Here is a 53467-nt window from a genome sequence, read left to right as displayed (position 1 = left end):
TACGGGGCGGGGTGCCACTCCTTCCTAACCATGATATAACTCAATCCCCTTTCGGAAGAAGTTATGATGGTATTTATGAAAATGATGAAGTCGATTCTTTTTGGTATATTGTCCGGGATTTAAATTTAAATGGCGAAAATACCAATGATACGATCCGTGCGATTCAAACAGGCATTAAGAAAGATTTATCTATTGGCTTCGGCGGTGAACTTTGGTACAGATGTTCATCTTGTGGCCGTGATATGTGGGATTATGAATGTCCTCATTTTCCTGGTCTGGAAGATGAAAATGGAATCCGTGTATTTGTTTGGGTGATGGATGCTTCTTTAAGGGAAGTGTCTGTGGTATATAAAGGTGCGACACCGGGCGCTTTTATTAATAAAGCTCGACAGTATTATAAGCAAGGTGATCTTGATAGAAAACGAATTATGATGCTGGAGAACGCTTATTCAGTCCGATTGGATGATGGAAGGCGTTCTTTTTATTTACCAAAAGATAATGAGCAAAAGGAGGATGAACAAATGGCAAATCAAGCAAGAAATTCATTGCTGGATGATGTTCGCACGGCGATTCGTGAGAACAAGATTGAAAAGGCTGTTATCTATGACATGTTGGCAGAGGAAGGGGATCCATTCCGTCAGCCAGAGGATATTCAGCTTCGTAATGAGCTAGGAAAAGATTTTTGCAGTGTTCAGGCGATTCGCCAATTAAAGAAGGAGGCACAAACAGGTCGTCGTTATGTTGCGGATGTGATTGATACGGCGGTTGCAGCAAGGGTGAAAGCTCAGGGCGATACGTTTAATGCGGATTCCTACCGTTCTATGCTCTCTATGAGTGCAGATATTGACCATATCAAGGATGAAATTGATTCTTATGAGCGTTTGGCGAAGCAGCGTTTTGTTGGTGGACGTCAAACAGAGCCAGAAGAATTAGAGCCAAAAAATGATGATCAAAATAATGAGCCTGAAACTAATGAAAGGCTTGATCCAGATAGTGACAATATTTTCTCTAAGGGGGTTGCTGAATAATGCCACGTTTAAATACTACGATGCCTGATTCTTACGGGCTTTCTTTGTCTGTTTATGTACCAACTGCTTCTGATGTAAATCCAGTGGAAACCGGTGATCTTTTAACTTGGTCTACTACTGATGGATATAGTGCGGTGCCGGCGGTTGCGGGTGATCCACTTCAACTTCGAGCTAAGCATCCTGTTACAGATCCATTAGAGCCACTTGGTTGTTATGTGTATGGCTTTAGCCGTGTGGAGCGTTTGCCTTATGCGGGTACGGCACCGGCACTTGGGGCTTCTGTTGAAAATGATGGTGCTGGTGGTGTTCGTGCAGCGGCTGCGGCAAATGGAACTCGCGTTCTTTATGTAGACACTGCGGCTGGCCTCGTTGATGTTGCAATGCCTTAAAAAATATTACTAGAAAAGGAGTTGAACAGAATTGAAGATTAAAAATAAATTCGGTAAAGAAGTAAATATTGCAACGGATGGAAATTTAGCCGTTGAGATTGAAAGAAAATTTGGTTCATCTTATGCCCAAAAAGCTTCTTCATGGGCGTATAAGCGTTATTTGGCTGAGCATGGGGTGACAAAGAAAGATGTTCTCCGTGGGTTAGGGATTGAGGATGTAAATAAAATGCAGGTCCGTGCCCTTCTTGAAAACGATGGTACGCGGCCTTTATTTAATGCAATCGTGGAAGATGGTTTACGAATGGGCTTTGAACAAGGCTCAAACTGGCAAGCTTTAACGGCTCGTACGATTCAAGCTGATCAGTTTACGGCTCAATGGTATTACCTAGATGAAGATTCTGTGGATGCGGATCTGCTCGATGTTGGACAAGGTGCACCAATTCCAACAGGTACGCTAATGTTAGGCGATCAGTCTATTAAGATGCATAAACGTGGCCGTGGAATCGAATGGACGGATGAAAGTCGCCGTGCAAATATTGATCTGGTTGCTCTATTCTTGCAAAAGATGGGCTTAAAACTTGGAAGGCAATATGAAGATGTGGCCGTTGATCGTTTGTTAAATGGTTATTTTTCAGATGGCTTCGATGCAGCTCCAACTCTTGGGGTAGCAACGGCTGGAACTATTACTCTAGCAGACTTGTTCTATGGTTCTGCTTATATGGAATATGAGTATGGCTTCACTCCAAAAGTGGCGGTAATGAATCTTGAAACTGCTTATACGATTACGACTTTACGTGATGGTAATGCTTATCTTTATCGTGATGAATTACAAAATGGTCAGTTTGCGGATGTAATCAATTCTCGACCGTTTATTTCTAATAGAGTGCCAGATAATCGAATCATTTTAGTAGATACTGATTTTGCCTTAGTACGTTACGAAGGAAAGCCATTTGGAGTTGAAACAGAGCGCTCAGCCAAGACGCAAGTTGAAGGTTCTTATGGTACGGAAATCAGTGAATTTGTGCCGTTTGAAAAGAATGCTCGATTAATTCTTACTCTTGATACGGCTCGATAAATCAAAAGGAGGTTATGAAAATGGCTGGTAAGAAAAATCAAAATGAAGAAATTCAGACGCAAGAGCAAGGACAAGCTCAAGTTCAAGGCGGAAATTCTGCTGAAACGATTGCTGATGCAAATGTGGTCTCCAATAAAAATCCTGAACAAAATGTAAAGCTTACAGAAGCGGAACTGGATGCGATTGAAATTCAGGAGCAAGTGACTGCGGGCAATCAGCCTTCAGGCAAATATAAATTAAAGGATCCTGATACGCAATATGCTGATGCTTCTGGTTTTACATTGGCAGAGGATCAGGAAAAAGAACTTCCAGAAGATCCAAGCCCTGAGCTTCTGGCAAGGATTCGATCTGGTTTTATTGTGAAGGCGTAAGACATGTTTATCACTCCTTCGGAAATCCGGGATAGGACTTCGTTTGAGGAAGTGAAAGGGCTAACGGATGCACAGCTGGAGGATTATATTCAGCGTGCGGATTCTTGGATTTTACGGGCAACAAATAGGGATTATACAACGACCAATGATATTTTCATTCAAGATGATCTGGGGGTTGCCACATGGCTCTTGGTGGAATATTTGTGGCTTTGGGATAATCCTGAGCTGAAAGAAGAAATGATGGGCCATGATGAAGTGATTCGTCTTGGCTCTTTTACTGTGAATAAGGGCGCTAAGCCCGAAAATGGTTTAACAGGCGTGGAAGAATTGGATTCCATACTGATGAAATATAGGTTCAGACCGAATTTTGGCCTTGGCTTCTTTTCGGTTTTAAAGAAGGGATAATCCTATGCATTTTCGTACTTTTCACAGTCACTTACATTACTCACAATCTTGTAATTTTGATGTTTATAGTGTGAATAAATGCAGGGAGATAGGAGGGGGTAGCACGTGAGGATTAAAACATTATTGAATCACCGGGCTACTCTTCTGGTTCCTGGTTATGAAAATGGCTATGACGAATATAACAGGCCCATAACGACAGATCCGACGACAAGGCAAATCAGATGCCGTCTTGATCAAATGCGGGTGCGAACTTCAACGGATGAATTAGGAACAGATGTGATTTTGGATTATGTTCTTTATTTGCCACCAGATGAAAAGATTGAGATGGGCATGAAGATTTTTAATGTCATTGATGAAGATGGAAATGTGGTGGCGGATGGTACGTTTGCGATTCAAACGATCATTCCGATTTATAGCCGAAAAAAGCTTCATCATTATGAGGTCGGTGTCCTGAGAGGCGATGTGAATTATACAAATCCTGTTACGGATCCAGTTGTTCAAACACAAGTAGTTACATTTGCGGGCAAAAATACGAATGATGGTGATGAAACAAGGAAAATTTATTTTGGATTAACAGAAGATGATAGTTAATTTCAAAAGTCCTTATATATCAAGGAGTTAACTAGATTAATCACGTTAACAAAGGAGGGAAACCAATGGCAGGTTTTACTGATTTTATAGAAGCAGCCATGCTTGATGAAGTGTTTGGAGCCGTAAATTATACTCCGTCAGCTAATATTCATGTAGGTCTCAGCACCACAGCGATTAATGATGTTGGTACAGGGATTACGGAGCCTCCATCGGCGGCAGGATATGCAAGAGCGGTGGTTCCAAATACGGCAGCTAATTGGCCAGCAGCTACTCAAAGTGGTTCAGGACCGGCAACTAAATCAAATGGGGGCACGATTTCATTTGGTCCGGCCTCAGGGGATTGGGGAACTATTCAATATTTTTTCTTGGCTGATGAAGCAGGAAAGATATTAGCATCTGGATCGATTGGTACTCCTAAAACGATAACGAATGGAGATACAGCTAGTTTTGGACAAGGTTCCCTAACAATCACATTGGACTGATGTAAATGGCTATTATTACCGAAACGCTTCGACCGGAAAGTATCGTTTCGATTCATAACTTTTCTCCCAATAATATCGCTTATATCCAAGATAGCCCAACAGCTCCTGACGCGAATAATATCGCGACAACAGGGGTCACGGGAGGGAATCCGACTCTTGAAGTGAAATTTTCTGCTCCTAGTGGGGTATTCAGCGGGACACAAACGATCAATGTTAATATAGTGGATCCATCATGGATAGGGGCACATATTGAAGTACTCGAAGGCGGGACCATTAAATTCACTTCTGCAGTCAAATATGCGGGAGCGGGTTCGAACCAAGCTTTTACGTTTGATGCCAGTGTCTTGGCAGACAAAACGGGAGCCAATACGACAATTCGAGTCGTCGCTCACGTTTACAGTGGGTCAACGATTCAATCAGTCCGAGCGATGAACTGGGTTGCTTCCGTGGATAATGCAGGAGGTGGACCACCTCCCGACACGACTCCTCCTGGGGAGATCACGAATTTAACGGAAAAACATACGGATATGGCGATTGTATTTGAATGGATAAACCCAACGGATGCGGATTATAAATGGGTTCAAGCGTATAAAGATGGCGTACTTTTTGCGGATACGCTGAATTTTCACACGTTAACAGATACTGCTGTTCTTCCTTCGACCACTTATCATTATCGCTTTACGACCGTGGATAAATTGGGAAATGAGAGTAATGGGGTCGAAATCACGGTTACAACGGATGAACAACACACGTATGAAAAGTTGAAACCGATAGCGATCACGAATATCAGCAATCTTTCTCCCAATGATGTCACCTATATTGATGATGATCCCGATTTTAAGGATGATTTGGTTTTAACACCACCGGCTACTCTTACGGGAGAACCAACGGTACGAGTAAAATTTGAAACTCCTAGCAAACCGATCAGTGGATTACAAACCATTAAATGGGTATTTAATGATCCGAATTATTATGGTACGAATTGTTTTATCTATGAAAATGGAGTGGAAATCCTTCGATCACCTTCTCCACACTATGCGATTAATGGAGTTAAGCCAGTTGTTTTCATTTTTGATGCGAGTTTAATCAGTGATAAAACATTGGCAACAGTTGAGGTCGAAATCCGAGCAATACGTATTAATTCGAACACGATTTCTAATTTTGGAGCTATTGAATGGGCGACTGTTTTACAACAAGTGGAGGTTCCTATAAATGGTTCTATATCTGGAATATCTGGGGCTTCTGCAAGTTTAACCATAACAAAAGCTCATGTTCTAACAGGTACGATTGTTGTTACTTCTGGGATATCGGCGGATTTATTTACTGCAAAAGCTTATGTTTTATCAGGTGAAATTGCTGCTCATTCTGCGGTATCAGCTGAATTATCGAGAAATTTTGAGTTGAATGGCTCTATTAATGCTGTATCTGGAGCTACAGCTTATTTAACAGACGTTCAAGCAAATCATGTTTTATCAGGTGTTATTACTGCTGTTTCAAGTGCTACGGCTGAATTGACTGATATTCAAGCCAATCATGTTTTAACTGGTACGATATCAGCCGTTTCAGGTGCTTTGGCAGAATTAACGGATATTCAGGCTCATCATGATTTATCAGGGATTGTTTTAGCTGTTTCAGGTGCTTCGGCAGAATTAACAGATGTTCAAGCCAATCATGTTTTAATCGGTACCATTTCAGCCGTTTCAAATGTGGGGGTTGAAGTTTTAAATAAATCATTTTCCATTGATGGAAGTGTTTCAGCTGCAAGTGGATCGGACACAGTCATAACCATTAACCGTGATTTAGGCGGAATGGTTGAGGCTCGATCTGATGTTTTACAAACGCAATTGCAGAAAATATTTGAAATCAATGGGGCTATTGCTGGGAGCTCTGCTTTTGATGGAAGTCTATCAAAATTAACAGCCATTGAAGGACAGATTCAAAGCTTTTCGGATGGATCTGGATTTTTGGGAAGGACCATATTACTGCAGGGATCCGTCATTGCCATTTCAAGTGTGATGATTGCTAATTTGCCTGTTCTACATGGTTTGAATAGTGAAATTAGTATCAATAGTGATGTAACGGGCCATCTTGATTTACAAGGGCAAGCAGCATTAACAGGGAGCGTTACTACTCAAAGCTCTTTAACTGCTAATCTGAGTAAAATGATGAAGTTTAGCGGTAATATTTTAGGAGTTTCTACTTTAAAAGTTAATTATATTAATCTCGTTAAGCCGATTAATGGACACCTTGCGGCTTTTTCTGATGCATTCGGTACGATCAGCAAGGAATTAGGAATAGATGGCTCTATTATAGCCATTTCCTCTATGAGCGGGTCCATGAGTGTTCTGATTGGGGAAACGTTTCTCAGCGGTGAGATCGTGGGCATGTCCTCCTTATATGGGGAGCTTGATAGATTTTTAGAATTAAGCGGAAGTATTGACGCGGTTTCTGATCTATTGAGTGATCTATATGTGGGAGGTCAGCAATTTGATTTAGATGGAACTATTTTTGCTGTCAGTGGTGCCGAGGTCAGGCCTCCGATTAATTTATTTCTGGAAGTCGATGATGCTGGATATGATGGCGTGGAAATTTTGAATGATGGGCTTCGTTTATCTCATACGATTGATGAAGGTCTTGGCAGGCATATTCAGTTTGAATTTGAGTTTATAGTGGATCCTACTTTCTTGGAGAAAATTGAGTTTAGAGTCAAAGGAACACCGAGGCAGCCGTTCTATTTAAGGGCTTGGAATTATGGCTCTAATAGATGGGATAAAACCAATCAGGCGGTTTATGATGGTCAGCTTGATGCCTTTGTTTCAATGGTGATAAGGGATTTTGATCGTTATCTGGGTGCAGAAAATAAAGTCAGAATTGCTATGAAATCAGTAAAGGGCTATACAAGCGGAACCCTTACATTGAGTACAGATTATGCAGAACTGCGGAAATCGTATTTTCAATAGGGGGTGAAAAAAAGTGGTTAAAGATGGACTTAGATTGAATATCACGATTGATTCTAGGGCTATGAATTTTTTTCAAAGGGAAGCGCCACAGAAATTAAATGAAGCCAGAAAAAGGGCGGTTGAAGCTGCAGGGATGGTTTGGATTGTTTTGCTGGCAAGGGTATGTAATTGTTCTCGGCAAACGAGTTTAGGGGGTGTGCTATGAAAAAGATTCCGATTATTGAAAGTTTTTTATCTATCATTTCTTGTTGGTGGGCGATTGTTTTATTTAATCAGGATGATTTTTTTAGAGTGCCAAAAGTTTATGAAGGGTTAGCGGTCCTCGGTCAATTCGGCTGGGGATCAGTTTTTTTATTGGCGGCATTTCTTAAAATTTTTGGGATTTTAACTGAAAAAGCGAGGCTCCGAGAAATTGGTTTGATGTTTTCTACTTTATTATATGGATTGATTTGTGCCGGATATATTTTGAGTGGCGATGGAATGAGTACAGGCACGGGAGTTTATTTTGCTCTTTGTGTATTGGCCTTTTATCAGATCCGAGAGGTGAAGGCATATGCAAACTGAAATTGCAATTTTAAAAGAAAAGCTTATCTATTTTGAGCGGGAAAATGCGGATCTGAAAAAAGAGGTGAGGGAATTATGGAAAGATGTGGATGCGCTTGTGACTTCAAGAGAAACCATGTTGATTAAGCTTGATCAGATACAGAAACAACTCATGGATATTCAGGGAGCCGTAAACAAGGATTCCGGATGGCGCGGGTTTTTCATAGATTTTCTGAAGGCAGCAGCGCAAATTGCGGCGTTAGTAGGTGCAGGAAAATTCATATTCTAGGAGGTTTTAATATGGATAAAAAAGAGCATGATGCAAAAGGTGATTTGTCTGCGGAAGCCGTAACAGGGATTATTATTGATCCGGGTCATGGCGGTAAAGATGGTGGCGGCGGTACTAATCAGTTTTGGAAGGAAAGCAATTATGTTTTGCAGATTTCTCTTTATCAGTATAAGAGATTTCAAGAACTGGGTATTCCAGTAAAAATCACAAGGACTACGGATGTTTATTTGTCTCCAGATGAAAGAACCAAGATTGTTCGTAATTCTGGTATGAAGCATTGTATTAGCAACCATGTAAATGCTGGCGGTGGCGATGGGGCAGAATTCATTCACTCTATTTTCTCGTCCTCTAAAATGGCGGATCTGATGGCTGAGGAAATCAAAGCAGTAGGCCAGAATGTGCGAAGGGTGTTCACTCGTAAGCTGGATAACGGAAAAGATTATTATTTTATGCATCGTGAAACAGGTGCAGTTGAAACTGTTATTGGGGAGTATGGCTTTGCCGATTCTACAAAGGATGATGTGATCCAACTGAGGAATAACCAGATCAAATATGCGGAAGCAATCGTGAAAGCTTATTGCAGATATATTGGTAAGGCATATCAGCCTCCTTTCATTGAAAAACCGGTGCCAACGGTTTCAAATCCTGCTCCTTCAAATTCTACTCCTTCAAATACTGCGCCTTCTGGAAAGTTATATAAAGTTCAGGCTGGGGCATTTAAGGATGAAGCAGGGGCAAAGGCAAGAGTGGAAGCGTTAAAGAAAGTTGGATTTGATGCTTACTATATTCTTCAATAGGAGCTGATGAACATGGAACAAAAAGTAAATTGGAAATTGCGATTCCGAAATAAAACGTGGCTGGCTGGCTTTATTTCTCAAACTCTTTTATTAATCCAAGCGATTATATTTGGCCTTGAAGGGCTTCATGTGATTGATATAGATATGGAGCAAGCCAGAGGTTGGGAAGTATTCATTACGGGGATCGTTGATCTGTTTTTGGCTTATATGGCTTATCTGGGAATTGTCATTGATCCAACGGTTGAAGGGGTTGGCGATTCAGCTAGAGCTTTAACAAGGGACGAGCCTCTGCCAGATACCGAGAAAAATAACTTATATGTAAATAAATGAGTTGGCTGAAAAGAAAAATTAATCGAGTGCTTAGTTTCATCGTTGTGGCAATTCTCGAAAGGATAAAAAATGATTAGCAGCACATTCTATAATTAATGCTTCTTTGCATGCATTGATTTCCTCGCCCTAGCATGATTATGCTGGGGTTATTTTTTTGCCCACGAAAAAAACCCCGACCATGACAACGGGGCTTCTTTCGGTAAGTCAATCCAAAAATTGTTAGGAGTGAGTCAAATTTATATAAAGAGTATAGAAAAAAGTAAAAGGAGGAACCTTTTAGCGACTATGTTATCTATATTCCCCATTAAAATAGGAATGAAGATGGTTTTGATCAAGCTTTCAGTTTTCTTTCAGTTTTGGCTGCAAGATTGAACGTAAAATGGGAACTAAGATAGTAAGTGTTCCTCTCTTTGATTTTTGACGTCAAATCAAATAGGAAGTGATCCAATATATCTCCAAAAAAGTCGGTTATTCATCGGTGCCTGGCTTTTTTTGGGGATATTTTTGGTTATAATAAAAGATGGATATATTTTTTCTCGCTTTAGCCCTAGCCTTCTTGATCTGACTAATCAAGGGGGCTTTTTCTTGTGTAGTAGCGGATTTTCGTAATTAGGTGTATCTTTTCTGTTTTTGGTGTATATACTATGTAGAAACAAGATTTGTAGATACTCAGTATATACAAGGAAATTGAAAGGATGTATAATTGGAAATGAAAGACAATGAAGGAAAAGGCAGTAAAGAAAAAGGGGTTGAAATTATGACCGTTGCAGCAACCGTTCAAAAATGGGGAAACAGCTTAGCCGTTCGTATTCCTAAAGATGTTGCTGAAAGAGTGGAGATCCAACAAGGATCAGAAATGGAGATGAGAGTGATGGGCAACGAAGGAGTTATCACTTTAGTTCCAAAAAAACCAATCATAAAGTATACGTTGGAAGAATTATTAGCGCAATGCACTCCAGATCGAGCGCATGAAGAAATTGATTTCGGGATTAAGGGAGAGGAACTTATTTAATGTCAGTACCAGATCGCGGGGATTTTATTTATTTGGATTTCGATCCACAAGCTGGCCATGAACAAGGTGGTCGTCGACCAGCTATTTGTTTATCGCCAAAAGCATTTAATGAAGTAACAGGGTTTGCCTCTATCTGTCCAATCACAAGCACCAAAAGAGGTTGGGGTTATGAAGTCGAGCTCCCTGAGGGCTTGGCTTTTTCTGGTGTTGTTTTAACGCATCAAGTTAAAAATATGGATTGGCGGGCACGTGGTCCTTTTACGATTTATGGACAAGCTCCTCAAAGTGTCGTTGAAGATTGTTTAGCCAAAATACATACTTTCCTAGCTTAGTAGATTCTCTGTTTAAGAGGATCTTTTTTTATAGATTTATAAATTGTCAGAAAACTTCTGTCAAACGAAATGAAATGGGTAACTCACCGAGAGAACAAATTTAATTCGCTTAAAATGCGTTTCTCCGACACTACTATTATTTTGTCCAGGTGTGGGGGTTTTATACTCTATTTTGTTTGAAAGATACAAAATAGATATTGTGTCTCATTCGGTAAAATACCTTCAATCCTTTGTGGCTCTAAGCATAGACGATTTGTTCTCATATAGTATAATAATTGTATAAGACTTATTGAATCAAATTGTCTTATTGAATGAGACATATTGGATATTCTGGGGGAATGGCAATTGAAGAAGGTTCAACCTATTCGGGATCTTGCTAAAGTTGAAGAAGTGGCAAAAATTTTGAAAAAGCAAAGTGAACGAGATTTTTTCTTGTTTGTGATGGGTACTCAAACAGGATTAAGAATTTCGGATTTATTAAAGCTGCGGGTGTGTGATGTAAGAAATAAAACTCATGTTAGTTTAATAGAAAAGAAAACAGGGAAAGATAAACGGTTTTTATTAAATACAGCAGTTAGATCTTTAATTGCAGAATATATTGAGGATCTAAATGATGATGATTATTTATTTGCATCAAGGAAAGGTAGCAATAAACCGATTTTAAGGCAAAGAGCTTATGCAATCTTAAATGAAGCAGCAAAGAAAGCTGGACTTGATGAAATTGGAACCCACACATTGAGGAAAACGTTTGGTTATCATTTTTATCAAAGAAAAAAAGATGTTGCTATGCTTCAACAATTATTTAATCATTCAGCTCCAAGTGTTACTTTGAAATATATAGGTATTACACAGGATTTGCAGGATAAAGCAATGGAAGATTTCGATATTGTTGATTGGAGTGCAATTTGATCTGAGGGAAATAGATAAGGCGCTGGAGGGTTTCTATATAAAGATTAAGCCGAAGGGCTCCCCTACCCTCGTCAGTAGGTCGGGAGCCTTTTCACTTCGGATTATGTCCGATATCTATTATATCTATATATATGAAAGATTGCATGAGAGAGGATTATTCCTCTCTTTTTTTTGCCCAAATTGGAAGAACTCACTAGCTCAATAAACGCTGACAGAGAACGAAATTCACGGCATTATATAGGAGTAGTCAACATTAACAAAAACATTAACATTAATAATAATAAGGAGGAAACAAGATGGTTAAAGCATATAGATTTTATTTCTTTACTTGGGAAGGAAAAATGATCGAGGATATTTTTGAAACCGAAGAAGATGGTTTTGAGTTTGGAGAGAATTATGAATTAGATTACTTCAAGCATGAATCTTATTATGTTGAAGGTGGTATTCGTTGATAAAAACGGTAAAAATTAGCGGGCTTACAAATTGAGAACTTTACGGCATGATAAAAGAGTAATGTTAATAATAATATTAATATTAATAATAACTAATAAGGAGGTGAATTAATTGAACACCCAAAAGATCGTTGAAGATATGATTAAAAACGGTTTTACGAAGGAAGAACTTGAAAATGTCGCTATGCGTTTAATAAAAGCATCAAAGCAATATGGTGAATTAAATGTATCTATTAATTATGGAACTAAAGAAGTAACTATTAAAGCAGTAAACTAAAAAACTAAAATTATTGGAGGAATTTATAATGGCTAAAAAATATGTTGAAATTGATGGAGTAAAAATGGAAGTTAAAAAGGCAAAAAAACCTTTCTATAAAAGAGTTTGGGTATGGGCTTTAGGTATTGTGATTATTGCTGGTATTGCAAGTGGTGGAGGAAATGATGATAAGGTTTCAACTGGAGCAGATGGTGGAGCAAAAACTACAGCTTCTAAACAAGTGGATGATGGTTCTAAAAAGTTTAATGCAGGTATTTCTACGACTGTTCAAGGTTTAAAAATTAATGTGGCAGAAGTGATAATTCAAGAAGATAAAATTGTAGTTGGTATGAACTTTGAAAACTCAATTCAAAATAAATTATCATTCTATCCTGATCAAGGAAATGCCATTATTGGTGATATGCAATTAGGAGCTAATATGTTTATGGGCTCAGGTGAAGTTTCAGGTGATATTAATCCTGGGATTAAAATGGACGGTACGGTTGAATATTTAGCACCAGAAGGTAAAAAGATTGATGTGAAAAATGTAAAGGAAATTAAGCTTGATATGGGCCAAGTATATAATGAAGATACTTATAATGCCGATGATGTAGTTATTACAATTCCAGTGAAATAAGGGGGCGATATGCCCTCTTTTTTTTGGCTATTTTCAGTGTTTATTCGGTAGAAATTGGACTGCTAACATGTTGGTATAAACGCGTTAATATTAATAATGTAATCAACAACATTAATAATAATATTAATATTTATATAGGAGGAAATAAAAATGACTTTTAAAAAATGGATTTATACGTTGGTAGAGGAAAAAGGTTTAATGGCTCATGATTTTACGGTTACTTCAAATGGATTAACTCATTTTATTGAAATGGAATTTCTATTAGATTTTCTTTCAGGAATGGATAAAGCAAATCAAAAGCAAATCAAAGATATTTTAGTGAAGATAGACTTCATGAACGGAGATATTCTCCACTTCTTAAATCATTGTGCGGAAGGTTATATAAAAACAAGTGAAGAAATGGGGGCTTTTTAAGATGATTAGTATCGTAGAGTTTAAAAAAGGCGGTTTGCAAGGATCTATTATTGAAGGAACCAACGGCTATTTCACGGCTGTTGGTGGGTCCTTTTCAAAGGATTTTAAGACGTTTAAAGGTGCGGAAAGATTTATGATCAAAAAGGGATATGAAAGAGCTTAAGGTAAAAACTGCCGGCTCTTTTTTTAAATTTATCACGATAAGATGAAAAAGAATTAAACAACAAAGGAGATTATCAGCATGACTAAAAATAAACGATTATCCGTTAATTATATTCCATTGAAAACAAATTTGAAGGTGAATCAAATAGGACCGGCTTTAAAAGGTGAAGAAAATGAGCCTAAAACGTTTTATGTTCATTTTACTAAAGAACAAGCTCAGGCTATGCTTCCGAATTTTACACTGGCAGCTAGTGAATGGGATGGATTTACTTTATCCTTTTTTAGAGATACGAATACGGCAACCATAACCACTCAGGCGAAAGAAATAGATCCAGAGCTTGAGGAAACAGTGAAAAAATTGATTAAATTAAAGAAGGATCATAAAAAGAAATATTCAAAATAGAGCCTATGAGAGGGCTCTTTTTTTATGGTTTCGCCTATAATTAGAAGTACATAAAACGAGAACTTTTTGCTGACTTTTAATGATTAACTCGATAGAATATAAGAGTAGTCAATATTAATAAAAACATTAACATTAACATTTATATAAGAGGAAACAAAAAGAGGGGTAGAGTCAAAGTCAGATTAACAAAAAAGTTACTTTACACATATGAACATTCGTTCTATTATAAACATATGCATATGTTTATAATAGAGTGTACTTTACTTAAAGGGAGCATTGAATAGAAATGGATTGTTTGAAGTTGGCTATTCAAGAAGTTGAAAATTTAAATTCTGACGAGAGGTTTTTGGTCAAAGACTTATTTAAAGGTTATGAATGGAATCGTTTAGCTATTGGTGATAGACGTTCGCTAGGTGCATTATTTTTACATGAAGTAAAATATGGGGAATTAAAAGAAAGAATACAAGTTGGAATTAAAAGCAGCGCAAATCAGCAACAATATATCAAAAAGTAATATTTTGATATATTAACCAACTTAGAAAAAATGACCTGTTATTTAAGGTTAAGAAAAAAGATAGAGATTCTGGAATTAAAAGTAAACTTTCATTGACTTCCAGTAACTTTGTGTTATTATCTTTTGTTTAAACAGGATTTAATAGATTATTAGCAGGTGATATTTTTGAAAGTTAAAAAGCATAATATTATTGATCTTTTTTGTGGGTGTGGTGGATTTTCTTTAGGATTTGAACAAGCTGGGTTCAATGTCCCATTAGGTGTAGATATATGGAGTGATGCCCTAAAAACATTTAAAGAAAACCATCATAATACAGAAGTTTTAGAAGCTGACCTTTCCGAAGTAAACCCTGCTGATTTATTGTCAATAGTGGGTTTAAAAAAAGAAGATGTATCAGTTATCATAGGAGGTCCTCCATGCCAAGGATTTTCTGTATCAGGAAAGCGTGAAATTGATGATCCAAGGAATAAATTATATAAAGCATTCGTGAATACTGTTGATTATATTAAGCCAAAGATATTTATAATGGAGAATGTACCTGGATTAGTAAGACTCTTTAATGGTCAGGCAAAAGAACAGATACTGAAAGAGTTTGAAAATGTGGGGTATAATGTAAGTTATAAAATTCTTACAGCTGCAGATTATGGTGTACCACAAACACGAAAAAGAGTCTTTTTTGTTGGATTAAGAAAAGATTTATTCGAATTTCCATTTGACTTTTTTGAATTCCCTCAACCAACTCATGGACCAAATGGGGTTCAACCCTATATTACAAGTAAGGAAGCTATTGATGACCTTCCACTTTACAATGATAATGAGAGAGGAGAAGAAGGGATTAATTATCCTAGTGCCCCTAATAATGAATATCAATACTTGATGAGAGAAAATAGTAAAGCAATATTTAACCATATCCCTACCATTCACAAAGAACAGACCAGAGATATTATTTCAATGGTTCCTGATGGTGGTAATTATAAAGATCTTCCTAAGGAATTGTGGGAAACTCGAAAGGTAAATATTGCTTGGACAAGGATGGACAGCAAAAAACCATGTTTTACTATAGATACAGGGCATAACCATCATTTTCATTATTTAGCTAATAGAGTTCCTACTTGTCGGGAATCAGCTAGAATTCAATCTTTCCCAGATGATTTTATTTTTACTGGAACAAAAACGAGTCAATTAAAACAAGTTGGAAATGCGGTTCCTCCACTACTATCAAGAGCTATAGCCAACAAGATCTTGGAACTGTTGGATACGGAGGCTATTAACAATGAGTTACAACCCAGCACGACAGTTTAGATGTACTATTATCCGAGGAAAAACTGCGAATGCAGATAATTTATTACCAGCATACGCTAAAATCATTTCTGATATATGTCCAGTCACAAAAGAAAGCTTTGCTGAATTGTTTAACAACAGATTAACTGAAATATTGGGTGATAGTACAAAAAAAACATTGGACAATCATAGAACTGAAATTGCCGGCAAGTTATTTGGAATGTATTATGAGGATGAACATGGAGTAATTATATCCTCAGAAAGAACCGAAAAGTTACTAGAAGATTCAGATCAACCTGCTTTTTTTAAGGATATATGTTTTAAATTTCAATTTCCTAATGGAATGGACAAGATTGATAAGGTAATGGAAAAGATTAATAATGGAATCTCCATTAGGCAATTTCCTTTTATATTAAAGCTCTTGTTATTAGCAGAGAACAAGGGATATAGATTAACCAAGAATGAAGTTGGGTATTACGTATTAAACTCATTAGATGCACTTCAAGGCAATGTTGATCCATTACACATTCTTGATTTCATCATTGCTGATAGAGAATCTGGGATTATAAAAAAAGTTTCTGAACCGGGAAAGGCTTCTTCCTACTCAGTACAACATATAAATGAGCAATTAAATTATCTTGAGTTGGCAAATTTAATAAGAATTGATAATAGAGTAATATCATTGAACCAAAGGGAAAATGAATCTATAAGATTTATGGCAGATTTCTGGAACAGTGAACCTGAATTCGATATAAATGAATACGATTTGAATGATCCAGACGAGCGAAAACAGTTTTATTTTGACTGGCAGTTATATTATTCTAGTTTAAATGATGAAACGAGATTTAATACATCTATTGAATCTTTAAATATTCCGTCGCAAGGAACTGGTAATGCTACAACCGGTGTTGACACAAATGTAATTGGGGAAGAAGGAGAAAACTTTGTCCTTGCATTTGAAAAGAATAGAGTTGCTTCTTTCGATCAACGATTAGTACGAAAAGTAATACATTTGGGTAATACAAGAGGTTTAGGATTTGATATTCAATCTGTTATAGCAGAACCAGGTGAGTTTGCTGAATTTGTTAAATATATTGAGGTTAAAACTACAAAAAGGGTAACTGTGCCAGATCCGAATGACTCTAGTTGGATAGATACTGTAAATCTAACAAGAAATGAATGGATTGCTGCTGCACAACACAGGGGGTATTATTCAATATATAGAGTCTATCTGACCCCTGAAAGAGTAACTGTTTTTACTATTAATGACCCCTTTTCAAAAGATAGTGAAGGAATAATAAAATGTAAACCGACAAATTACCGATTGGATTTTAGCAATTCTGGAATTGATGGGGTGTTGACTGGTTAGGAGGTATTTTATGAAAGTAGTTTCGTTATTTGCTGGATGTGGTGGTGGTGATTTAGGTATCCAAGGTGGATTTAAATTTTTGGATAAGCACTATGACCGTTTACCTTTTGAAGTTGTTCTGGCTAATGATATTGATAAAAAAGCTTTAGAAACTTATTCTAAAAATTTTGGAACAGAACATATTATTTGTAAAGATGTAAGGGAACTTGACACAAAAGAATTACCAAAACAATATGATTTGCTTTTGGGTGGGTTTCCGTGTCAATCTTTCAGTACAGTAAATCCAACTAAGGACCCTTACGATGATCGAGCAAATTTATATCGTGAGATGGTAAGAATTCTTCACGAAACTCAACCTAAATTTTTCATTGCAGAAAATGTAAAAGGATTTTTGACCTTAAAAAAAGGTGCAATATTTAAAAGGGTAACAGAGGAATTTAAAAAAGCAGGGTATATTCTTTCGCATAAATTAATTAATGCAGCTGACTATGGTGTTCCACAGAAGCGAGAAAGAGTGTTTATTGTTGGAGTTAGAGAAGATTTAAAAAGAGGATACTTTTTTCCGGATGAAACCCATTCACAATTTGTAGAGGAAAATAAATTAAAATGGGAGCCATTAAATAAAGTAATTGATAGCCTTGTGCCTGACGATCCAAAATATTATTTCTCAGAACGAGCTGTAGAAGGTATGAAAAAGGCAAAAAATAATATGAAACGTGGATTATATCAAGATTTAAATGGACCTTGTCTCACAATAACAAGCCATCTTGCAAAAGTAAGCTTAAATTCAAGGGATCCTGTTCTCTTAGTTAATCCAGATAAAGAACTTTATAGAAGGTTCACACCAAGGGAAGCAGCAAGGATTCAATCGTTCCCAGACTCTTTTGAATTTGAAGGAACGCAGGGGGATGCATATAGACAAATAGGAAATGCTATTGCTCCAGTCGTTATGTGGCATATAGCAAATAGCCTAGCTGAACAATATGCAAATGAAGTTAATGAACAAAAAAATGAATTATCAATTACAGATAATAATAATCAATTAGAGTTTGTTGTATAAGATTAAGCATCTAAAAATCTGATTATAAAAATTAAGGTGATTCTGTTGATATGTAAATGTGGTGGAATTTTATCTGTAATACGAATAGAGGAATATCCAGAAAACATAAAAGATAAAATCAACTATGACCGTCTATGTGATGTTGAATGTCTATCATGTGGACAAATTTATTACAGTCAACCATATGACTTCGGAAAAAAAATTAATAAAGTAAAAAATTTAACACAAGACCGTCAATAGACGGTCTTTTTTGTACTGTGTATTATTTAGCGCCCTTTGATAGCCTTGTTCTCATTTTTTGTATTTTTCACTGACTTTATCGAATTTACACGTTAGAATGTATATGTAGTTAATAATAACAAAAATATTAATATTAACATTAATAAAGGAGAGATAAATAATGGAACACTTATTAATTATTGTAAATGGTGGTAAGGAACACATTGTTATTAAATCTGATTTAAGTGAGAAATTCGATGGAATTAAATTCAATGATCCTATGAGTTTTATTAATCACTTAAATGCTAAATATGGAATTGGAAACTATGAACTTAAAAATGTTTAAGGGGGCAAAAATTATATGAAATTGATTAATGTGACTAAAGGTAAAGTTCATATTTCAAAGAATGGAAAAGATCAGAGTTTATGCGGACAAGCGCCGTGGTCTAATCCAGTAACGTTTTTTAGTGGAGAATTTGAGGAAGTAACGTGTAAGCGTTGTAAGAAAGCAAAAGTGCAATTAGGGGGTAATTTAGAGCGATGATTCAATTTTTTCAAACGATGATGGGGAGAAAATTTTATGAAAGGGATGTTCCCCATTTAATTAGAGCAATAGAAAAGCTGTCTGATCAAGTGGAAGAAATGAATAAACGATTGGAGAAACTCGAAAAGGAAGGCAAATAAGGCCTTCTCTTTTTTTATGATTATAAATGTTAATATTAATATTATTATTTTAGTTGCTTTTTGTTTAGAAATAACAATGAAGGAATTTGTACCTTATGGGGGAAGGGTCCAACAACCATAAGGTACAATTCTGCGGGCCATGAGAGCGGTCGAATGGCTGTTCTTTTTTTTATGGAAATTTCCCAAATAGAGAACAAAATCAAGTACAATATTAATAGAGATTAATCGAGTTAATGGAATTAATAAGAAAGTATGGGAGAAGGCTCTTATGATGCAATTTGAGGATGATCGGAAGAAAAAAGAAGGTAGCAGGCCTAATAGTTTGCTAATGTTCTGTGAATGTTGTGAAACTCAGTGGGATCGCTGGGATATAGATGTGGTAGAACCGGATGAAAAGGTTTTTGGAGTGAATAAGCTTTTAAAGGATTTTGATGAAGAAGAAGCTGCTTTTAATTTTGCTTGTCCGGTGTGTGTAACAAGATATAATTTGAAGCCTGTTCAGACGGAACAAGCCAATAAATTCAGATATAGAAATGAAAAGCTGAAAGAAGTTGTCCTGGGAGTAATGATTCAATGATTGAAGTCAGATTGCGCGGTTTATTAAAGGATCTTGATGCAATGGTGGATACATTAAAACAAAACTATGATGTTATTTCTGTTTCAAAGCCTTATAGGGATAAAGATTCTTCACTGTATCGGGTTTATATAAAAATAGAGGCTATAGAAGTGTTAGGTTAATAAAATGAGAAAAAAAACACACCAAGAATTTTTAGCAGAAGTTAATGAATTAGTTGGAAAAGAATATGCAGTTTTGAGTGAATATAAAACTGCGATAATAAAAGTTAAAATAAAACATAATTTATGTAACCATATATATGATGTAAGTCCTAATGCTTTTTTAAATGGAAATAGATGTCCTTTATGTGGAGATAAAAAAAGAATACAAACCAAAACAAATACCCATGAAGAATTTATAAATAAGGTTAAAAAAATCATTGGATATGAAGAATATAAAGTTATCGGAAAATATGTAAGGTCAGATATAAAAATAGAGTTCTATCATGAAAATTGTAAAAAGATATTTAAAATGCTACCTAAAAATTTTTTACAGGGAAAAGGATGTCCATTTTGTGCAGGGAATATAAAAAAAGATTCTTCTCGCTTTAAAAATGAAGTAAAAGAATTGGTGGGATTAGAATATTCCGTTTTAGGTGAGTATATTACTGCTAAAACGCCTATTAAAATAAAACATAATTTATGTGGGTATGAATACGAAGTTCAACCAACAAAATTTTTAAATAACAGAAGATGTCCGAGATGTTCTCATAGAGAGGGATTTGAGAAAAGAACAAAAACTCATCATATATTCCTTGATGAAGTATTTAACCTTGTGGGCAATGAATATGAAGTAATCGGAAAATATATCAATGCTAATACGAAAATAGAAATGAAACATAATAATTGTGGTCATAAGTACAGAGTGTTACCACCGAATTTTATTTCAGTTGGAGCAAGGTGTCCGAAATGTAATGCCTCAAAAGGGGAAACAGCTATTGCAAATTGTTTAAAAAAGTATAATAAAAATTATAAAACCCAATTTAAATTTAAAGATTGTAAATATAAGCAAATGCTGCCTTTTGATTTTATTGTTTATAAGAAGGATGGTTCTTTCGTTTTAATAGAGTACCAGGGCGGACAACATTATGAATCAGTAGAACATTTTGGCGGTGAAAAAAGATTTAGGTTGACACAAAAAAGAGACAAAATTAAAAAAGATTATTGTGAAAAAAATAATATTCCTTTAATCATTATTCCATATTGGGATTATGAAAATATAGAAAAAATATTATTAAAAAAAGTATTGGGTTAACTCGATTAATGTCGTTAATCGTTGTTATATCAAGGTTTTGAATGTTAATGTTAATAGGAGGTTAATAGAATGCCAACAGTCGGCTTTAATGTATCGGAAGAATATAAAGATCATGTTAAACAGCTTATTGCAAATATGGGGTTGGACTCTGAACCGGGAACTTGGTTTAAAAAAGCTGTTTCATTGATGGAGCTACAAAACATTCAAGAAGGATCCGAGTTTGCCGAGGATCTGAAAGAATTTGAAGGCCATGCTCTACGATTATATGAAATTATGGATAATATCGTCAAACGGTCCTTATATAAAAGGGATGATGCTGTTAGAAAAGTTCAGCAGGAGTTAGATCAAAAAGAACAGCAAGTAATCGAATTACAGGAAAAAGCAAGAGCGGCCAATGAAGCTGCTAAAGATGCCCGAGAATATGCGAAAAAGATTGATGAAGCAAATGATGGGTTATTAAAGCAATTAAATCAGGTACAAGCAACCAATGATTCTAATGCTATTATTATCAAGCAATATCAAGAAAAGATTGATGATTTATCAGGCATTATTACCGAATATAAAGGCTATAAAGAAGAAAACGACCGGCTTAAAAAGGAACATGCAACGGAAATAAAGGAAATGGAATCTGCATGGGAAAAGGCTGAGGAAGAAGCAGCTGCTTTCAAAGATCAAGTTAGAGCTTTACAGTATGAGCTTAAAGCAAAAGATGTGGAGCGGGATAAAGCTGTTCTGCAGGTCCAGTCTCAATTGCAAGCAAAACTTCAATCAGCCAATGAAGAATATAATGATTCCTTAAAAGGCTTATATGAGGAAATTAATAAGCTGAAAAGTGAGCTTTTTGAACAAAAGGATTTTGAGGCCCTTTTGAAACAAATTGAAATAGAAAATGAAAAGCGATATGGTCCTTTTAGAGATTTAGAAGGAAATGAAAAAAAGGAAGATGATGCATCATGAGTCCAATTCAATAACATGATTTTAGTGGGACTTTATTCTAAAAGCTAATGATCAGCTTGTAATTGAAAGGTATTAAGGAGGGGCTATGAACATTACCATCGAGGTCCATTACAAAGCTAACAGCAAGTTAATGCAAAGAGCCTCCTTTCCACTCCGAGGCAGAAAGCCTGAACAATTAGCGTTAGAGTTTTGGAAAAGTATAAAAAGAGAAATGACTAGCCATGTGGAATTAGAAGAAGTGCTTGCAGCTGGCGAGGATATAACGCAGCAGGTAAAGGATATGGAACATGAAGAATTGTTGAAAATAATGAATGATGATTTACCTTTTTAAAGCCCCCTTTTGAGGGCTTTTTTATTTCACAAATATGCCACAAGGTATTTGTCATTTTTTGTCTAAATAACAAATATCAAATAATAAGGGCGTGAAAAGCAATGAAAGTTGGGGATAAGAAAACATTTGTTTATATGCCTTGGTTAGGTTTCATTGAAGCTGGTGACACCATGGAAGAGACTATGAGAAGAATACATGAAGAGGAAGCAAAGAAAGAAATAGAAGATAAAAAAATGTTGAGAAGGTTGAAGAAAGCAAATCCAGGTAAAAATATTAAGAAAATCGGAGATAGTTGGTTAATAAGCGAAGCCCCTCTTGATTAAGGGAGTATAGTAGCGGAACGAAAAAAACCTTTCGAGATCATCGAAGGGTTTTTTGCAGTTCATCAGGAGCTGGAAGGCCGTGATCAACAAATGATTGAAACATATCTTCAATCTCATAATAGTTTTCAGTAGATTCTGAAATACTATGTTTCTCTTGGATTTGCGTTATTCTCTCTTTGATGTGTTGCTTTAATACAAGATCTTGAAAACATGGCACAAAAAGACAGGTTTTTCGCAAGGGTCAAGCTCCTCTCAGCTGGTCTATGTAGAACTAACGTTCGACTATTTGAGAAATATTTTAACATATAAATACATTTTAAGCTAGAATCAAACAAATTGCTAGATTTTCAGATAATTTTATTCGCTATTCGAATGATTTTTTCTTCGACAAGTATTGTCGGAAGAAGGATTTATATGCATAATAGAAAAAGAGGACTTCCCTCAATTGGAAAATCCTCTGTAAAAAAAGTACACGATTTGCGAATTTTGGTGTATAATGAAAACAATTTAAAATACATAGTGAACAGCAAAAATCCCCTTAAGCTAGCACCGACCAAAGTTTTAGCTTAAGAGGATCCCGGTTAGGTTCCCCAATCCATTTAAGGAATAAGGTATTTTTTTGTTGCTTTATTAACAATAATATTTATGTATATTATATCTTATGCGGGTGAAGTTCGCAATAGGTATGATTTTTAAATATTGCCTTTTTTGGTAGTTTTATATGGGAATTTCTAACTCTTTGCTTTCCTATGATCACAATTAGGAGAAGAAAGGGTTTTTTGTCGTGGCTAAAAAAGAGAAAGAAGAATTGGATTTAAAGGCTCCAAAAGGAGATCGTATTAACGGGAAAAAGGCTTCGGCCAATCAATATATCCATTTTTATGAGTTTTTGCTTTATGATCCGTTATATCGTGGAATGTCAGAAAAGGCTAAAGTCTTATATTGCTTTTTAAGAAAAAAAGCGGTCAATAATAAGAATTTAACTGAATTGAAAGAAGCTGGTGATGAAGATGTTACGAGATCTTATCGCGACAAAAATGGAGAAATTTTTGTGATCGCTGATAATGCGGAATTATCTATTATTCTTCAGTGCCATTATAACAGGGTTAAAGGTCCAAGGGATGAATTGAAGGCTTATGGCTTATTGGAAGAAGTTCCTCAGTTTCAAAAAGCAAGTCATTTGTATGTATTAACACCAAAGGAAGATACTTTGGCTGAAACATGGCTGCATATCGAAGAAATGAAAGTATTAAGGCAAAAAATTAAAGATGAAAATAAGGCTAAAGCTGAAAAGCGTAAAGCTAAGTTGGAGAAAGAAGCTAAAGAATCCAGTAACGAAGCAGACTTTTCTAATAACCAACAAAACGCTAGTTATAATAACCAACAAAATGTTAGTTATAATAACCAACAAAACGCTGGACAAATTATTAATCTAAAAGGTTCTAAATCTTTATCTAAAGGTTTAAATAATAATTTAAATAGTTTAGAAGAAGAAGGGCCTCCGGCTAATGAATATAAATATCAGTTTTCAGAAACGGAATTAAAACAAGCTTATTCATATATTGCTCCACAATTTATGGAAACGTTAATGGAGTTTAATTTTGATGATGATTTTAGAGATCGACTAGTTTTTTATATGTATCAAAAGAAAATTGAATATTTTGCTCCATCCGAATATCGCAGTAAACGGAAAGAGATTGAATTAAATGATTTTAAAGATAAAAAAGGTAAGAAGATTCATGATTTGGCTTTATATGTGGTCAATGGCATTAAATTGATCCGTGAAAGCAAAGGTGATGATCGTCGAGCTTATCAGCTGGAAAAAGCGAAAAAGCTAAGTAAGAAGCAAAAAGAACAAGCTAAAGAAGCGAAGAAGAAAACAGAATCAGTGCCGTTTTATAACTGGCTGGAAGCTAACATTGAAGCCAATGAAGTTCAGGATAAGCCAAGGTATGCTAAATCCAATAATTCTAGTTATCAAGGAACGGATATTAATAAATTAAAAAATCTTAGAAATCCGGATAATAATCGTGCTAGAGATTTAGAGGATCCTGTGAATTTTGATATTGATGAAGATGTGCCTTTTTAAACGGTAGTATTCACCATCAGATTGTTTATTTAAGGCGCGGTAAAATAGATTAGGAGCCTTCTTCGGAGGGTTCTGAAAATATTCGGAAGGTGTGGAATTAATTAATGAGTAAAAATATAGAAAAGATACCTTTACCAACTTATTTGTTTCAACAAGGAATTGTTAAATTTGATCTTGAGTTAAATTCTTTAGGTGTTTTGGTAACTTTGGCTGGTCATGCTGATGGTGAACAGACATTTGATGAATTTGTTAAAGAAATGAGTACACATGGTCCAAGAGAAGAAGATAAGCTTACTCCGTTTGAAATAAAAAGATTAATCAAAGACGCTGAAACTAAGGAACTTGTTAAAGTTATTAAATATAAAACTTATTATTCTATTGAATGGTTGCCAAAAGCTTTTGGAGAGGGAATGAACGAAGAATGAAACCTGTTTTAGATATATTGTTTCCTGTGACTGTTACAGCAAACCAAGATGGAAACGAGAAAGAGTATTATCTTATTCAGGATCGTCATGGCTATATTTGTAAGAGTGATGAAGTCCTAGATATATTAGAAAAAGCGGTAGCCTTTTATAAAAGGGAAGATATAAACGACTGGATTGAACGTGAAAATCAAAAAACAAGTATTGAATTATATTCTTCATATAATTTTGATGTGGATTTTAAGAAAAATAAAGCCGGAAAATTTATGATTCCTTCTCCACAAATGAATTATAAAGAATTTAATTCAAAAAAAGCGCATTGGGGCTTTAAATGTGGTTGGTGTGAAAGTAAAGTTTCCAGTAAAACAAGTAAAGGTTATTACACATTAAGTTTTCCTCATATTCAAAATTTGGAACATGGTGAATTTGTCAGAGCTTGTTCTAAAGAATGTGGAGCATTGATTTGGAAAGATACTTTTAAGCATTGGATCCATGATAATGATTATCAAGATTTATTTGAATAAATAGCCAGGGCTTTGTCCTGGCTTATACATAAGGAGTGGCAGCCATGAATTATTATTTGGTCGATTGGGAACGATCCTTGAAATTGGGGCGTGTTTTTTATTGGCGTTCTGGACAGACCGGTTATACGACTTTACTTGAGGAAGCAGGATTATACAATGAAGCGGTTGCGGCTCGAATCTGTGAGGAAGATTTTGATCAGCGTACGACCATGGTTAGCGAAAAAGTCGTAAAAGGTATTTTTAAGAGTACATAATGAGAACTTTTTTTACCTAAAATTATATAATTTGAGAACTTTTCTCGATATAATAGATTTATATAGGCGTAAGGCGAGCGGTACGGTCAGCAGTGCGGTCTTGCGGCGGCAGTGCGGTCAAAATCGTTAAAAAATAAGTCGAAGTTCTCTTAAAGGAGTTCAGCTTATTTTCTTGAAGTTTATAATGATGATAGATTCTTAAAAAATGAATGGGGGAATTTCGTGTGTCGGCGAAAGTAATTACTATTTCTCTCCAAAAGGGGGGAGTAGGCAAAAGTACCACTACCGGTATTCTTGCTTACTTAATGGCTCAGGAAGGTTTTAAGGTATTAGTGGTTGATATGGACAGCCAAGGCAATGTGAGCGATCTTCTTTTGCAGTTTGATGATATTGAAGATATTAATGGCAGCACGATCATTCAAGCGTTTGAAGTAGGGAATATAAAACCGTTTATTCATAAGACGGATCATCCTAATATTGATGTAGTGCCAGCTGATGATTTCTTGGCGACTTTAGCAAGATTGCTTTATACGGATTCATTATATAGGAATGAAAACGCGAATATAGCTTTGCATAATTTATTAGAGCCAATTAAAGATGGTTATGATTATATCTTGATTGATACGCCTCCTAGCCTGGGAGAAGCGACTGCGAATAGTCTTGTGGCTTCTGATTATGTAATCGTGTTGGCAGAGGGCTCTAAATGGGCATTTACAGCGATTAAACGCTTTTTGGGTACAGTTGACCATGCTAAGGTTGTAAGAGGGCATGAAATAGACGTTATGGGCATTTTAAGGACTATGACAGATTCAAGGCGTTCGGATATGAAAGCGTATGTGGAAGTAATTGGGGAGCAGTATTCTGAGTTAATCTTCGATACAATAATAAAGAGGAAAGCGGCAACCGGCCGTATTTCGATAGAAGGTTTATTTAATAATCCTGAAATTAAAGATGCTTTGGATCAATACTATAAGTTTTATGCAGAAGTGAAGCAGCGTCTGGGGGTGACAGTCAATGGCTAAGAAGTTATCTATACAGGATAAGATCCGTGAACAGGCGGACCGAGAAAAACAGAAAAAAGATGCTGAACAAAAAGCTCTTTTAAATGAAAAAGAAGGTGGAAATCCGGTGTCAGTTGTAGTTTCAGAACCAAATGTTAACAATAATAATATTGAAGATATTAATATTGATGCAATTATTAACCAAAACAGAACGACGAAATCAGATAAGCAAATGGTGGGCATTTATTTTGATCCAGATGTGAAAAAGGCGTTGGAAAAATACCAACGTAAAGAAGGTAAAGGAGCAAAATCTTCTTTATTGAATGATCTGGCTAGAGCAGCGATGAAGCAAAAAGGATTTTTGTAAAAATTATCTGTCATATTAAGGGAAGGTTCACAAATTGTGAGCCTTTTTTCTTATTTTTCCTTTTTTTTGAGAAAATGTTGAGTTTATGGTTTCACTAATTGCGAACTTTCTTTATACTAGAAATGGAGGAAGTACTCATGATGTGTACTTATTGTTGTAAGTCGTTTTCAGAAAGCGAATTAAAGCCCATGAAATACGATGATAATCCTAAATTAAAAAGGGTGTATTGTTCTCGATGTCTTCCAGAAGTGGAGGATAATCACTGGACGTTGCCATGGGTTAAAAAGCAATGGAGGGAAAAAGAGTAATGTATACTGAGCGTCAAGCGATTCAGGATGAACTTCACGATAACAGAAGGCAAGTGCAAGAGTTGAGGGAACGTAATGCCGATTTACTTAAGAGATTAAGAGAGATTGATGAAAGAGATATGAAAGATGAAGTTTCATATGATGCTTTAAATTCTCTCACTACTAGTTTAACTGAGGTAATAGAAAAAATATCTGATCTCATTCCGTTTGTGCCGGCAACGGCTGTTATTGAGCATATAGCTAATCAAATGAATGAAGCAGGCGTGGAAGTAACAGTGGAAAATACGGAAACTGAGCCAAAAACAGTGGTTCAAGAAGCTGTGAAACAAGCAGCGCAAGACGATAAATTACATAAGAAGCCAGCTCAATATTTCAGTGCGGAGCGTACGGCTTCTGTGATCAAAGATATTATTTTAGAGACCGGAAGAATCAAAACAAGAGATTTGGAAGCTGAGTTTTATAAGCGTACCGGGAAGAAATATGTGAACTTTTCTGAACAGATCAGAAAAGCCATGGAGCAATTTCCTTCTATTGAGCGAGTGGGCCGTGGTGCGTATACAGTGAAGAAGAAAAATGAGAAGATAAATCCCATCTTTTTAAATAATGTTGAAAATACAGAAAATGAAGCAGCTGTGATATAATAAATATAGGATCTTTTGTTGACGTGCCGACACACGAATACAAAGAAAAGAAGTAGTCCAACCTGGCGAATGGGTTTGGGCTATTTTTTTGTTTATTGGAAGTTCTCGGTAAGTGAATAAAAGACGCTGACAACCCCCTAATAGTACGACAGAATTGTAAGAGTAATGTTAATAAAAACATTATCATTAATATTATTAGGAGGAATTGAATAATGAAAAAATATATGGTGAAGATCGTGGAAACTTTAACTTATGAGATCGAGGTTGAAGCGGATGATCGTGATATGGCTGAAGAAAAAGCCTGGGATTCATTTGAGTTTAAAAACAATCTCCATAAAGATAATGATGCAGTAGTGGAAGATGTTGAGGAAGTTGAAGATGAAGAAGTGAAGGAAGCCGTTTAATGGCTTCTTTTTGTTGCTCTTTTCATGGTAAAAATCGGTCGCATACGAATGTTAATAAAAACGATAATATTAATATTAACAAATAAGAAATGGAGTTGATATAAATGGGTTTTTGGATAGCACCAGTTCAAGATATAGAGCATATTCAAGAAAGAGGTAAAAAGGATTTTAGGAAGGTTCATGGTTTTAATCCGGAGCATATAAAAGCCGGTGACTGGATTCTTTTTTATAAAAGCAAGGTGGGCGTTATTGGCCATGCTCGGATTATTTCTGATGTAATCATAGATAATACGATTCAAACTGATCCGAATTTTATGGATTGGAACTATTTCGCTGATGTAGATTGTATTAAGAAATATGAAAAGCCTATTTCTTTAGAGGATAAAGATTTTAGGAATCAGTTAGATTGGTATGAAGGAAAGAAGCATGATGTTAAATGGGCCAATTTAGTGATTAGTGGGCGAGAAATTACTTTGCATGATTTTATATTGTTATCTCATGGAGTTTAAAAGCTGGAGCATAATTGCTTCAGTTTTTTTTCAGTTTGTTAGATGCTAGGTGTGGTAGTTTTAAGGTGCGGTGCGGAAACACCGTTTGCTATTGCTAGATTCTAGTTGTGTTTGATGCTATGTTTTTCTAGTTTGCTTTAAAATGGATTATCTCGAAGAAAGGTTTTGTCCGACTGGGGGGCAAGGCCTTTTTTCGTTGGAAAAATCTAGCGTACTCCCAAAATAGCAATATCACGACATAATATAAATATAAACATTAATAATAATATTAATAAGGAGATTGATAGAAATGACACAATATGGTAAAGAACTTAAATTTAAAGAGCAGTTCGGTAAGAATTTAACGAAAGATATGTCTTTAGAAATTGAAGGCGATGATGCGACGGTTTATGGAGATAAAGGAAAAGACTTTTTCGAGTGGACTGGTTCAGAGTGGAAATATCGTGGAAGTAAGGAGTGGTAAAAAGATGGTTTATAAAGTGACGGTAAAAAAATGGTTGGATGATTCGGTTCAGATCAAGAAGGTTGAAAAAACTAATTTAAAAATCAAGAAAAAAATTCCACAAAGTGAGGAAAAATAATGAAATTATATATGGTTATGACAAACGGTAAAAAAATTGAAATGGAAAAAAAGAAAAATATGAAAGCTGAAAAATGGATAGAAAATTGTATTACTTTCTTAAAGGTAAATCCAGGGTTTTCAAGGATTGAAAAAGAAGATGGTTCGATTTTAGCAGAACGGTAGAGATCAATCTCTATCGTCTTTTTTTTCCCATTCAGGGAAATGAAATGGTACAATAAAGTTTAATGGTATTCTTTTTGAGAACGTTTTATCATATGCCAGAGCCAGAGAAGTAGATGGGGGAAATATGAAGAACTTTACAGAAGATTTTATGCTTCATAATCTGAGTAAAAGGGTCATTGATTTTATTAGAGAATTAGAACAGCCTCATAGAAATTCAAATAAGCTTGATCTGTCAGGCCATTTGGAACGACTTTATAGAACAGGTGAATTTTCTAAACAGGATTATTTGTTTGCGAAAGCACGTGTTTTGTTAAATAGATTTTGTTATGAAGTTGAAGAACATATTGGTAGAGGGGCCATGACAGGATTCCTTTTTTACTGTCAGGATCGGAAGCTGCTTTGCTATGGAGCTGGGGCAAATTATCCTCAAAAATTGAAAGAGTATTGTGTTCGCCAACCTCCTTCATTAGATTTAGAAACGGATTTGCATTATAAGGATGAAGTTTTTAGATTGGATGATATTGAGGATTGGCCAGAGGATCATGATGATCACGGTTTTTTGCCCGTTTATCGAGCAAGTGGTGTGAAGTCGGGGCTAAGCAAGCGTATGCGTTTGAATGGCTTTACATTCGGTACATTTGAAGTGTATTTCGATCATTATGATAGAGTGACGGATGAAGAACTTTTGTATATTCGAGAAAAGCTCCAACCACTGAAAGAAAAGCTTTATCATATTCGAGAGGAAATGATAGAAGCTTTGGATCACACGATTGATCGTATGGGGTTAGAAAATTTTACGAATAATAAAGCAAGATTTTTATCCGTGGCTACGGGGGGATTTGCTTTATCCTTATTAGAAATACTACCTTCTGTGATGTAGAAGGTAGTTTTTTTTATGTTATCCAATATGATGGTTTGATAAGTTTTTTCTGGAATCTTGTTTATCTTTGACCCGTAATTCAAGAAGCTGTCTTATGACATTAATTTCATCTTCTCTAAGTGGTTCTCCATCCCAATGCAACGTGTGGCTGTTTAAGATTTTTCTCATATTAGAAGATTCATTTTGTCTACCGTAAAGATCATCTACTGTCACTTCATAAAGATCGGCAAGTTTTTCAATTACTTCTGGAGAAGGTTTACGGGTTTCCTTCTCATAACAACTTACGGCTACTCCAGTAAGAGATAGATAGTCTCCAACTTCTTTCAAAGTCATCTTTTTTTGTTTTCTCAACTCTTTTAATCTTTGTCCAATCTCCACTTTTTCACCTTCTTTATAGGTATAATGTAATGTTTATCTGGGAAAAATCAACGTTTTTGTTTAATTCTATTGCGGAATCAAACAGATTGCTAATATACTAGATAATGGAATAGTTCTCTATTTGTTTTACTTTATGTTAATAGTTTATCAAAAAGTTAGCAAATTGCGAACTAATAAATGTAAATTTATTGTATAGATTAATAGTAATAATTTTGTTTAGGTTTGTGATTGCATAAAAAAATAAACCTTTATATAAAAGATCAAAAAAATAAAACTAGCTTTTTATTTATTTTAATGTTGTTGAATCTGATTCGTTTCTGTTTCTGAATTTCTATCAGTTTGAGGATCCATTTTATAGATTGTATCTAAATACTTTAATAGAAGTTCTAAATCATCGTTTGTTAATTTTCTGCCTTTATAATGATAATCAGGTTCTTTTAAAATCTTCTCAATGTCTTTAGAAGGTTTTGTTGGTGTTTTAACATCCGTTATTCCAAGAATATAATCTGTTGATGTATAAAATATTTCAGCTAGTTGATTAAGTACTTTGATTTTTGGTTTTCTAAAACCCTTCTCATATCCTGCTATGGTAGATTTCGCCACACCGATTTTTTCCCCAAGTTCTGATTGATTCATACCAGCTGCTTTCCGTAGTTCTTTAAGCCTTTGAGCAAACATGCTCCATACCCCCATTAACGAATTCTTAAACGTTATTTAATCAAATAATAACACAAAAATTCTCGATTAGTGATTCAAAGTTTACAAAAAGAGTATTTTAATTATGTTATACCACAAATAGAGAACTTTTACTCCTACTAAATTTCGGTAATCTATTACATTTGTCTCATTTTTAATTTTCGGACGATTTAGGTAGACATGTTCTCTTTTTGTGATTAAAATTAAATTTATAAGTTCTCATTATGTGTATTATTTAGGGGGTAATCATATGGGAAAGAGAGAGTGGATGATTGAAGCCCGTAAGGAAAAAGGCTTTAAACGGCAGAACCAATTCGCCGAAGCAGTTGGATTATCTAAAAACTATCTTTCAGCAATCGAAAACGGGGAAAGAACGCCTTCCGGAAAGGCAGCGTTAAAAATTGCAAAGGTTTTAGAGATCCCAATGGAGCGATTTTTCGAGGAAGATCAAGCGTGTGAAAAAGTTCTCGAATAGTGGATTTTTATTGCAGACAAACCGAGGAAAACACGGCATTATTAATATTGTAATTGATATTGGTAATGGAGGTGTGGGAATTGGATTTAGATAGATTCAGTCAGCCTATGTCCTGGGAGTATCGAAGAAGATATGATGATCCATTTATTGAGCCAGAGGAAGAAGGCAGTATTGTTCCTTGTTCTGGATGTGGTGAGTTGATCTTCAAGAACATCGAGGAATGGGAAGAAATTGATACGGATGAAATTGTTCATCGTGATCATGAATGTGTAGAAATGTTCTTTGAAAAAGAAAAGAGAGCAGCCGGCCAGGGCAACTCTCGAGGTTAGTCATCTTATAGAGGACTGACCATAATATAGTTCGCAATTAGTGTAACATATGTCAGTCCTCTAATTCAATTGGGGGAAGCTGGAATGATATTGAAGTTGAATGCGAAAAAGTTTGCAGATTTAAGAGGTAAGAGCCATCAAGAATGGCTTGAACTTCGTACTGCAGGTATAGGCGGATCTGATGCGGCGGCTATTGTTGGCTTAAATAAGTACAAAAAGCCTTTGGGCGTTTATATGGATAAAGTGGAAGAAGTTCAAGAGCAAGAGGGAAACGAGTTCATGTACTGGGGCCATACGCTTGAATCTGTTGTGGCAGATGAATTTAAGAAGCGTACTGGTTTTAAAGTACAGAGATCTAATTTCATGTGGCAGCATCCAGAATATGAATGGATGTTAGCAAATGTTGATAGGTTCATTTATTCAGATGAAGGCTGGGGTATCCTCGAAGTCAAAACGGCTTCTGAGTACAGAAACAAGGATTTTGAAGGGGATACGATTCCAGAAGAATACTTAATTCAGATTGTTCATTATATGGCTGTTACGGGCTTGAATTACGGATATCTCGCGGTCCTCGTTGGAGGGAATAAGTACAAGCAATTCCGTGTGGATCGTGATGAAGAATTAGTGGAGTTATTGATCAGTGAAGAAAAGAAGTTTTGGTTTAATCATGTTCAAACTGGGATTCCTCCTGAATTAGATGGCTCAGATGCTTCAACGGCGCTTCTGAATATTCTTTATCCTCCGGTTAATGTGAAAGAGGAAGAAGAAATTTTGCATTTGGATGAAAAGGCGGCTGAATTGTTGGCGCAGTATGATACGGCCAAAGATTTGGAAGCTCAGTACAAAGAGCAAAAAGAGGAAGCAGCCAATAAGTTGAAAAATTTGATTGGTGATTATCAAAAAGCGGTGTGGGATGAACGGAAGATTTCTTGGAAAAAGATTGAATCTTACCGTTTTAATAGAAAAGCATTTGAAAAAGAAAATCCAGAGGTTGCAGGGAAGTATCTTGAAAAATCAGTTTCTAGGAGGTTTTCCGTTACATGATGTTGCTTGAACAGATTGAGCGTATTCGAGAAATGATGATCAAAGCGGGGCAGATGTTCGGTTATACTGCCCCCGAAACTTTAGCTTTATCTAAAGAATTGGATGAACTTTTAAATACGTATATGGGGGAACAGTGAAATGGAATGGCAGCCAGTAAAGGATTATGAGGGCGTTTATGAGATTAATTCTTTTGGTGATGTTAGAAGATACGAAACGAAAAAGATATTGAAACCAGGTGTGGCTCCAATCGGTTATAAGGTCGTTTCTCTTTGGAAGAATAATAAGGGGAAAACCTTTTATATTCATAGATTGCTAGCAGAGCATTTTTTGGAGAATCCGAATGGATTATCTACGGTGAATCATATTGACGGCAATAAATTGAATAATGATTTATCCAATCTTGAATGGTGTTCTTATGGTGAAAATAATCAGCATGCTTATGATAAAGGCTTGAAAGTTGCTTCGGATAAGTTAAGAAGGAGCGCAAGTGAAAGGGCTCTTGAAAGAAATAAGCAAGCGATTCGATCTTTGCCGATTGAGGTTTATGGACCGGATGGTGTATCGGTTTATCCTAGTATTAAAAAAGCGGCGGAAGCGTTGAAGATAAGTCGAGGTGCAATTCATAGAGCTCTTAATGGAACTGTGGCAAATAACAAACGAGGTCTAATTTTTAAATATATGGGGGAACAGTGAAAATGACAAACAATGAAGAAAACAAAGTTAATCAGCAAAGTGCAAAAGAAAAGTTAATGAATAAATCAAATGGACAAGCTCCACAGGAAAAGAAGCCAAGCGGTCAAACGATCGGTGAAATTATCGATAAGATGATGCCGGCCATTAAACAGGCGTTGCCTCAGCATATTAAGCCCGAAAGGATGGCACGGATCGCCATTACGGTTTTTAGAAATAATCCAAGGCTTCAAGCTTGTTCGCCAGTGTCTTTCTTGGGTGCGGTGATGCAATCCGTTCAACTTGGATTGGAGCCAAATACAAATCTTGGTGAAGCTTATATTATACCGTATGGTACGACGGCTAGCTATCAAATTGGTTACAAAGGGATTTTAAAGCTTGCTTATAATACAGGGCAATATCAAGCGATTTATGCGCATGAAGTGTATGAGAATGATGAATTTCATTATCAGCTTGGTGTAAATAAGGATATTTATCATGTTCCGGCGGATGTTCCTCAAGGTGAACCGATTTATTATTATGCGGTTTATAAGCTGAAAAATGGCGGCTATGACTTTGCGGTGTGGAGCAGAACAAAGGTGATGCAACATGCGGAGAAGTTTTCGGCGGCGGTTAAAGGCAATAGGGATACACCGTGGAAGTCGGATTTTGATTCAATGGCGAAAAAGACAGTGCTTTTACAGGCGTTAAAATATGCTCCGAAGTCGATTGAGTTTGCTAATGCGATTGAGCAGGATGAAACGGTTAAAACGGATCTCTCTGCACAGGCGAAGAAAATTATTGATATTCCGTTTGAAGGCGAAGAAAGCGAAATGCATGGAGCCTAATGATTAAAGGGGGGGCTTCTTGCTTCCTCTTATTTTTTTATAAAGGGAGGGGTGAATTTGAGCGACGGAAACAAATTTCAGACAAGCAGAGAGATTTTTGATCATTCGATTTGGCAAGACATAGTGAAGTTTAGGATTTTCTTTTATATATACGGAAAAGCAGTATTTTCAAAAGATGGCGTTTGGAAAGGCAATGTTCATGTTAAGCGGGGGCAGTTCTTGCGATCGTATCGGAAATTGATTGAGGATCTGGAATATGTCGAGAATAAGCAAGTTAAAAAATACAGTCTTACGACAGTCCAGAGAAAAATTAAGGAATTGGTACAGGAAGAAAGACTTCGTTTACATGAAACGGAACTTGGAACACTGTTTGAAGTGGTAAATTACGAGCAATATCAAGGGTTTGGCAGTTCTAAAAATCAGGACTTGGAACAGGATATGGAACATTCATGGAACACTGATGGAACAGTGACGGAACACTCACGGAACAATAATAAGAATGTAAAGAATGATAAGAATGAAAAGAATGATAAAGATATACGTTCAAAATCCAAAAAGCAGAATTTTGAACCTATCCACTTGGAATTAGCAGAGTATTTATTAAAAGCAATTAAAGAAAATCATCCGGAGTATAAAGAGCCTCCTAATCTTAATAATTGGGCAGTTACTTTTAGGTTAATGATAGATCGTGATAATCGAACGGAACAAGCAATTAGAAACTGTATTAATTGGGTATCAGGGCATAGTTTCTGGCACAAGAATATTCTTTCAGCTGATAAGTTACGGAAGCAATATGATCGGTTGGTGATTGAAGCAAAAGAAGATAAGGCTAAATTCGATGTGATAAATGGGGGGAGAAACAATGAGGACCATCGGTCAAGTTATCCAAAGCGAGATTTTTCAAAGTACAAGTTTAGGTAAAGAGACGTGCGAAGGGTGTGGGCAGGAAGTTGAGATTGTCGAAGTGCCTATAATTGGTGGTCCGAATAAAGGAAAGCTGATTCAGATGAAAAAAGGTTGTATTTGTGAGGATATACAGCTGGCAAAGGAAACGTTAGAAGTGCATGAAAGGCTTAAGAGCAAAAAGCTTTTGGAAGTCTTTGATACGTATTCGCTTGTGCCTCCAGAGTTAAGGGAAGCGACCATGAATGATTATCAGCCGAAAAATAAGGCTCAGGCGGCGGCAAAGCAAGGGGCGGTGGATTATGTCCGTCATTTTGATCCGAAAAAGCCAGCTAATTTAATCTTTTACGGTCCGTATGGAACAGGAAAAAGTCATTTAGCCCGTTGTGTTTCGCGGGGAGTGATGCAAATGGGATACAGTACTATCTTTATCTCTGTTCCGAAGCTTCTCAGAAAGCTGAAATCGACTTATAACAAGGATTCGGAAGTGACGGAAGATAAATTGATTTCAGCTTTAGAAACCGTTGATCTGTTAGTGCTTGATGATATTGGGGCGGAATCTGAAACGAAATGGGTGTCTGAAAAGCTTTTTGATATCGTGGACAGCCGGCAAGGAAAATCCACTTTATATACGACAAACCTTTATCCTGAGCAATTGCTGGAGCGGGATGAACGGAATTTTTCAAGAGTGCTGAATAACGATACTTCTCCTTTTGAATTGGAAGGCGAAAATTATCGTTTAAGGAAGTTTAGATGATTGCTAGGTTTGAAGCCTGGCACTTCTTTTTACTTAAAATCAATTGGTAAAAACGGAAAGGAACGGAAATATGGCGGAACAGTATTTAGGGGATCTGAATGTAACATATGTGGCGGTTGCTTTAAAAGATGTGATGAAAGAAAGGCTTCGGCAATACGAAAAGTATGGTCTGCAAGCGGATCTGTCCTGGGGTGAGCATATCGCTATTTTAGGTGAAGAATTTGGGGAAGCATGTCAGGCGTTAATGGGCTTAATGCAACTTGATTCAGTAAAGGAAACAGATTGCGATGATCCAGAAATGGAATTAATTCATGTGGCAGCTGTTGCCGTAAAAATGGTGGAGCTGCTTCGTTTGAAGAAGGAAGGGCGTCTCTAATGTTTAGCCCTGTGAAGCGGTATCAAGCCGTAAGAAGGCAAAAACTTTATATTGCGTTGGAAGATATTCCGGATACGGATTTTTTCTGGGACGACAAAGAGGTCGTGATGTTTGATATTCTCTGGCATCGTGATCTTCCTATATCTGAAATTGCCGAAATACTCGGTAAAACGGAGCTCAGTGTTTTGTTTCTGTCAATGGATAGAATCATAAAAGAAAAAATCAGTCCAAGAAAGGGCTGGAATCTATGGTAAACAAGTTTAAAAGATTACGAGGGGGAATTTGGCTATGGTAATTGAAAAAACGCAAATTGAGGCGATTGTGGAAGTTTTACAGGCAAGGAGAGAGAAGCTGGAAGAAAGGGATACGTTTATGAATGATGTTCCTTCTCATTATGTAGGTGTGGCCATTTATTCAGATGTGATCAAGAAGCTGAAAGGGCTGATGTATATTGAAATATCCGGGGAATCCAAAACGAACTTACCAAAGAAGAATCAATTATGCCAATAGGGGCAAAGCCTTTGAAAATGGGCTGATTGCCACCAATAACGGTTATTTGTCAAAGGGCTGGGCGTTTGTTGAAAAGGTGGAACCAACGATTCAGATCACACAGGAGATTCCTCCTAACAAGGTGATAGGTTTCAAAAAGGAAAAAGGCTTTGTTGATTTTTTTGGCTGCTCTCATGGGAGGGCGTTGGCATTTGAAGCGAAAAAAACAAATAGCAGGACAAGCTTTCCTTTAAAAAACATAAAGGATCATCAGATGGAAGCGCTCAGGTGCTGGCAGGACCAAGGCGGAATCGCGTTTTTTCTGATCTGTTTTGAGAAGTTGGAAGAATGCTATTTTGTGAAATATGAGCAGGTGGAAAAATGGTGGATCGGTCAGAAACGCGGCGGGCGGAAATCTATTCCTTATCAGTTTTTCTTGCTGGAGTGTGAGCTGGTCAAAAATCAAAGGGGCGTTCCTTATGATTATCTGTCTTTTATAGGGGGGTTATGATGGAATATTTGATGATGATTGGCAAGCTGCTTGTCGGGTTTGTCGCGTTAATGATCATGATTCGAATCACGGGCAAGAAGGAACTGGCTTCTGCAAGTCCGTTGGATGTGGTTTATTCGGTTGGTCTTGGGGATCTGATTGTGGATGCTTCTTATGATTCTAAGGTGACAATCTTTAAAATTGTCGTGGCGATTCTTTCCTGGACTGTTTTAATTTATGGACTGGATGCCCTTGCAAGAAAGTTTAAATGGTTTGGCAAGCAGGTAAAGGGCACAGCCGAAGTGTTAATTATGGATGGGGAAGTCTTTGAGGAAGTGCGTGAGAAGCACAGATTGAGTCAAGATGAAGTCCAAAGTCTTTTAAGACAGAAAGATGTGTTCGATCTGAAAGAAGTGAAACTGGGGGTACTGGAGCCGAATGGCAGCCTATCAATCTTAAAAAAATAAAAATGGATCTGGAGGTGTGGCAGTATGTCCAAAGCAAAGCAGAAAAAACAGCAGCGGTTCAAGCAAATTGAAAACCATTTGCGAAACTACCGAAATTATCAGGCTGGTATTAAGAATCTGCAAAATCAGCTTGATTACATATTGCCGAATATTACGGCAAAATATGAAATTTTGGAAGGTTCCGTGGGTTCATTTGTTTTTAAATCAACGACTGAGGACTTTGCGATTGACCGGATCGAGGGAAAAAGGGCGTTGCAGTTACATGAGGATATAGCGATTTTTCAGTTGATCATTGATAGTATCGACAATGCTATTAAGGAGCTAGAGTCTCACGAAAAGGAATTTGTGAAACTACGATACTTTCAAAACTGGACGTATAGCAAAACAGCTCTTGAAATGGGTTATACGGAAAGGAATCTCTTTTTTGTGAGGCAAAACGTGAGGGAGAAGCTGATGATCAGTTTGAAAAATATCCTTAACCTGGAGGTCTGATATGAGGGTGTATAGGGGAAAAAGCGATAAAAAAAGAGGGGGAAACAGGGATGATGCAGCGACCAGAATTAAGTAAGGAGACAATTGAAAAGATTGGCAGGGGTTATCGTTTTTTTAAAATCCTGAGTAAAGCAGAAGGAACAAAGATGGCCAGTGATCATATTAAGGATTATTTTAATCAGTTTTTCAAGGATGCCATGGCGGATATTCTGCAGGGGAATGGTAATTTTGAAAGGTTTCAGGAAATCGAAAAAGATTTGTTAGAAAAAATGCAAAGAGATGATGCGATTTTAAAGGAAATGGAAACTTTGTCTGGGGTCCAGATTTTGTTTTTGGATCATTTGAAGGATAGTGTATCCGTGAATATGAGAGAAACGTTGAGGGCAAGTATTCGTGCCATTGAAGATGAAATCAAGAATGATGTGAAGGATATTCCAGATGAAAAAGCGGCTGAGTATGCCAGACGACAGGCGGAAAATCTGTTTGCTTTGGAAGATATCGTGATGCAGGATGTGGTGAAAAGTTTTAAGGAGCAAGGGCTGGAAGGTTTAGTGATCGGAGTGGGGCTTCATGGTGGGCTTAAGCGGTTTGATATTTAAGATTTCCATATATGTAAATTAATTACCAATGAACTCAAGATAATAGTGGCGTACAATTATCTTGAGGTGGTTTAAGTGTTTTTTTCACCAATGCTATTACAAAAATCTGAACAGCCGTTTGACGATGAGTCATATATTACGGAATTAAAGTTAGATGGTATAAGACTAATACTTTCAAAGTTTGATAATAAGGTAAAACTTTATACGCGTCATAACAATGAGGTTACGGCAAAGTTTCAGGAATTATTAAATATAGATATTCCTAATGGTACGGTATTAGATGGGGAAATTATCGTTACTGATCAATATGGTAAACCTGATTTTGAAGCCATGATGGCGAGGTTTCAGTCAACACGCACCCATTTAGAGGATGCCACGTTAAGTTATGTTGTTTTTGATGTTATTCAATATAAAGGTGAGTCCGTTTCTTCTTTGCTATTGATGGAGAGGAAGCAGCTGCTAGACGAAATAATCACTCAAGATACAAGTTTAGTAGCAAAAGTTAAATATATAGAAGGTCATGGTTCTGCCTACTTTGATTTGGTCCGGCAGCAAGGTTTAGAAGGCATAGTGCTGAAGCGTAAGGATTCACGTTATGAGGTAGGGAAACGTAGTAAATCATGGCTCAAGGTGATTAATTATCAATATGATGAAGTGATGATTACGGGACTCAGAAAAGGTGAATTTGGGGTATCGCTAAACTTTCTGGAGGGAAAACCAGCTGGTTTAATGGAATTTATGCCACTAGCTGAACGTAAAAACCTATATCGAATGAAGAAAGTCATTTCAGAGGATGATAAATTCATGTTTATCGAACCCATTAAATGCCGTGTGAAGTATAGGAACCTAACTAAAGCTGGGTTTCTTCGGATCCCGTCATTTGTACAATGGAATTAAAAATAAAAAAATTTAAGGATGAAATCGAAATGGTTTCATCCTTTTATTGTGATATACATATTAGGATTGTACTTAAACTAACGAAATCAGGTCAGTTTAAGAAGATAAAATAATAAATAACACTTGACCTTGTACTATGGTACAGGGTTTATTCTGTATTTGCCCGAAAAAAATTACAATATCACTTATCAAATAGAGGAGGCGTTTCAACATGAACAACAATCATAGTAATGCTTCGTTAAAGAACAAGGTGTTACAATCACTTGGATTGCCAGAAGGAGGATTTGAGCAAAAAATCCGTTTACTGTCTCCTTCAGAGAATAGGATCCGTCTAGACATTCTTCTTTCCATGTCTGAGGGGGAAATCGTCAATATTAATGATTTAACTGCAAAACAGGAACAAATTGATGTCAAATCTGCTCTTCGGCGTTTAAGGGAATTGGATTTAATTCACTGGGACCAAAACTCTGGTAATGTGACCGTGGCGTATCCTTTTTCTGGAGTTCCAACTCCGCACCGGGTCACTCTGGCTGGGATGTCTCCTGCTTATTCCATGTGTGCAATTGATGCACTTGGTATACCATCGATGTTTACAGATGCCGTGATTGAGTCCGAATGTGCATTTTGCGGTGAAAAGATCACCATCAATGTGAAAAACAACCTACCCGTTGCCATTCCTGATACCGTGGCTGTAGGCTTGGGAACAATGGATGCTACCGATACCAACGCATGCTGTGATTCTTTTTGCGGACCGAATGAGCCAACACCTGTTGCCACCAGTTGTTGTCCAGCCATTCAATTTTATTGCTCTGAAGAACATTGGCAAAAAGCGAATGAAAAAAATTCAACAACTACGAAGCACAAGCTGACTCTTGCGGAAGCTTTTGAAGTTGGTGCTGCAATTTTTGGCGGCACGTTATCTAAGGCTGAGTAGATCCTCATGAATGAAGTAAACTATATATTGACCCTGTACTAAAATACAGGGTTTATACTGTAAGTGAGGTGAGACGTATGCAATTTCGTATCGGAGAACTGGCTGACAAGTGCGGCGTTAATAAGGAGACTATTCGATATTATGAGCGTTTAGGCTTAATTCCAGAGCCAGATCGTACCGAAAAAGGATACCGAATGTATTCCCAACAAACGGTCAATCGATTGAATTTCATAAAACGTATGCAGGAACTGGGCTTCTCTTTACATGAAATTGATAAATTGCTAGGAGTCGTTGATCGCGATGAAGTAAAGTGCCGTGATATGTATGATTTCACTGTTCTTAAGATAGAGGACATCCAGCGTAAAATTGAAGATCTCAAAAGGATTGAACAAATGCTGATAGACCTTAAAGAAAGATGTCCCGAAAACAAAGACATTTATGACTGTCCAATTATTGAAACATTATTAAAACCCAATAATCGGAAGAAAGGGTGATGACTCGTGGAACAGAGAAATAATGTAAAAAAAAATATAGGTATTATTTTAGGGGTACTGGGTTTAATGAGTTTAAATTTACTTTGCTGCGGGGGACCCTTGCTTCTTGCATCCCTTGGAGCAACAGGAATCGGTGCAATTATTGCTGGTGTAACAAAAAGTTGGGTTCTTTATGGAATCTTTGGAGTAATAGCGGTTTTTCTTACGATAATGACTTTACGAAAATTTCAAAAAGGAAAAACAGATTGTTGCTCGCCAACTTCGTTTGAAAAATCCGAAAAAAGTCAGTGTTGTATCCCAGAAACAAAAAGTGAAACAAAGAAAGAAACAACAATGCATGACTGTTGCAAGCATGGAGAGGTTTAAATTATGAAGGAAAAAGTGTCGCAATTAGCTACTGTATTTTCGGCTTTTGTTATGGCGGGCTGTTGCCTGGGGCCACTAATCTTCATTCCTCTTGGTCTCACTGGGTTTGCAGGCGCATTCGCCTTCTACTCGTTGAAGTATCGGTTATTGTTCAGCATAGTTACCATTGTCCTTCTTGCGTACTCTTTTTATATGGTTTATGGAAGAAAGGGTAAAAGGAAAAGTTCTGTTATTGGCTTATGGATTACAACATTCCTTGTTTTCGCCATGTTTCTTTTCTTATTTTCACTTGAAAGTTGACTTTAAAAAATGGGGTGTTTTATATGAGAGTACCGATAATTAAGATCTTGATGGTATTGTCTCTTTTGCTGGTGGTTAGTGCGTGTAGTAACGAAAAAACAGTCCAGAATACTAAAGAGTCCAAGAGTGAAGTGAAAACGGCTGCTATGGATTCCAAGAAGGTTGGTAAACCTACTACAGAAGCTGAGAAAACGGGTACATTCACGGTTTTAGGGATGGATTGTTGTCCGCCGTCTGTTGTAACAGAAGTCTTGAACCGAGTAAAGGGCGTTGGAAAAACAGACATTAAAGTCAGTGACGGCAAGGCAGAAGTAACGGTTTCCTATGATGATAAAAAAACGGATTTAAACTCAATCAAGACGGCAGTGTCTGATTTCGGGCTTCCAGTCGAGTAAAAGGAGGGTTTCACATGAAGAAATATAAAGTAAATGTTCAAGGAATGACTTGTACAGGATGTGAACAACACGTTTCAGTTGCTCTTGAAAACGTGGGTGCAAAAGGGATTGAAGTGGATTTCCGTCGCGGGGAAGCAGTATTTGAGTTACCAAATGATGTAGAAGTGGAAACAGCGAAAAAAGCCATTGCTGATGCAAATTATCAAGCAGGAGAAGCAGAAGAAGTTCAACCGGAGCAAAAAACGAATTTACTTAAAAAATATCGGCTAAACGTTCAAGGAATGACCTGCACGGGTTGTGAAGAACATGTTGCGGTTGCTCTTGAAAATGCAGGTGCAAAAGGGATTGAAGTAGACTTTCGTCGCGGAGAAGCACTGTTTGAACTACCGTATAATGTAGACATTAATATCGCGAAAAAAGCGATTGCTGAAACAAAATATCAACCAGGGGAAGCAGAAGAAATACAAGAACCATCGCAAAATAAGGCAGATGTAAGTAATGATCAAGGTAACTATGACTATGATTACATCATCATCGGTTCTGGTGGAGCTGCCTTTTCATCTGCTATTGAAGCCGTTGCTTTAAACGCAAAAGTGGCTATGATTGAGCGTGGAACAGTGGGTGGAACTTGTGTTAATGTCGGATGTGTTCCTTCAAAGACCTTATTAAGAGCAGGGGAAATCAATCATCTAGCAAAAAATAATCCATTTGTGGGATTACACACTTCGGCTTCAAATGTTGACTTAGCTCCATTAATAAAACAAAAAAATGAATTAGTAACCGGGATGCAAACTGAAAAATACGTAAATTTAATTGACGTTTATGGTTTTGAATTAATAAAAGGTGAAGCTAAATTCGTAAATGAAAATACAGTTGAAGTGAATGGTAATCAAATCACGGCCAAAAGATTTTTAATAGCTACAGGTGCTTCTCCATCTATACCTAGTATTCCCGGATTAGATGAAGTTGATTATTTAACAAGCACAAGTTTATTGGAATTGAAGAAGGTTCCAAATCGTCTATCCGTGATTGGTTCAGGCTATATCGGCTTAGAATTAGGACAATTATTCCATAATTTAGGCGCAGAGGTTACTTTGATACAAAGAAGCGATCGTCTATTAAAAGAATACGATCCTGAAATTTCAGAAGCCATTACTAAGGCCTTAACAGAACAGGGAATTAATTTAGTAACAGGTGCAACTTATGTACAAGTAGAGCAAGATGGAGACATTAAAAAAGTTCACGTAGAGATAGATGGTAAAAAGCGAATAATTGAAGCAGAACAACTTCTAGTTGCCACTGGAAGAAAACCAAACACAAAATCTTTGAACTTACATGCAGCAGGCGTGGAAGTTGGTTCCCACGGTGAAATAGTCATTGATGATTATCTTAAAACGACCAATTCCCGAATTTATTCAGCTGGAGATGTAACTCTTGGTCCACAATTTGTTTTTGTAGCTGCTTATGAAGGTGGACTTGCTGCTCGTAATGCAATCGGAGGACAAAATCAAAAGGTGAATTTAGAAGTAGTGCCAGGCGTCACGTTTACTTCTCCATCAATCGCAACGGTTGGATTAACTGAACAGCAAGCAAAAGAAAAAGGCTATGAGGTAAAAACATCCGTCCTGCCGTTAGATGCGGTTCCAAGAGCCTTGGTTAATCGGGAAACAACTGGCGTGTTTAAGTTGGTTGCAGACGCGAAAACATTGAAAATTTTAGGTGCTCACGTAGTGGCAGAAAACGCCGGAGACGTAATTTATGCTGCTACATTAGCTGTCAAATTCGGTTTAACCGTTGAAGATCTTCGAGGAACACTGGCTCCATATTTAACAATGGCAGAAGGATTGAAATTAGCTGCCCTTACGTTTGATAAAGATGTATCAAAATTATCTTGTTGTGCAGGTTAAGGCTCCTTTTCGGGAGCTTTTTTATTACCCACCTCCTTATTCAACAAACTCCCCACGTTAGTTGAAGTAGAGAGCCTTTATAAGGATTTCAGTTTTTGTTCAGTTTTTTAGCAGTAACTTTGCAGTTTTGGCTTATGGTATAGAGGTAAAATGGTAATATAGCTATTCCCCCATACGAATCAGCTATCACTACATGAAAGGACGCTCCTCCCACACCTGGGGCGTTCTTTTTTTGTGCCCTTTATAGGAGGTAACGATGGATAGGTTGGAACTAATCAAACGTTCAATTAGTCATGGAATTATAAAATTCGAGGATATGGATTGGCTAGTGGAACAGGTTGAGGTCCTTCGTAAGCAGGTAAACGAGCTTCAAAATGTTAATAAAAATATAAATATTAATGTTGATTTTAGGAAGGGTTAGGGGTTCTTTATGCTGGACGATAAGCTCTTTTTTACTGTCTGTTTAGTGAGTGCATTTGCTTTGGGCGTGTTAGTTGGATTCGGTTACTTCTGGGTGGATTTTCTTTTTTGGTAGGAGGTTCTTATGCAGATAGTCAAAATGAAAATGGCTGATTTAAAGCCGGCGGATTACAATCCACGCAAAATTTCAAATGCTGAATTGGAAAAGCTGAAACGCAATATAGAGGTTTTTGGCTATGTGGATCCGATGATATGGAATAAACGTACTCAGCACCTTGTCGGCGGGCATCAGCGATATAAAGCCCTGTCTGATTTAGGTTTTGAAGAAGTCGATGTGGTTGTGCTGGATATGGATTTAACGAAGGAAAAAGCCTTAAATATAGCTCTTAATAAGGTCACAGGGGAATTTGATCTTGAAATGTTGAAAGATGTTCTCCTTGAAATTGATGTGGGCAATGTGGATATAGAGCTTTCTGGTTTTAGTTTGGATGAAATTGAAGGCATGATGACACGTACTTATCAAGAATTTGATAATGATGAAGTGGATCTGGATGATTTTGAAGATGATAAATTCAACTGCAGGTGTCCAGAGTGTGATTTCCACTTCAATTCTAAGTAGGTGAAAATATGAATTGGAAATGGTATCTCTCCGATTTAAAGGATGTGCCGAAAAATGGCTTAAAGGTGTTTTCCTGTTTTAGCTGCGGCGGCGGGTCCACGATGGGCTATAAAATGGCTGGCTGCACCGTTTTGGGAAATGTCGAGATTGATCCAAAAATGAATATGCTTTATAAGAAAAATCATAATCCAAAATATAATTTTAATATGGATATACGGAAATTTAAGAAGCTGCCGGATGATAAAATTCCGGATGAATTATTTGATCTTGATATTTTGGATGGAAGTCCCCCATGTTCCTCCTTCTCAATGGCTGGAGCCAGGGAAAAAGGGTGGGGCAAAAAGAAGAAATTCAGAGAAGGTCAAAAAGAGCAGACTTTGGATGATTTGTTTTTTGATTTTATAGATGTAGTAGAAAAGCTTAAGCCGAAAGTGGTCATTGCTGAGAATGTAAAAGGCATGATTTCGGGCAATGCGAAGGGCTATGTCCGTGAGGTTATCAAACGGTATAAGGAAGCAGGATATGAAACTCAAATATTTTTATTAAACGCGGCTTTGATGGGTGTACCACAATCAAGGGAACGCGTTTTTTTCGTGTCCAAGCGGATAGATCTTCATCTTCCAAAAGTCAAAATGGATTTTAGAGAAAAACCTATTCCTTATGGGGAAGTAGAAAAACAGTGCAAGGTGAAGGTCGGCAAGCCAATTAGTCAGGCTTTGCGGAAATGGTATTTTAAAACGCCGGCGGGCTTAAGGCTTGCGGATGTTCATCCAAAAGGATCGTTTTTCAGTTATCGAAAACTCCATCCAGAAAAGGTGGCGGTAACGTTAACTGCCTCAACGAGCGGAACACATTTGCATCCAAAAGAGCCATGTGGGATTTCAGATGAAGCTATTATTGGCTTGCAGTCGTTCCCACAAGATTATGATTTTATGGATCAGAATGTTCAATATGTATGCGGTATGAGTGTGCCTCCTTTAATGATGAAAGGTGTGGCCAGTGAAGTGATTCGTCAGTGTTTTGGGAAGGAGTTAGCAGCACATGGAAACAGCAAAGCTGAAAATAGATGATTTAATACCGGATATGCGAAATCCTCGCAAAAATCTTCGTCCTGGGGATGATGAATACGAAGCGTTAAGGCGAAGTATTCAGGAATTTGGCTATGTTTCTCCTGTTATTATCAATAAACGAAATAATTTAGTAATCGGTGGACACCAACGGCTCAAAGTTTTAAAGGAATTAGGCTTTGATGAAATTGATGTGGTGTTTGTTGATCTGGATGATGAAAAGGCAGAAATGCTTCTAAATATAAGCCTTAATAAGCTCGGTGGCGAGTTCGATATGGAAAAGTTGAGTGAAGTGATCAAGGATATTCAGGAAGATGGCTATGATGCGACTTTAACAGGTTTTAGCATGGATGATATTGATGGCTTAATAGGGGCTTTCGATCCGTTGGCTGATGGTGATTCGGAAGATGTTCCGAACGATTCAGAAGATGAACAGGAAGAAGAAGCTTTGATTGTTTGCCCTAAATGTCATTATGAAGCGCCAAAAGAGGATTTTAAAATTTGAGGTGATGCCGAATGGCAGGGAGAAAATCAAAATTAACTCCTGCCTTAATAAAAGACGCTGCCAAACTTTTAAAAGGTGGGAATTATGTTGAAACGGTTTGTGAGTATTTAGGAATTGGAACGACTACTTGGTATAGATGGATGCAAGAGGGAGAAGTCGCAAAGAGCGGTTTAAAACGGGAATTTCGGGACGTAGTAAAAAAGGCAGAAGCTGAAGCCGAAATTCGTCTGATTACGGATCTGCAAAAAATTGCGGAAACCGATCAAAAATGGCAGGCACTTGCTTGGATGCTAGAGCGGAAATATCCCGATAGATGGGGAAGGAAAGATAAAGTTTCTGCTGATGTTCAGCATTCGGGGGAGGTGGTGGACCGTCATGAGCATAATGTCAGCATCGAGCAAAAAGTCGAACATGTTGAAAGCAAATATGGAAGCGCCATTGAGCGGATCATTAGCAATCGACTTCAAAGCCGAGTATCAGAGGACGCTGGAGCATGTAATGGAGACGATAATTGACAATCCATATATTCCCCATGAGCCGACTGAAAAGCAGTTTGAATTTTTGATGCTGGAGGATATCCGGGAAAGTCTTTTCGGTGGTGCTGCTGGCGGTGGTTAGGTAAGTCTGATGCATTATTAATGGCGGCTCTCCAATATGTCCATGTTCCAGGTTATGCAGCGATTTTGTTCAGGAAAACGTATGCGGATTTATCGTTGCCGGGAGCTTTGATGGACAGGGCGTCTGGATGGTTGCATAATACGGATGCAAAATGGAAAGAGAAGGATAAAACATGGACTTTTCCTTCAGGAGCAACGGTGACTTTTGCCTATTTGGAGCATCCGAATGACAGGTTCAGGTATCAAGGTTCTGAATATCAATATGTAGGTTTTGATGAGCTTACGCAATTTGATGAAATATCATACAGATACCTCTTTTCTCGTTTAAGGAGATTACAGGGATCCAAAGTGCCGATTCGATGCCGTTCAGCCTCCAATCCTGGCGGAAAAGGCCATGAGTGGGTGAAGCAGCGCTTTTTAATTGAAGGTGAAGAAAAGGGCAGAATTTTTGTGCCAGCTACTTTGGAAGATAATCCTTATTTGGATACAGAGGATTATGAAGAATCTTTAATGCAGTTGTCTCATGTGGAGCGCTTGCAGTTGCGTTATGGTGATTGGGATGCCATGCCAGATGGGGAAATGTTCAAGAGGGAATGGTTTAAGATCGTGGACCAAGCCCCAGCGGATGTGAAGAAAATTCGTTATTGGGATTTGGCTTCTACTGATAAATCGAAGGCGACGAAAACAAGTGCTTATACAGCGGGTGCTTTGGTTGGGATGAAAGATGGCCAATATTGGGTGATGGATATGAAACGAGTTCAGAAATCTCCTTTGGCAGTTGAGCAGCTAATCAGGCAAACGGCTGAGATTGATGGTGTAGGCACTTCAATATATATGGAACAAGAACCGGGTTCAAGCGGTGTTAATACGATTGATCACTATACAAGAAAAGTCTTATCTGGCTTTGCTTTTTATGGTGACAGGCCGACGGGTCCAAAGGAAGAAAGAGCACGACCACTTTCAGCAGCGGCGGAAGCGGGAAATGTGTTTTTAGTCCGTGGACCATGGATCGGTGATTTTTTAGATGAAATTGTGGCATTTCCAGAAGGTCAGTATAAGGACCAAACAGACACAGTTTCAGCTAGTGTATCGATTTTGAATGAAATGAAGGACAGAAAACGATTCACTTTGCCGACTTTGGCAGGGATCAAGACACGTGGATAATTGGATTGATATTTTATCTGTTCTGTTTCTGATCATAGTCGTGAGTTTATGGTTTTACGCTTTGCTTTATCGTTAATTTATGTTTTAAAGTTCACAAATTGAGAATATTATTTAATTATTTGTTTGCGAAAAGGAGTTATTTCATACATGAGCAAAGAAAAAGATGTTCACTTAATACCATTTACCGTTAATGCAGTTTACGAGCAAACTTCTCAAATTCCAGATGGGGTTGAAATGGTTGGCGCTCCTAAAATGTGGTTGGATGATTATCAAGGAAAAGGAATTGTGGTGGCGATACTTGATACAGGATGCCAAAAAGATCATCCCGATTTAAAAAATAGAATTATTGGCGGGCGAAACTTCACCATTGATTATAACCGAGATCCTAACAACTTTAACGATAATAACGGGCATGGAACCCATGTGGCTGGAACGATAGCAGGTGATGGAACAGGCGGGGGCGTGCTGGGAGTGGCACCACAAGCTCAGCTATTGATCTGCAAAGTGCTGGATAGCAAAGGGTCAGGAAGTTATGACGGTATTATTCAAGGGATTTATCATGCTATCGGCTGGCGCGGTACTAATGGCGAGCGGGTTCGAGTCATTAATATGAGCCTTGGCGGTGCAGAAGGAACAGATCTTTTGCATAAAGCGATTCAAGATGCCGTGGAAGCTGGTATTTCTGTCATTTGTGCGGCTGGGAATGAAGGCGATGATAAGGAAGATACGTTTGAATATGCCTATCCGGGAGCTTATAACGAAGTGACGGAAATCGGCGCGGTGGATTTGAATGGAAAGCTGGCTTATTTCAGCAATAACAATACGGAAGTCGATTGTGTGGGTCCTGGGGTGGATATTCTTTCAACATGGCCTGGCAGTCGTTATGCGAAATTAAGTGGAACAAGTATGGCAACGCCTCATATTGCAGGGTGCATGGCGTTAGTGATCCAGAAAGCGGAAAAGGAATTTGCTCGAGGCATTAGTGAAGCGGAAGCTTATGCTCAGCTGATTAAGGAAACCGTGCCACTTGGATATAGGAAAAGCAGTGAGGGCAATGGCTTGGTTAAGCTGCAACATGCTGCACAATTGCAGAAATTAATCCTTTTTGTGAAAGAAAATTTTGCTTAAAAGTGATTTTGTTGCATCAAAGGGGGTGAAAAATTGGCTTTTTGGGATAAATGGTTCAAGAAAAGAATCGATTATGATGTGGCGAAGGTTGTCAGGGCATCGATGCAAGGTGCTATGTTGCCAACAACGCGGTCAAGGGAAACAGTCTCTAAATGGGAGCAGCAATTCTTTTGGTATGAGGGGATTATTAAAAGGCCAACTCTAAAGAGTTCTGAGGTAATGGAATCCTTAAAGTTGATTCGTGATATTAGCCCCGATGCTTCTATGGCGATTTGGAATATTTTAAGGCTTGCGAATAATGGGCATGAGCTTGAAGTGGAAAAACCGAATGGAACGGTTGATAAAAGGGCAACGGATTATTTAAATAGTCTGGCTCCCAATATAGGGAAGCTTTATGGCGGCGGTACGGATCAGCTGATAAATGTTTTATTATTAACCATTTATACTCAGGGCGCAATCGCTTTGGAAGTTGAGCTTACAGAAGATATTTCAGCGGTGAAGGAGTTTCATGCCGTTGATCCGTCTACTTTGGATTTTAGGCGAAATCCTGACACGGGAGAGCCGGAGCTGGTACAGAAACAAAGGACTGGCCAATATAAAGTTTTGAATCCTGAGACGGTATTCTATTATCCGTTTGATCCTGATGTGGGAGATCCATATGGAAGATCGCCTATTTTACCAGTTTTACAGATTGTCTTTTTCCAAGTGGAAGTCTTAAAAGATCTAAAAAAAGTGATTCATCATCAGGGGCATCAGCGTTTTGATATTAAGGTGCTGGAAGAGGCCATTATTGATAATATGCCGGATGAAATCAAGCATCAAGGTCCCGAAGCGGTGAAGAATTTTGTTATGAGTTATGTGGCAGACGTCAGAAATCAAATGAATCAGTTGGAAGCCGATGATGATTTTTTCCATACGGATTCGGTTGAAATTGATATGGCTGGCGGGGCGATTGGTCAAAGTTTAGATGCTACGAGAGTAATAGATATCATTAATCAGCAAGTGGTAACAGCTCTTAAACAGCTTCCTATATTGCTAGGACGCAATGAAGGGTCCACAGAAACGCATTCTACGATTCAGTGGCAAATCTATGTCAATGGTATTGAAAGCATTCAAAGGGGTATCAAGCGGATTCTGGAGCGTGCTTATAATGTGGCGTTGCAGGTCGGTGGATTTCAAGGAAGGGCTGTTATTACGTTTGATAGCTTAAGAACTTCGGATCGTTTGAAGGATGCACAGGCTGAGGAAGTCGAAACTCGAACCAAAATTGCTCAGATTAACCAGGGCTGGATTGATAATGATGAAGGCGCAATGGAAATCGTCGGGCATGAAGCCGTGGCTGAACCAAAGGCACCTGTTACGGGGCAAACGGCTCAACCAACTCCTCCTACTCCACAAGATAATAATCCGGATAATCAAGGGGATCCAAATGCAACCGATGAAAGTCAGCGGTCTTTAAAAAAAAAGACAGTTCGCGGGCTAACGATGGTGAAGTAGTCAAGACGGAACATGATTGGATGGATGATCTGCTGGATGTAGAGAAAGATGCGGGAAAATCCTTTACTCGATTTCTGAGAAATCAAAGAAATACGTATATTGAAAGGCTGAAAGCAGCGCCAGTTCTTCCAACTTCTGTATTGGTTGAAGCTAGAACGCTTCGAAGTATACAGAGGGAGGACAAGCCAGAGCCTCCACATGCCTTTGAAGTTTGGGTGAACTCGTATATTCTAACGGATTCGCCTCAGCAGCTGGAAATGTGGGTGGAAGAAGGCAGGGATTGGATGCAAAATGCGGCAATCTTGGCTGGAACAGAAACTCTTTTGGAGCTGGCCGTGGATGTTGTGTTTAACCAACGGGATACAAAGCTTCTAAGGTGGCTTTCTGAAAGGTCGAGAAGGTCAGCACAACTTATTCAGGGCGCAACGGATGAAGATGTATTAATGAATTTGTGGGATGTCGTGTATGAAGGGCATTTTTCAATCAATAAAGCTACTGCGGCTTTGCAAGAATCATTTGCTTTTAGTAAAGGCAGGGCTGAACGAATTGCAAGGACGGAAATCCTATCAGCCGGCAGGGCAGGGCAATTTCATGGAGATCGGCAATCTGGCATTGTTATCGGGAAGAAGTGGATGGCAGCACAAAATGAACGGACTAGAAGGGGCCACCGGGAAGCCGATGGGCAAGTGGTTGCTTTTGATGAACCGTTTTATGTTGCTAACGGATCAGGTCAATTAGAGCCTTTGATGTTTCCTTCAGATTCTTCCTTAGGTGCTTCAGCATCGAATGTTATCCAATGCCGTTGTTGGTACAAGCGGATTCTGGAGGGGGAGGAACTTGAATAACTAACAAGGGGAATTGAGAAATGATGATGGAAAAGCCGATAAATCGAATGGAGTTGTCAGGTCCTAATCGAAAAACAATCCAAAAAATTCTCAACAATGACAGAAAAATTGTCGCTCAACTGATTACGGCAAGTGCAATCAATGTTTTGGAAAAGAAATATGGTTGGGATGAAAGTCAGGTCAAAGAATTTCACTGCCACTTGCAAAGCGAAATCAATAAACTTTAAAAGGGGTTGAGCGTTATGCCATGGGTTTGGACCATTGTTGGGATATTGCTTATTATTTGGCTGGCTTCTCAAATTTTCTAAGGGGATAAAGGACATGGTTACTTATCATTTAGATGAACAAGGCATTACGTTTTTTGTGGATGGAATCATTGTTTTTGACTGTCCTGTGCAAAGGATGAAAGCCTATCCCGATGATGCCATAAAAGCGATGCAGCATTTAGAAGCTTTTTGGCAGCGAAAATTTGAAAGGGGGTGAAAAAAATTAGCGAGCTCTTGCATATTCCAGTTCGGATCAATCAGAGACAGATCGTCAGAGAAGATCGTGATACTGAATTGATCTTACAAAATATCAATCGTTTTACATTGGAGCCGTTTAGATCGTTGGACGAGCTTTATTTATTTTCAGGGATCTGTTCAAATAATCGGCTGGATTCGTACATGACAAAAATGGATGAATCTAGTTTGAAAAATTATGCTCAGAACT

At 37.5% G+C, this 53467-nt stretch carries 84 protein-coding genes and 1 pseudogene; 82 read left to right on the top strand and 3 right to left on the bottom strand.

Translation table 11 applies throughout. The features are described 5' to 3' along the window. The 35 genes from ACJ004_RS28230 to ACJ004_RS28060 form a co-directional block, all read left to right on the top strand. A partial coding sequence (locus ACJ004_RS28230) for an HK97 family phage prohead protease (protein ID WP_410896408.1) occupies window positions 1–1028 on the top strand: 1028 nt, incomplete at its 5' end. After that, a complete protein-coding gene (locus tag ACJ004_RS28225) occupies window positions 1028–1417 on the top strand; it encodes a hypothetical protein (protein ID WP_410896407.1) in 390 nt (129 codons plus the stop codon). The genes ACJ004_RS28230 and ACJ004_RS28225, both read left to right, overlap by 1 nt. Window positions 1418–1448: 31 nt before the next feature. After that, the gene (locus ACJ004_RS28220) at window positions 1449–2492 is read left to right on the top strand and encodes a phage major capsid protein (protein ID WP_410896406.1); all 1044 of its coding nucleotides are present in this window, start codon (window positions 1449–1451) and stop codon (window positions 2490–2492) included. 20 nt (window positions 2493–2512) lie between these two features. Then, complete coding sequence (locus tag ACJ004_RS28215) at window positions 2513–2863, top strand: hypothetical protein (protein ID WP_410896405.1); 351 nt, start codon at window positions 2513–2515, stop codon at window positions 2861–2863. A 51-nt stretch (window positions 2864–2914) separates the two neighbouring features. Then, the gene (locus ACJ004_RS28210; RefSeq protein WP_410896404.1) at window positions 2915–3268 is read left to right on the top strand and encodes a head-tail connector protein; all 354 of its coding nucleotides are present in this window, start codon (window positions 2915–2917) and stop codon (window positions 3266–3268) included. 105 nt (window positions 3269–3373) lie between these two features. Continuing rightward, complete coding sequence (locus ACJ004_RS28205) at window positions 3374–3859, top strand: putative minor capsid protein (RefSeq protein WP_410896403.1); 486 nt, start codon at window positions 3374–3376, stop codon at window positions 3857–3859. A gap of 65 nt (window positions 3860–3924) precedes the next feature. Beyond that, on the top strand, window positions 3925–4341 hold the full coding sequence (locus ACJ004_RS28200) for a phage tail fiber protein (RefSeq protein ID WP_410896402.1): 417 nt from the start codon (window positions 3925–3927) through the stop codon (window positions 4339–4341). A 5-nt stretch (window positions 4342–4346) separates the two neighbouring features. Further along, window positions 4347–7301, top strand: a complete 2955-nt coding sequence (locus ACJ004_RS28195; protein ID WP_410896401.1) for an autotransporter outer membrane beta-barrel domain-containing protein — start codon at window positions 4347–4349, stop codon at window positions 7299–7301. Window positions 7302–7314: 13 nt separating this feature from the next. After that, on the top strand, window positions 7315–7506 hold the full coding sequence (locus ACJ004_RS28190; RefSeq protein WP_410896400.1) for a hypothetical protein: 192 nt from the start codon (window positions 7315–7317) through the stop codon (window positions 7504–7506). Beyond that, on the top strand, window positions 7503–7865 hold the full coding sequence (locus ACJ004_RS28185; protein ID WP_410896399.1) for a hypothetical protein: 363 nt from the start codon (window positions 7503–7505) through the stop codon (window positions 7863–7865). The genes ACJ004_RS28190 and ACJ004_RS28185 overlap by 4 nt, the downstream gene beginning before the upstream one ends. After that, window positions 7855–8133: a hypothetical protein gene (locus ACJ004_RS28180; protein WP_410896398.1), complete on the top strand. Its 279-nt coding sequence runs from the start codon at window positions 7855–7857 to the stop codon at window positions 8131–8133. The genes ACJ004_RS28185 and ACJ004_RS28180 overlap by 11 nt, the downstream gene beginning before the upstream one ends. Before the next feature lie 11 nt (window positions 8134–8144). Continuing rightward, complete coding sequence (locus ACJ004_RS28175; RefSeq protein WP_410896397.1) at window positions 8145–8930, top strand: N-acetylmuramoyl-L-alanine amidase; 786 nt, start codon at window positions 8145–8147, stop codon at window positions 8928–8930. A 12-nt stretch (window positions 8931–8942) separates the two neighbouring features. Beyond that, window positions 8943–9260: a phage holin gene (locus ACJ004_RS28170; protein WP_410896396.1), complete on the top strand. Its 318-nt coding sequence runs from the start codon at window positions 8943–8945 to the stop codon at window positions 9258–9260. Window positions 9261–10017: 757 nt separating this feature from the next. Continuing rightward, the gene (locus ACJ004_RS28165) at window positions 10018–10272 is read left to right on the top strand and encodes an AbrB/MazE/SpoVT family DNA-binding domain-containing protein (protein WP_410896410.1); all 255 of its coding nucleotides are present in this window, start codon (window positions 10018–10020) and stop codon (window positions 10270–10272) included. Beyond that, window positions 10272–10604 (top strand): type II toxin-antitoxin system PemK/MazF family toxin, encoded by a 333-nt coding sequence (locus ACJ004_RS28160; RefSeq protein WP_410896395.1) that lies wholly within the window; start codon window positions 10272–10274, stop codon window positions 10602–10604. The genes ACJ004_RS28165 and ACJ004_RS28160 overlap by 1 nt, the downstream gene beginning before the upstream one ends. 345 nt (window positions 10605–10949) lie before the next feature. Next, the gene (locus ACJ004_RS28155; protein ID WP_410896394.1) at window positions 10950–11513 is read left to right on the top strand and encodes a site-specific integrase; all 564 of its coding nucleotides are present in this window, start codon (window positions 10950–10952) and stop codon (window positions 11511–11513) included. Window positions 11514–11809: 296 nt separating this feature from the next. Continuing rightward, window positions 11810–11965 carry a hypothetical protein gene (locus ACJ004_RS28150; protein WP_410896393.1) on the top strand — a complete coding sequence of 52 codons (156 nt, stop codon included), beginning with the start codon at window positions 11810–11812 and terminating at the stop codon, window positions 11963–11965. Window positions 11966–12077: 112 nt separating this feature from the next. Further along, window positions 12078–12242: a hypothetical protein gene (locus ACJ004_RS28145; RefSeq protein ID WP_410896392.1), complete on the top strand. Its 165-nt coding sequence runs from the start codon at window positions 12078–12080 to the stop codon at window positions 12240–12242. A 28-nt stretch (window positions 12243–12270) separates the two neighbouring features. After that, the gene (locus ACJ004_RS28140) at window positions 12271–12858 is read left to right on the top strand and encodes a hypothetical protein (RefSeq protein ID WP_410896391.1); all 588 of its coding nucleotides are present in this window, start codon (window positions 12271–12273) and stop codon (window positions 12856–12858) included. Between the two features lie 150 nt (window positions 12859–13008). Next, entirely contained in the window at window positions 13009–13272 is a 264-nt protein-coding gene (locus ACJ004_RS28135; protein ID WP_410896390.1) for a hypothetical protein, read from the top strand. A 1-nt stretch (window position 13273) separates the two neighbouring features. Beyond that, window positions 13274–13435, top strand: a complete 162-nt coding sequence (locus ACJ004_RS28130) for a DUF1391 family protein (RefSeq protein ID WP_410896389.1) — start codon at window positions 13274–13276, stop codon at window positions 13433–13435. 78 nt (window positions 13436–13513) lie between these two features. Further along, window positions 13514–13837, top strand: coding sequence for a hypothetical protein (locus tag ACJ004_RS28125; protein ID WP_410896388.1), 324 nt, complete (start codon window positions 13514–13516; stop codon window positions 13835–13837). Between the two features lie 301 nt (window positions 13838–14138). Continuing rightward, on the top strand, window positions 14139–14351 hold the full coding sequence (locus tag ACJ004_RS28120; protein ID WP_486348394.1) for a single-stranded DNA-binding protein: 213 nt from the start codon (window positions 14139–14141) through the stop codon (window positions 14349–14351). A 165-nt stretch (window positions 14352–14516) separates the two neighbouring features. Continuing rightward, window positions 14517–15653 (top strand): DNA cytosine methyltransferase, encoded by a 1137-nt coding sequence (locus ACJ004_RS28115; protein ID WP_410896386.1) that lies wholly within the window; start codon window positions 14517–14519, stop codon window positions 15651–15653. Next, window positions 15625–17001, top strand: a complete 1377-nt coding sequence (locus ACJ004_RS28110; RefSeq protein WP_410896385.1) for a protein NO VEIN domain-containing protein — start codon at window positions 15625–15627, stop codon at window positions 16999–17001. Before ACJ004_RS28115 ends, ACJ004_RS28110 begins: the two co-directional genes overlap by 29 nt. Before the next feature lie 10 nt (window positions 17002–17011). After that, window positions 17012–18061, top strand: coding sequence for a DNA cytosine methyltransferase (locus ACJ004_RS28105; RefSeq protein ID WP_410896384.1), 1050 nt, complete (start codon window positions 17012–17014; stop codon window positions 18059–18061). Between the two features lie 400 nt (window positions 18062–18461). Continuing rightward, window positions 18462–18626 carry a hypothetical protein gene (locus tag ACJ004_RS28100; RefSeq protein WP_410896383.1) on the top strand — a complete coding sequence of 55 codons (165 nt, stop codon included), beginning with the start codon at window positions 18462–18464 and terminating at the stop codon, window positions 18624–18626. 15 nt (window positions 18627–18641) lie between these two features. After that, the gene (locus ACJ004_RS28095) at window positions 18642–18824 is read left to right on the top strand and encodes a hypothetical protein (RefSeq protein ID WP_410896382.1); all 183 of its coding nucleotides are present in this window, start codon (window positions 18642–18644) and stop codon (window positions 18822–18824) included. Then, window positions 18821–18964 (top strand): hypothetical protein, encoded by a 144-nt coding sequence (locus ACJ004_RS28090; protein WP_410896381.1) that lies wholly within the window; start codon window positions 18821–18823, stop codon window positions 18962–18964. Before ACJ004_RS28095 ends, ACJ004_RS28090 begins: the two co-directional genes overlap by 4 nt. Window positions 18965–19235: 271 nt before the next feature. Next, on the top strand, window positions 19236–19541 hold the full coding sequence (locus tag ACJ004_RS28085; protein ID WP_410896380.1) for a hypothetical protein: 306 nt from the start codon (window positions 19236–19238) through the stop codon (window positions 19539–19541). Continuing rightward, window positions 19538–19702 carry a DUF3970 family protein gene (locus ACJ004_RS28080; RefSeq protein WP_410896379.1) on the top strand — a complete coding sequence of 55 codons (165 nt, stop codon included), beginning with the start codon at window positions 19538–19540 and terminating at the stop codon, window positions 19700–19702. The genes ACJ004_RS28085 and ACJ004_RS28080 overlap by 4 nt, the downstream gene beginning before the upstream one ends. Window positions 19703–19706: 4 nt before the next feature. Next, window positions 19707–20834, top strand: a complete 1128-nt coding sequence (locus tag ACJ004_RS28075; RefSeq protein WP_410896378.1) for a PDDEXK family nuclease — start codon at window positions 19707–19709, stop codon at window positions 20832–20834. Window positions 20835–20903: 69 nt separating this feature from the next. Further along, window positions 20904–21791 (top strand): hypothetical protein, encoded by an 888-nt coding sequence (locus ACJ004_RS28070; protein ID WP_410896377.1) that lies wholly within the window; start codon window positions 20904–20906, stop codon window positions 21789–21791. 85 nt (window positions 21792–21876) lie between these two features. After that, window positions 21877–22122, top strand: a complete 246-nt coding sequence (locus tag ACJ004_RS28065) for a hypothetical protein (RefSeq protein WP_410896376.1) — start codon at window positions 21877–21879, stop codon at window positions 22120–22122. Window positions 22123–22223: 101 nt separating this feature from the next. After that, window positions 22224–22445 (top strand): hypothetical protein, encoded by a 222-nt coding sequence (locus ACJ004_RS28060; protein WP_410896375.1) that lies wholly within the window; start codon window positions 22224–22226, stop codon window positions 22443–22445. A 37-nt stretch (window positions 22446–22482) separates the two neighbouring features. On the opposite strand, the gene ACJ004_RS28055 is transcribed toward ACJ004_RS28060, so the two are convergent. Then, the gene (locus tag ACJ004_RS28055; protein WP_410896374.1) at window positions 22483–22662 is read right to left on the bottom strand and encodes a hypothetical protein; all 180 of its coding nucleotides are present in this window, start codon (window positions 22660–22662) and stop codon (window positions 22483–22485) included. A 567-nt stretch (window positions 22663–23229) separates the two neighbouring features. On the opposite strand from ACJ004_RS28055, the gene ACJ004_RS28050 reads away from it, so the two are divergent. The 12 genes from ACJ004_RS28050 to ACJ004_RS27995 all read left to right on the top strand — a co-directional run bounded on the left by ACJ004_RS28050 (window position 23230) and on the right by ACJ004_RS27995 (window position 30589). Then, window positions 23230–24534: a hypothetical protein gene (locus ACJ004_RS28050; protein WP_410896373.1), complete on the top strand. Its 1305-nt coding sequence runs from the start codon at window positions 23230–23232 to the stop codon at window positions 24532–24534. A 104-nt stretch (window positions 24535–24638) separates the two neighbouring features. Then, a complete protein-coding gene (locus ACJ004_RS28045) occupies window positions 24639–24959 on the top strand; it encodes a hypothetical protein (RefSeq protein WP_410896372.1) in 321 nt (106 codons plus the stop codon). After that, a complete protein-coding gene (locus ACJ004_RS28040) occupies window positions 24956–25480 on the top strand; it encodes a hypothetical protein (RefSeq protein WP_410896371.1) in 525 nt (174 codons plus the stop codon). Before ACJ004_RS28045 ends, ACJ004_RS28040 begins: the two co-directional genes overlap by 4 nt. A gap of 44 nt (window positions 25481–25524) precedes the next feature. Continuing rightward, the gene (locus ACJ004_RS28035; protein WP_410896370.1) at window positions 25525–25734 is read left to right on the top strand and encodes a hypothetical protein; all 210 of its coding nucleotides are present in this window, start codon (window positions 25525–25527) and stop codon (window positions 25732–25734) included. A 224-nt stretch (window positions 25735–25958) separates the two neighbouring features. Then, window positions 25959–26756, top strand: a complete 798-nt coding sequence (locus ACJ004_RS28030; RefSeq protein WP_410896369.1) for a ParA family protein — start codon at window positions 25959–25961, stop codon at window positions 26754–26756. Further along, window positions 26749–27102: a hypothetical protein gene (locus ACJ004_RS28025; protein WP_410896368.1), complete on the top strand. Its 354-nt coding sequence runs from the start codon at window positions 26749–26751 to the stop codon at window positions 27100–27102. Before ACJ004_RS28030 ends, ACJ004_RS28025 begins: the two co-directional genes overlap by 8 nt. Window positions 27103–27409: 307 nt before the next feature. After that, window positions 27410–28051 (top strand): hypothetical protein, encoded by a 642-nt coding sequence (locus ACJ004_RS28020; protein WP_410896367.1) that lies wholly within the window; start codon window positions 27410–27412, stop codon window positions 28049–28051. Window positions 28052–28263: 212 nt separating this feature from the next. Next, window positions 28264–28455 carry a DpnD/PcfM family protein gene (locus ACJ004_RS28015; RefSeq protein WP_410896366.1) on the top strand — a complete coding sequence of 64 codons (192 nt, stop codon included), beginning with the start codon at window positions 28264–28266 and terminating at the stop codon, window positions 28453–28455. 104 nt (window positions 28456–28559) lie between these two features. Beyond that, complete coding sequence (locus ACJ004_RS28010) at window positions 28560–28964, top strand: EVE domain-containing protein (protein ID WP_410896365.1); 405 nt, start codon at window positions 28560–28562, stop codon at window positions 28962–28964. A gap of 289 nt (window positions 28965–29253) precedes the next feature. Further along, window positions 29254–29427, top strand: a complete 174-nt coding sequence (locus ACJ004_RS28005; protein WP_410896364.1) for a hypothetical protein — start codon at window positions 29254–29256, stop codon at window positions 29425–29427. A 117-nt stretch (window positions 29428–29544) separates the two neighbouring features. Next, a complete protein-coding gene (locus tag ACJ004_RS28000) occupies window positions 29545–29709 on the top strand; it encodes a hypothetical protein (RefSeq protein ID WP_410896363.1) in 165 nt (54 codons plus the stop codon). Window positions 29710–29833: 124 nt separating this feature from the next. Beyond that, window positions 29834–30589 (top strand): hypothetical protein, encoded by a 756-nt coding sequence (locus tag ACJ004_RS27995; protein WP_410896362.1) that lies wholly within the window; start codon window positions 29834–29836, stop codon window positions 30587–30589. An 18-nt stretch (window positions 30590–30607) separates the two neighbouring features. Here ACJ004_RS27995 and ACJ004_RS27990 read toward each other — a convergent pair whose 3' ends face one another. Both ACJ004_RS27990 and ACJ004_RS27985 read right to left on the bottom strand, forming a co-directional pair. Next, the gene (locus ACJ004_RS27990) at window positions 30608–30967 is read right to left on the bottom strand and encodes a helix-turn-helix domain-containing protein (RefSeq protein ID WP_410896361.1); all 360 of its coding nucleotides are present in this window, start codon (window positions 30965–30967) and stop codon (window positions 30608–30610) included. Between the two features lie 291 nt (window positions 30968–31258). Further along, window positions 31259–31645, bottom strand: a complete 387-nt coding sequence (locus ACJ004_RS27985; protein WP_410896360.1) for a helix-turn-helix domain-containing protein — start codon at window positions 31643–31645, stop codon at window positions 31259–31261. Between the two features lie 268 nt (window positions 31646–31913). On the opposite strand from ACJ004_RS27985, the gene ACJ004_RS27980 reads away from it, so the two are divergent. From ACJ004_RS27980 to ACJ004_RS27810, 35 genes and pseudogenes are all read left to right on the top strand, one after another. Then, on the top strand, window positions 31914–32138 hold the full coding sequence (locus ACJ004_RS27980; RefSeq protein WP_410896359.1) for a helix-turn-helix transcriptional regulator: 225 nt from the start codon (window positions 31914–31916) through the stop codon (window positions 32136–32138). Between the two features lie 80 nt (window positions 32139–32218). After that, window positions 32219–32467 (top strand): hypothetical protein, encoded by a 249-nt coding sequence (locus ACJ004_RS27975; RefSeq protein ID WP_410896358.1) that lies wholly within the window; start codon window positions 32219–32221, stop codon window positions 32465–32467. An 84-nt stretch (window positions 32468–32551) separates the two neighbouring features. Next, window positions 32552–33511 carry a YqaJ viral recombinase family nuclease gene (locus ACJ004_RS27970; protein ID WP_410896357.1) on the top strand — a complete coding sequence of 320 codons (960 nt, stop codon included), beginning with the start codon at window positions 32552–32554 and terminating at the stop codon, window positions 33509–33511. Further along, on the top strand, window positions 33508–33648 hold the full coding sequence (locus ACJ004_RS27965; protein ID WP_410896356.1) for an aspartyl-phosphate phosphatase Spo0E family protein: 141 nt from the start codon (window positions 33508–33510) through the stop codon (window positions 33646–33648). Before ACJ004_RS27970 ends, ACJ004_RS27965 begins: the two co-directional genes overlap by 4 nt. Window position 33649: 1 nt before the next feature. Further along, complete coding sequence (locus ACJ004_RS27960) at window positions 33650–34204, top strand: NUMOD4 domain-containing protein (RefSeq protein WP_410896355.1); 555 nt, start codon at window positions 33650–33652, stop codon at window positions 34202–34204. A 2-nt stretch (window positions 34205–34206) separates the two neighbouring features. Then, complete coding sequence (locus ACJ004_RS27955; protein ID WP_410896354.1) at window positions 34207–35028, top strand: recombinase RecT; 822 nt, start codon at window positions 34207–34209, stop codon at window positions 35026–35028. A 57-nt stretch (window positions 35029–35085) separates the two neighbouring features. Continuing rightward, a complete protein-coding gene (locus ACJ004_RS27950; protein ID WP_410896353.1) occupies window positions 35086–35949 on the top strand; it encodes a hypothetical protein in 864 nt (287 codons plus the stop codon). Then, window positions 35891–36688 (top strand): ATP-binding protein, encoded by a 798-nt coding sequence (locus ACJ004_RS27945; RefSeq protein ID WP_410896352.1) that lies wholly within the window; start codon window positions 35891–35893, stop codon window positions 36686–36688. The genes ACJ004_RS27950 and ACJ004_RS27945 overlap by 59 nt, the downstream gene beginning before the upstream one ends. A gap of 70 nt (window positions 36689–36758) precedes the next feature. Beyond that, the gene (locus ACJ004_RS27940) at window positions 36759–37064 is read left to right on the top strand and encodes a nucleoside triphosphate pyrophosphohydrolase family protein (RefSeq protein ID WP_410896351.1); all 306 of its coding nucleotides are present in this window, start codon (window positions 36759–36761) and stop codon (window positions 37062–37064) included. Window positions 37065–37075: 11 nt separating this feature from the next. After that, window positions 37076–37318 carry a hypothetical protein gene (locus ACJ004_RS27935; protein WP_410896350.1) on the top strand — a complete coding sequence of 81 codons (243 nt, stop codon included), beginning with the start codon at window positions 37076–37078 and terminating at the stop codon, window positions 37316–37318. Window positions 37319–37352: 34 nt separating this feature from the next. Beyond that, window positions 37353–37574: a hypothetical protein gene (locus ACJ004_RS27930; protein ID WP_410896349.1), complete on the top strand. Its 222-nt coding sequence runs from the start codon at window positions 37353–37355 to the stop codon at window positions 37572–37574. Next, window positions 37516–38064, top strand: coding sequence for a Holliday junction resolvase RecU (locus ACJ004_RS27925; protein ID WP_410896348.1), 549 nt, complete (start codon window positions 37516–37518; stop codon window positions 38062–38064). Before ACJ004_RS27930 ends, ACJ004_RS27925 begins: the two co-directional genes overlap by 59 nt. Beyond that, window positions 38064–38510: a DUF421 domain-containing protein gene (locus ACJ004_RS27920; RefSeq protein ID WP_410896347.1), complete on the top strand. Its 447-nt coding sequence runs from the start codon at window positions 38064–38066 to the stop codon at window positions 38508–38510. Before ACJ004_RS27925 ends, ACJ004_RS27920 begins: the two co-directional genes overlap by 1 nt. 24 nt (window positions 38511–38534) lie before the next feature. Continuing rightward, window positions 38535–39002 carry a sigma-70 RNA polymerase sigma factor region 4 domain-containing protein gene (locus ACJ004_RS27915; RefSeq protein ID WP_410896346.1) on the top strand — a complete coding sequence of 156 codons (468 nt, stop codon included), beginning with the start codon at window positions 38535–38537 and terminating at the stop codon, window positions 39000–39002. A 50-nt stretch (window positions 39003–39052) separates the two neighbouring features. Further along, window positions 39053–39601, top strand: a complete 549-nt coding sequence (locus ACJ004_RS27910; protein WP_410896345.1) for a hypothetical protein — start codon at window positions 39053–39055, stop codon at window positions 39599–39601. A 75-nt stretch (window positions 39602–39676) separates the two neighbouring features. Further along, window positions 39677–40498, top strand: coding sequence for an ATP-dependent DNA ligase (locus ACJ004_RS27905; protein ID WP_410896344.1), 822 nt, complete (start codon window positions 39677–39679; stop codon window positions 40496–40498). Window positions 40499–40709: 211 nt separating this feature from the next. Further along, complete coding sequence (gene merB / locus ACJ004_RS27900; protein ID WP_410896343.1) at window positions 40710–41432, top strand: alkylmercury lyase family protein; 723 nt, start codon at window positions 40710–40712, stop codon at window positions 41430–41432. Window positions 41433–41509: 77 nt separating this feature from the next. Next, entirely contained in the window at window positions 41510–41926 is a 417-nt protein-coding gene (merR1, locus tag ACJ004_RS27895) for a mercury resistance transcriptional regulator MerR1 (protein WP_410896342.1), read from the top strand. Window positions 41927–41992: 66 nt separating this feature from the next. Continuing rightward, the gene (locus ACJ004_RS27890; RefSeq protein ID WP_410896341.1) at window positions 41993–42292 is read left to right on the top strand and encodes a mercury transporter; all 300 of its coding nucleotides are present in this window, start codon (window positions 41993–41995) and stop codon (window positions 42290–42292) included. Between the two features lie 3 nt (window positions 42293–42295). Further along, window positions 42296–42592, top strand: a complete 297-nt coding sequence (gene merT, locus ACJ004_RS27885; RefSeq protein ID WP_410896340.1) for a mercuric transport protein MerT — start codon at window positions 42296–42298, stop codon at window positions 42590–42592. A gap of 23 nt (window positions 42593–42615) precedes the next feature. Next, window positions 42616–42987 carry a mercury resistance system substrate-binding protein MerP gene (gene merP / locus ACJ004_RS27880; protein WP_410896339.1) on the top strand — a complete coding sequence of 124 codons (372 nt, stop codon included), beginning with the start codon at window positions 42616–42618 and terminating at the stop codon, window positions 42985–42987. 14 nt (window positions 42988–43001) lie between these two features. Next, window positions 43002–43178, top strand: a pseudogene (locus ACJ004_RS27875) (heavy-metal-associated domain-containing protein); the annotation flags it as partial. Between the two features lie 90 nt (window positions 43179–43268). Further along, complete coding sequence (gene merA / locus ACJ004_RS27870; protein WP_410896409.1) at window positions 43269–44894, top strand: mercury(II) reductase; 1626 nt, start codon at window positions 43269–43271, stop codon at window positions 44892–44894. A 256-nt stretch (window positions 44895–45150) separates the two neighbouring features. Continuing rightward, on the top strand, window positions 45151–45315 hold the full coding sequence (locus ACJ004_RS27865) for a hypothetical protein (protein ID WP_410896338.1): 165 nt from the start codon (window positions 45151–45153) through the stop codon (window positions 45313–45315). A gap of 123 nt (window positions 45316–45438) precedes the next feature. Further along, window positions 45439–45933 carry a ParB N-terminal domain-containing protein gene (locus ACJ004_RS27860; protein ID WP_410896337.1) on the top strand — a complete coding sequence of 165 codons (495 nt, stop codon included), beginning with the start codon at window positions 45439–45441 and terminating at the stop codon, window positions 45931–45933. Window positions 45934–45941: 8 nt separating this feature from the next. Then, a complete protein-coding gene (locus ACJ004_RS27855; protein ID WP_410896336.1) occupies window positions 45942–47003 on the top strand; it encodes a DNA cytosine methyltransferase in 1062 nt (353 codons plus the stop codon). Next, entirely contained in the window at window positions 46975–47505 is a 531-nt protein-coding gene (locus ACJ004_RS27850) for a ParB N-terminal domain-containing protein (protein WP_410896335.1), read from the top strand. Before ACJ004_RS27855 ends, ACJ004_RS27850 begins: the two co-directional genes overlap by 29 nt. A gap of 11 nt (window positions 47506–47516) precedes the next feature. Then, on the top strand, window positions 47517–48020 hold the full coding sequence (locus tag ACJ004_RS27845; protein ID WP_410896334.1) for a hypothetical protein: 504 nt from the start codon (window positions 47517–47519) through the stop codon (window positions 48018–48020). A gap of 123 nt (window positions 48021–48143) precedes the next feature. Further along, complete coding sequence (gene terL, locus ACJ004_RS27840; RefSeq protein ID WP_410896333.1) at window positions 48144–49286, top strand: phage terminase large subunit; 1143 nt, start codon at window positions 48144–48146, stop codon at window positions 49284–49286. A gap of 147 nt (window positions 49287–49433) precedes the next feature. Then, on the top strand, window positions 49434–50414 hold the full coding sequence (locus ACJ004_RS27835) for a S8 family peptidase (RefSeq protein WP_410896332.1): 981 nt from the start codon (window positions 49434–49436) through the stop codon (window positions 50412–50414). A 33-nt stretch (window positions 50415–50447) separates the two neighbouring features. Further along, entirely contained in the window at window positions 50448–51911 is a 1464-nt protein-coding gene (locus tag ACJ004_RS27830; protein WP_410896331.1) for a hypothetical protein, read from the top strand. 20 nt (window positions 51912–51931) lie between these two features. Continuing rightward, window positions 51932–52756 (top strand): phage minor head protein, encoded by an 825-nt coding sequence (locus ACJ004_RS27825; protein ID WP_410896330.1) that lies wholly within the window; start codon window positions 51932–51934, stop codon window positions 52754–52756. 20 nt (window positions 52757–52776) lie between these two features. Continuing rightward, complete coding sequence (locus ACJ004_RS27820) at window positions 52777–52983, top strand: hypothetical protein (protein WP_410896329.1); 207 nt, start codon at window positions 52777–52779, stop codon at window positions 52981–52983. Between the two features lie 94 nt (window positions 52984–53077). Further along, entirely contained in the window at window positions 53078–53239 is a 162-nt protein-coding gene (locus ACJ004_RS27815) for a hypothetical protein (RefSeq protein ID WP_410896328.1), read from the top strand. Next, a partial coding sequence (locus ACJ004_RS27810; protein WP_410896327.1) for a hypothetical protein occupies window positions 53236–53467 on the top strand: 232 nt, incomplete at its 3' end. The genes ACJ004_RS27815 and ACJ004_RS27810, both read left to right, overlap by 4 nt.

The sequence above is a fragment of the Neobacillus sp. 204 genome, from assembly GCF_046562815.1.
GTDB lineage: Bacteria > Bacillota > Bacilli > Bacillales > Cytobacillaceae > Neobacillus.
The sequence above is the reverse complement of the archived record's forward strand: the minus strand, read 5'-3'. Positions and strand labels throughout refer to the sequence as shown.

Coding starts and splice junctions, on each gene's coding strand:
- ACJ004_RS28225 (WP_410896407.1), top strand. CDS start 1,028: ATGCCACGTTTAAATACTACGATGCCTGATTCTTACGGGCTTTCTTTG.
- ACJ004_RS28215 (WP_410896405.1), top strand. CDS start 2,513: ATGGCTGGTAAGAAAAATCAAAATGAAGAAATTCAGACGCAAGAGCAA.
- ACJ004_RS28200 (WP_410896402.1), top strand. CDS start 3,925: ATGGCAGGTTTTACTGATTTTATAGAAGCAGCCATGCTTGATGAAGTG.
- ACJ004_RS28195 (WP_410896401.1), top strand. CDS start 4,347: ATGGCTATTATTACCGAAACGCTTCGACCGGAAAGTATCGTTTCGATT.
- ACJ004_RS28185 (WP_410896399.1), top strand. CDS start 7,503: ATGAAAAAGATTCCGATTATTGAAAGTTTTTTATCTATCATTTCTTGT.
- ACJ004_RS28180 (WP_410896398.1), top strand. CDS start 7,855: ATGCAAACTGAAATTGCAATTTTAAAAGAAAAGCTTATCTATTTTGAG.
- ACJ004_RS28175 (WP_410896397.1), top strand. CDS start 8,145: ATGGATAAAAAAGAGCATGATGCAAAAGGTGATTTGTCTGCGGAAGCC.
- ACJ004_RS28170 (WP_410896396.1), top strand. CDS start 8,943: ATGGAACAAAAAGTAAATTGGAAATTGCGATTCCGAAATAAAACGTGG.
- ACJ004_RS28165 (WP_410896410.1), top strand. CDS start 10,018: ATGACCGTTGCAGCAACCGTTCAAAAATGGGGAAACAGCTTAGCCGTT.
- ACJ004_RS28160 (WP_410896395.1), top strand. CDS start 10,272: ATGTCAGTACCAGATCGCGGGGATTTTATTTATTTGGATTTCGATCCA.
- ACJ004_RS28150 (WP_410896393.1), top strand. CDS start 11,810: ATGGTTAAAGCATATAGATTTTATTTCTTTACTTGGGAAGGAAAAATG.
- ACJ004_RS28140 (WP_410896391.1), top strand. CDS start 12,271: ATGGCTAAAAAATATGTTGAAATTGATGGAGTAAAAATGGAAGTTAAA.
- ACJ004_RS28135 (WP_410896390.1), top strand. CDS start 13,009: ATGACTTTTAAAAAATGGATTTATACGTTGGTAGAGGAAAAAGGTTTA.
- ACJ004_RS28130 (WP_410896389.1), top strand. CDS start 13,274: ATGATTAGTATCGTAGAGTTTAAAAAAGGCGGTTTGCAAGGATCTATT.
- ACJ004_RS28125 (WP_410896388.1), top strand. CDS start 13,514: ATGACTAAAAATAAACGATTATCCGTTAATTATATTCCATTGAAAACA.
- ACJ004_RS28110 (WP_410896385.1), top strand. CDS start 15,625: ATGAGTTACAACCCAGCACGACAGTTTAGATGTACTATTATCCGAGGA.
- ACJ004_RS28105 (WP_410896384.1), top strand. CDS start 17,012: ATGAAAGTAGTTTCGTTATTTGCTGGATGTGGTGGTGGTGATTTAGGT.
- ACJ004_RS28100 (WP_410896383.1), top strand. CDS start 18,462: ATGGAACACTTATTAATTATTGTAAATGGTGGTAAGGAACACATTGTT.
- ACJ004_RS28095 (WP_410896382.1), top strand. CDS start 18,642: ATGAAATTGATTAATGTGACTAAAGGTAAAGTTCATATTTCAAAGAAT.
- ACJ004_RS28090 (WP_410896381.1), top strand. CDS start 18,821: ATGATTCAATTTTTTCAAACGATGATGGGGAGAAAATTTTATGAAAGG.
- ACJ004_RS28085 (WP_410896380.1), top strand. CDS start 19,236: ATGCAATTTGAGGATGATCGGAAGAAAAAAGAAGGTAGCAGGCCTAAT.
- ACJ004_RS28080 (WP_410896379.1), top strand. CDS start 19,538: ATGATTGAAGTCAGATTGCGCGGTTTATTAAAGGATCTTGATGCAATG.
- ACJ004_RS28075 (WP_410896378.1), top strand. CDS start 19,707: ATGAGAAAAAAAACACACCAAGAATTTTTAGCAGAAGTTAATGAATTA.
- ACJ004_RS28070 (WP_410896377.1), top strand. CDS start 20,904: ATGCCAACAGTCGGCTTTAATGTATCGGAAGAATATAAAGATCATGTT.
- ACJ004_RS28065 (WP_410896376.1), top strand. CDS start 21,877: ATGAACATTACCATCGAGGTCCATTACAAAGCTAACAGCAAGTTAATG.
- ACJ004_RS28060 (WP_410896375.1), top strand. CDS start 22,224: ATGAAAGTTGGGGATAAGAAAACATTTGTTTATATGCCTTGGTTAGGT.
- ACJ004_RS28045 (WP_410896372.1), top strand. CDS start 24,639: ATGAGTAAAAATATAGAAAAGATACCTTTACCAACTTATTTGTTTCAA.
- ACJ004_RS28040 (WP_410896371.1), top strand. CDS start 24,956: ATGAAACCTGTTTTAGATATATTGTTTCCTGTGACTGTTACAGCAAAC.
- ACJ004_RS28035 (WP_410896370.1), top strand. CDS start 25,525: ATGAATTATTATTTGGTCGATTGGGAACGATCCTTGAAATTGGGGCGT.
- ACJ004_RS28025 (WP_410896368.1), top strand. CDS start 26,749: ATGGCTAAGAAGTTATCTATACAGGATAAGATCCGTGAACAGGCGGAC.
- ACJ004_RS28020 (WP_410896367.1), top strand. CDS start 27,410: ATGTATACTGAGCGTCAAGCGATTCAGGATGAACTTCACGATAACAGA.
- ACJ004_RS28015 (WP_410896366.1), top strand. CDS start 28,264: ATGAAAAAATATATGGTGAAGATCGTGGAAACTTTAACTTATGAGATC.
- ACJ004_RS28010 (WP_410896365.1), top strand. CDS start 28,560: ATGGGTTTTTGGATAGCACCAGTTCAAGATATAGAGCATATTCAAGAA.
- ACJ004_RS28005 (WP_410896364.1), top strand. CDS start 29,254: ATGACACAATATGGTAAAGAACTTAAATTTAAAGAGCAGTTCGGTAAG.
- ACJ004_RS28000 (WP_410896363.1), top strand. CDS start 29,545: ATGAAATTATATATGGTTATGACAAACGGTAAAAAAATTGAAATGGAA.
- ACJ004_RS27995 (WP_410896362.1), top strand. CDS start 29,834: ATGAAGAACTTTACAGAAGATTTTATGCTTCATAATCTGAGTAAAAGG.
- ACJ004_RS27985 (WP_410896360.1), bottom strand. CDS start 31,645: ATGTTTGCTCAAAGGCTTAAAGAACTACGGAAAGCAGCTGGTATGAAT.
- ACJ004_RS27980 (WP_410896359.1), top strand. CDS start 31,914: ATGGGAAAGAGAGAGTGGATGATTGAAGCCCGTAAGGAAAAAGGCTTT.
- ACJ004_RS27970 (WP_410896357.1), top strand. CDS start 32,552: ATGATATTGAAGTTGAATGCGAAAAAGTTTGCAGATTTAAGAGGTAAG.
- ACJ004_RS27965 (WP_410896356.1), top strand. CDS start 33,508: ATGATGTTGCTTGAACAGATTGAGCGTATTCGAGAAATGATGATCAAA.
- ACJ004_RS27960 (WP_410896355.1), top strand. CDS start 33,650: ATGGAATGGCAGCCAGTAAAGGATTATGAGGGCGTTTATGAGATTAAT.
- ACJ004_RS27955 (WP_410896354.1), top strand. CDS start 34,207: ATGACAAACAATGAAGAAAACAAAGTTAATCAGCAAAGTGCAAAAGAA.
- ACJ004_RS27945 (WP_410896352.1), top strand. CDS start 35,891: ATGAGGACCATCGGTCAAGTTATCCAAAGCGAGATTTTTCAAAGTACA.
- ACJ004_RS27940 (WP_410896351.1), top strand. CDS start 36,759: ATGGCGGAACAGTATTTAGGGGATCTGAATGTAACATATGTGGCGGTT.
- ACJ004_RS27930 (WP_410896349.1), top strand. CDS start 37,353: ATGGTAATTGAAAAAACGCAAATTGAGGCGATTGTGGAAGTTTTACAG.
- ACJ004_RS27920 (WP_410896347.1), top strand. CDS start 38,064: ATGGAATATTTGATGATGATTGGCAAGCTGCTTGTCGGGTTTGTCGCG.
- ACJ004_RS27915 (WP_410896346.1), top strand. CDS start 38,535: ATGTCCAAAGCAAAGCAGAAAAAACAGCAGCGGTTCAAGCAAATTGAA.
- ACJ004_RS27910 (WP_410896345.1), top strand. CDS start 39,053: ATGATGCAGCGACCAGAATTAAGTAAGGAGACAATTGAAAAGATTGGC.
- merB (WP_410896343.1), top strand. CDS start 40,710: ATGAACAACAATCATAGTAATGCTTCGTTAAAGAACAAGGTGTTACAA.
- merR1 (WP_410896342.1), top strand. CDS start 41,510: ATGCAATTTCGTATCGGAGAACTGGCTGACAAGTGCGGCGTTAATAAG.
- ACJ004_RS27890 (WP_410896341.1), top strand. CDS start 41,993: ATGAGTTTAAATTTACTTTGCTGCGGGGGACCCTTGCTTCTTGCATCC.
- merT (WP_410896340.1), top strand. CDS start 42,296: ATGAAGGAAAAAGTGTCGCAATTAGCTACTGTATTTTCGGCTTTTGTT.
- merP (WP_410896339.1), top strand. CDS start 42,616: ATGAGAGTACCGATAATTAAGATCTTGATGGTATTGTCTCTTTTGCTG.
- merA (WP_410896409.1), top strand. CDS start 43,269: ATGACCTGCACGGGTTGTGAAGAACATGTTGCGGTTGCTCTTGAAAAT.
- ACJ004_RS27865 (WP_410896338.1), top strand. CDS start 45,151: ATGGATAGGTTGGAACTAATCAAACGTTCAATTAGTCATGGAATTATA.
- ACJ004_RS27860 (WP_410896337.1), top strand. CDS start 45,439: ATGCAGATAGTCAAAATGAAAATGGCTGATTTAAAGCCGGCGGATTAC.
- ACJ004_RS27855 (WP_410896336.1), top strand. CDS start 45,942: ATGAATTGGAAATGGTATCTCTCCGATTTAAAGGATGTGCCGAAAAAT.
- ACJ004_RS27850 (WP_410896335.1), top strand. CDS start 46,975: ATGGAAACAGCAAAGCTGAAAATAGATGATTTAATACCGGATATGCGA.
- ACJ004_RS27845 (WP_410896334.1), top strand. CDS start 47,517: ATGGCAGGGAGAAAATCAAAATTAACTCCTGCCTTAATAAAAGACGCT.
- terL (WP_410896333.1), top strand. CDS start 48,144: ATGGCGGCTCTCCAATATGTCCATGTTCCAGGTTATGCAGCGATTTTG.
- ACJ004_RS27835 (WP_410896332.1), top strand. CDS start 49,434: ATGAGCAAAGAAAAAGATGTTCACTTAATACCATTTACCGTTAATGCA.
- ACJ004_RS27825 (WP_410896330.1), top strand. CDS start 51,932: ATGGATGATCTGCTGGATGTAGAGAAAGATGCGGGAAAATCCTTTACT.
- ACJ004_RS27820 (WP_410896329.1), top strand. CDS start 52,777: ATGATGATGGAAAAGCCGATAAATCGAATGGAGTTGTCAGGTCCTAAT.
- ACJ004_RS27815 (WP_410896328.1), top strand. CDS start 53,078: ATGGTTACTTATCATTTAGATGAACAAGGCATTACGTTTTTTGTGGAT.